The organism is Phytopseudomonas dryadis, from assembly GCF_004327355.1.
Taxonomy (GTDB): Bacteria; Pseudomonadota; Gammaproteobacteria; order Pseudomonadales; family Pseudomonadaceae; genus Aquipseudomonas; species Aquipseudomonas dryadis.
This window is the reverse complement of the sequence record NZ_QJUM01000005.1, coordinates 171,277-228,947: the sequence shown is the minus strand read 5'-3', so window position 1 is coordinate 228,947 and position 57,671 is coordinate 171,277. Positions and strand designations below refer to the sequence as shown.

General features: G+C 65.9%; 46 protein-coding genes (2 of these 46 only partly in view). 14 read left to right on the top strand and 32 right to left on the bottom strand.

Annotation, left to right across the window (positions count from 1 at the left end):
- The 3 genes from DNK34_RS06360 to cobF all read left to right on the top strand — a co-directional run.
- Nucleotides 1-1,014: the 3' portion of an MFS transporter gene (locus DNK34_RS06360; protein WP_131173426.1), read on the top strand. It extends 276 nt beyond the left edge of the window; only the last 1,014 of its 1,290 coding nucleotides appear in the window; its start codon lies beyond the left edge, outside the window; its stop codon occupies nt 1,012-1,014.
- Between the two features lie 247 nt (nt 1,015-1,261).
- Nucleotides 1,262-3,520: a glucosylglycerol-phosphate synthase gene (ggpS, locus tag DNK34_RS06350; protein ID WP_131173427.1), complete on the top strand. Its 2,259-nt coding sequence runs from the start codon at nt 1,262-1,264 to the stop codon at nt 3,518-3,520.
- Nucleotides 3,521-3,788: 268 nt separating this feature from the next.
- Nucleotides 3,789-4,553 carry a precorrin-6A synthase (deacetylating) gene (gene cobF / locus DNK34_RS06345; protein ID WP_131173428.1) on the top strand — a complete coding sequence of 255 codons (765 nt, stop codon included), beginning with the start codon at nt 3,789-3,791 and terminating at the stop codon, nt 4,551-4,553.
- Between the two features lie 291 nt (nt 4,554-4,844).
- Here the strand turns inward: cobF and DNK34_RS06340 are convergent, their stop codons facing one another.
- The 12 genes from DNK34_RS06340 to zwf all read right to left on the bottom strand — a co-directional run bounded on the left by DNK34_RS06340 (nt 4,845) and on the right by zwf (nt 21,620).
- Complete coding sequence (locus DNK34_RS06340; protein WP_131173429.1) at nt 4,845-6,767, bottom strand: methyl-accepting chemotaxis protein; 1,923 nt, start codon at nt 6,765-6,767, stop codon at nt 4,845-4,847.
- A 349-nt stretch (nt 6,768-7,116) separates the two neighbouring features.
- Nucleotides 7,117-9,039 carry a methyl-accepting chemotaxis protein gene (locus DNK34_RS06335; RefSeq protein ID WP_131173430.1) on the bottom strand — a complete coding sequence of 641 codons (1,923 nt, stop codon included), beginning with the start codon at nt 9,037-9,039 and terminating at the stop codon, nt 7,117-7,119.
- A gap of 431 nt (nt 9,040-9,470) precedes the next feature.
- Nucleotides 9,471-10,139, bottom strand: a complete 669-nt coding sequence (gene pdeM, locus DNK34_RS06330) for a ligase-associated DNA damage response endonuclease PdeM (RefSeq protein WP_131173431.1) — start codon at nt 10,137-10,139, stop codon at nt 9,471-9,473.
- Nucleotides 10,136-12,745, bottom strand: coding sequence for a ligase-associated DNA damage response DEXH box helicase (locus DNK34_RS06325; protein WP_131173432.1), 2,610 nt, complete (start codon nt 12,743-12,745; stop codon nt 10,136-10,138). The genes pdeM and DNK34_RS06325 overlap by 4 nt, the downstream gene beginning before the upstream one ends.
- A complete protein-coding gene (locus DNK34_RS06320) occupies nt 12,742-14,481 on the bottom strand; it encodes an ATP-dependent DNA ligase (RefSeq protein WP_131173433.1) in 1,740 nt (579 codons plus the stop codon). Before DNK34_RS06320 ends, DNK34_RS06325 begins: the two co-directional genes overlap by 4 nt.
- Nucleotides 14,478-15,533, bottom strand: a complete 1,056-nt coding sequence (locus DNK34_RS06315; RefSeq protein WP_131173434.1) for a ligase-associated DNA damage response exonuclease — start codon at nt 15,531-15,533, stop codon at nt 14,478-14,480. The genes DNK34_RS06320 and DNK34_RS06315 overlap by 4 nt, the downstream gene beginning before the upstream one ends.
- 127 nt (nt 15,534-15,660) lie before the next feature.
- Nucleotides 15,661-15,819 carry a DUF3309 family protein gene (locus DNK34_RS06310; RefSeq protein WP_131173629.1) on the bottom strand — a complete coding sequence of 53 codons (159 nt, stop codon included), beginning with the start codon at nt 15,817-15,819 and terminating at the stop codon, nt 15,661-15,663.
- A 384-nt stretch (nt 15,820-16,203) separates the two neighbouring features.
- Nucleotides 16,204-17,022 carry a shikimate 5-dehydrogenase gene (locus DNK34_RS06305; protein ID WP_131173435.1) on the bottom strand — a complete coding sequence of 273 codons (819 nt, stop codon included), beginning with the start codon at nt 17,020-17,022 and terminating at the stop codon, nt 16,204-16,206.
- 42 nt (nt 17,023-17,064) lie between these two features.
- Nucleotides 17,065-18,690, bottom strand: coding sequence for an NADP-dependent glyceraldehyde-3-phosphate dehydrogenase (locus DNK34_RS06300; protein WP_131173436.1), 1,626 nt, complete (start codon nt 18,688-18,690; stop codon nt 17,065-17,067).
- Between the two features lie 68 nt (nt 18,691-18,758).
- Complete coding sequence (locus DNK34_RS06295; RefSeq protein ID WP_131173437.1) at nt 18,759-19,430, bottom strand: bifunctional 4-hydroxy-2-oxoglutarate aldolase/2-dehydro-3-deoxy-phosphogluconate aldolase; 672 nt, start codon at nt 19,428-19,430, stop codon at nt 18,759-18,761.
- A 20-nt stretch (nt 19,431-19,450) separates the two neighbouring features.
- Nucleotides 19,451-20,164, bottom strand: a complete 714-nt coding sequence (gene pgl / locus DNK34_RS06290) for a 6-phosphogluconolactonase (RefSeq protein ID WP_131173438.1) — start codon at nt 20,162-20,164, stop codon at nt 19,451-19,453.
- Nucleotides 20,151-21,620 (bottom strand): glucose-6-phosphate dehydrogenase, encoded by a 1,470-nt coding sequence (gene zwf / locus DNK34_RS06285; RefSeq protein ID WP_131173439.1) that lies wholly within the window; start codon nt 21,618-21,620, stop codon nt 20,151-20,153. Before zwf ends, pgl begins: the two co-directional genes overlap by 14 nt.
- 168 nt (nt 21,621-21,788) lie before the next feature.
- Between zwf and DNK34_RS06280 the strand changes: the two genes are divergently transcribed.
- The gene (locus DNK34_RS06280) at nt 21,789-22,658 is read left to right on the top strand and encodes a MurR/RpiR family transcriptional regulator (RefSeq protein WP_131173440.1); all 870 of its coding nucleotides are present in this window, start codon (nt 21,789-21,791) and stop codon (nt 22,656-22,658) included.
- Nucleotides 22,659-23,130: 472 nt separating this feature from the next.
- Here DNK34_RS06280 and DNK34_RS06275 read toward each other — a convergent pair whose 3' ends face one another.
- From DNK34_RS06275 to edd, 10 genes are all read right to left on the bottom strand, one after another.
- Entirely contained in the window at nt 23,131-24,354 is a 1,224-nt protein-coding gene (locus DNK34_RS06275; RefSeq protein ID WP_131173441.1) for a maltoporin, read from the bottom strand.
- Nucleotides 24,355-24,476: 122 nt separating this feature from the next.
- Nucleotides 24,477-25,628, bottom strand: a complete 1,152-nt coding sequence (locus DNK34_RS06270; protein WP_131173442.1) for an ABC transporter ATP-binding protein — start codon at nt 25,626-25,628, stop codon at nt 24,477-24,479.
- A gap of 67 nt (nt 25,629-25,695) precedes the next feature.
- The gene (locus tag DNK34_RS06265; RefSeq protein ID WP_131173443.1) at nt 25,696-26,523 is read right to left on the bottom strand and encodes a carbohydrate ABC transporter permease; all 828 of its coding nucleotides are present in this window, start codon (nt 26,521-26,523) and stop codon (nt 25,696-25,698) included.
- 70 nt (nt 26,524-26,593) lie between these two features.
- A complete protein-coding gene (locus DNK34_RS06260) occupies nt 26,594-27,493 on the bottom strand; it encodes a carbohydrate ABC transporter permease (protein ID WP_131173444.1) in 900 nt (299 codons plus the stop codon).
- 124 nt (nt 27,494-27,617) lie between these two features.
- Complete coding sequence (locus tag DNK34_RS06255; RefSeq protein ID WP_131173445.1) at nt 27,618-28,886, bottom strand: ABC transporter substrate-binding protein; 1,269 nt, start codon at nt 28,884-28,886, stop codon at nt 27,618-27,620.
- A gap of 115 nt (nt 28,887-29,001) precedes the next feature.
- The gene (locus DNK34_RS06250) at nt 29,002-30,234 is read right to left on the bottom strand and encodes a D-mannose isomerase (RefSeq protein ID WP_131173446.1); all 1,233 of its coding nucleotides are present in this window, start codon (nt 30,232-30,234) and stop codon (nt 29,002-29,004) included.
- Nucleotides 30,235-30,345: 111 nt separating this feature from the next.
- The gene (locus DNK34_RS06245; protein WP_131173447.1) at nt 30,346-31,803 is read right to left on the bottom strand and encodes an ATP-binding protein; all 1,458 of its coding nucleotides are present in this window, start codon (nt 31,801-31,803) and stop codon (nt 30,346-30,348) included.
- Entirely contained in the window at nt 31,793-32,527 is a 735-nt protein-coding gene (locus DNK34_RS06240; RefSeq protein ID WP_131173448.1) for a response regulator, read from the bottom strand. The genes DNK34_RS06245 and DNK34_RS06240 overlap by 11 nt, the downstream gene beginning before the upstream one ends.
- 96 nt (nt 32,528-32,623) lie before the next feature.
- Nucleotides 32,624-33,589, bottom strand: coding sequence for a glucokinase (locus DNK34_RS06235; protein ID WP_131173449.1), 966 nt, complete (start codon nt 33,587-33,589; stop codon nt 32,624-32,626).
- The gene (edd, locus tag DNK34_RS06230) at nt 33,586-35,415 is read right to left on the bottom strand and encodes a phosphogluconate dehydratase (RefSeq protein WP_131173450.1); all 1,830 of its coding nucleotides are present in this window, start codon (nt 35,413-35,415) and stop codon (nt 33,586-33,588) included. Before edd ends, DNK34_RS06235 begins: the two co-directional genes overlap by 4 nt.
- A gap of 132 nt (nt 35,416-35,547) precedes the next feature.
- Here edd and gap point away from each other — a divergent pair, with 132 nt between their 5' ends.
- Complete coding sequence (gap, locus tag DNK34_RS06225; protein ID WP_131173451.1) at nt 35,548-36,549, top strand: type I glyceraldehyde-3-phosphate dehydrogenase; 1,002 nt, start codon at nt 35,548-35,550, stop codon at nt 36,547-36,549.
- A 201-nt stretch (nt 36,550-36,750) separates the two neighbouring features.
- Here gap and DNK34_RS06220 read toward each other — a convergent pair whose 3' ends face one another.
- Both DNK34_RS06220 and exaC read right to left on the bottom strand, forming a co-directional pair.
- Nucleotides 36,751-38,361: a YdgA family protein gene (locus tag DNK34_RS06220; RefSeq protein ID WP_131173452.1), complete on the bottom strand. Its 1,611-nt coding sequence runs from the start codon at nt 38,359-38,361 to the stop codon at nt 36,751-36,753.
- A gap of 412 nt (nt 38,362-38,773) precedes the next feature.
- Nucleotides 38,774-40,294: an acetaldehyde dehydrogenase ExaC gene (exaC, locus tag DNK34_RS06215; RefSeq protein ID WP_131173453.1), complete on the bottom strand. Its 1,521-nt coding sequence runs from the start codon at nt 40,292-40,294 to the stop codon at nt 38,774-38,776.
- A gap of 307 nt (nt 40,295-40,601) precedes the next feature.
- On the opposite strand from exaC, the gene DNK34_RS06210 reads away from it, so the two are divergent.
- Together DNK34_RS06210 and DNK34_RS06205 are read left to right on the top strand one after the other, a co-directional pair.
- A complete protein-coding gene (locus tag DNK34_RS06210; RefSeq protein WP_131173454.1) occupies nt 40,602-41,066 on the top strand; it encodes a hypothetical protein in 465 nt (154 codons plus the stop codon).
- Between the two features lie 386 nt (nt 41,067-41,452).
- The gene (locus DNK34_RS06205) at nt 41,453-43,066 is read left to right on the top strand and encodes a malate:quinone oxidoreductase (protein WP_131173455.1); all 1,614 of its coding nucleotides are present in this window, start codon (nt 41,453-41,455) and stop codon (nt 43,064-43,066) included.
- Nucleotides 43,067-43,237: 171 nt separating this feature from the next.
- Here the strand turns inward: DNK34_RS06205 and DNK34_RS06200 are convergent, their stop codons facing one another.
- A complete protein-coding gene (locus DNK34_RS06200; protein ID WP_131173456.1) occupies nt 43,238-43,957 on the bottom strand; it encodes an amidotransferase in 720 nt (239 codons plus the stop codon).
- Between the two features lie 247 nt (nt 43,958-44,204).
- On the opposite strand from DNK34_RS06200, the gene DNK34_RS06195 reads away from it, so the two are divergent.
- The gene (locus tag DNK34_RS06195) at nt 44,205-44,471 is read left to right on the top strand and encodes a PepSY domain-containing protein (protein ID WP_131173457.1); all 267 of its coding nucleotides are present in this window, start codon (nt 44,205-44,207) and stop codon (nt 44,469-44,471) included.
- 568 nt (nt 44,472-45,039) lie between these two features.
- On the opposite strand, the gene DNK34_RS06190 is transcribed toward DNK34_RS06195, so the two are convergent.
- From DNK34_RS06190 to DNK34_RS06175, 4 genes are all read right to left on the bottom strand, one after another.
- Nucleotides 45,040-45,927 carry an AEC family transporter gene (locus tag DNK34_RS06190; protein ID WP_131173458.1) on the bottom strand — a complete coding sequence of 296 codons (888 nt, stop codon included), beginning with the start codon at nt 45,925-45,927 and terminating at the stop codon, nt 45,040-45,042.
- A gap of 153 nt (nt 45,928-46,080) precedes the next feature.
- Entirely contained in the window at nt 46,081-46,881 is an 801-nt protein-coding gene (locus DNK34_RS06185) for a transglutaminase family protein (protein WP_131173459.1), read from the bottom strand.
- A complete protein-coding gene (locus DNK34_RS06180; RefSeq protein WP_131173460.1) occupies nt 46,878-47,828 on the bottom strand; it encodes an alpha-E domain-containing protein in 951 nt (316 codons plus the stop codon). The genes DNK34_RS06185 and DNK34_RS06180 overlap by 4 nt, the downstream gene beginning before the upstream one ends.
- 2 nt (nt 47,829-47,830) lie before the next feature.
- Nucleotides 47,831-49,240 (bottom strand): circularly permuted type 2 ATP-grasp protein, encoded by a 1,410-nt coding sequence (locus tag DNK34_RS06175; RefSeq protein WP_131173461.1) that lies wholly within the window; start codon nt 49,238-49,240, stop codon nt 47,831-47,833.
- A 425-nt stretch (nt 49,241-49,665) separates the two neighbouring features.
- Between DNK34_RS06175 and DNK34_RS06170 the strand changes: the two genes are divergently transcribed.
- Complete coding sequence (locus tag DNK34_RS06170; protein ID WP_411269283.1) at nt 49,666-50,709, top strand: M4 family metallopeptidase; 1,044 nt, start codon at nt 49,666-49,668, stop codon at nt 50,707-50,709.
- Nucleotides 50,706-51,011, top strand: a complete 306-nt coding sequence (locus tag DNK34_RS06165; protein ID WP_131173463.1) for a protealysin inhibitor emfourin — start codon at nt 50,706-50,708, stop codon at nt 51,009-51,011. The genes DNK34_RS06170 and DNK34_RS06165 overlap by 4 nt, the downstream gene beginning before the upstream one ends.
- Before the next feature lie 74 nt (nt 51,012-51,085).
- Here DNK34_RS06165 and DNK34_RS06160 read toward each other — a convergent pair whose 3' ends face one another.
- Complete coding sequence (locus DNK34_RS06160) at nt 51,086-51,427, bottom strand: ribonuclease E inhibitor RraB (RefSeq protein ID WP_131173464.1); 342 nt, start codon at nt 51,425-51,427, stop codon at nt 51,086-51,088.
- 378 nt (nt 51,428-51,805) lie between these two features.
- On the opposite strand from DNK34_RS06160, the gene DNK34_RS06155 reads away from it, so the two are divergent.
- The gene (locus DNK34_RS06155; protein ID WP_131173465.1) at nt 51,806-52,081 is read left to right on the top strand and encodes a hypothetical protein; all 276 of its coding nucleotides are present in this window, start codon (nt 51,806-51,808) and stop codon (nt 52,079-52,081) included.
- A gap of 148 nt (nt 52,082-52,229) precedes the next feature.
- Nucleotides 52,230-52,823: a hypothetical protein gene (locus DNK34_RS06150; RefSeq protein ID WP_131173466.1), complete on the top strand. Its 594-nt coding sequence runs from the start codon at nt 52,230-52,232 to the stop codon at nt 52,821-52,823.
- A 525-nt stretch (nt 52,824-53,348) separates the two neighbouring features.
- Here the strand turns inward: DNK34_RS06150 and DNK34_RS06145 are convergent.
- Nucleotides 53,349-55,433: an LTA synthase family protein gene (locus DNK34_RS06145; protein ID WP_131173467.1), complete on the bottom strand. Its 2,085-nt coding sequence runs from the start codon at nt 55,431-55,433 to the stop codon at nt 53,349-53,351.
- A gap of 388 nt (nt 55,434-55,821) precedes the next feature.
- On the opposite strand from DNK34_RS06145, the gene DNK34_RS06140 reads away from it, so the two are divergent.
- Nucleotides 55,822-56,700: a DNA-3-methyladenine glycosylase family protein gene (locus tag DNK34_RS06140; protein WP_131173468.1), complete on the top strand. Its 879-nt coding sequence runs from the start codon at nt 55,822-55,824 to the stop codon at nt 56,698-56,700.
- Nucleotide 56,701: 1 nt separating this feature from the next.
- Nucleotides 56,702-57,199: a methylated-DNA--[protein]-cysteine S-methyltransferase gene (locus DNK34_RS06135; RefSeq protein ID WP_131173469.1), complete on the top strand. Its 498-nt coding sequence runs from the start codon at nt 56,702-56,704 to the stop codon at nt 57,197-57,199.
- 9 nt (nt 57,200-57,208) lie between these two features.
- Here DNK34_RS06135 and DNK34_RS06130 read toward each other — a convergent pair whose 3' ends face one another.
- Nucleotides 57,209-57,671: the 3' portion of an acireductone dioxygenase gene (locus tag DNK34_RS06130; RefSeq protein WP_131173470.1), read on the bottom strand. 83 nt of this gene lie beyond the right edge of the window; only the last 463 of its 546 coding nucleotides appear in the window; its start codon lies beyond the right edge, outside the window — the gene reads right to left on this strand; it ends in the stop codon at nt 57,209-57,211.

Below are 57,671 nucleotides of genomic sequence, written 5' to 3'. Positions count from 1 at the left end.
GATCCCTGGGTGTGGCTGGGCCTGCGCGTGCTCTACGGCCTGGCCCTGGTCAGCCTGTACATGGTCATCGAGAGCTGGCTCAACGCCCAGGTGCCCAACGACAAACGCGGGCAGATGTTCGCCGTGTACATGGCCGTCAACCTCGGCGCCCTGGCCGCCGCGCAGCAGTTGCTCAACCTGGCCGATCCCAGCGACTTCCTGCTCTTCGCCCTGGCGGCGATGCTGATCAGCGCCGCCCTGATGCCCATCACCCTGACCCGCCAGGCGCAGCCCAGCGTGCCGGAGAGCCTGCACACCAACCTGCGCCAGATCGTCGGCATCGCCCCGCTGTCCATCGCCGCGGCCGGCCTCTCGGGCCTGGCGCTCGGCGCGTTCTGGGGCATGGCGCCGGTGTATGCCAGCCTCAACGGCTTCGACGCCACCGGCGTCGGCCTGATGATGAGCGCCACCATTCTCGGCGGCGCCCTGCTGCAATGGCCGATCGGCCGTTTTTCCGATAGCCATGACCGCCGCTGGGTGCTGCTCTGGGTGGTGTCCGCGGCCGTGCTGGTGTCCCTGCTGATGAGCCTGCTGCCGGCCGGTCGCCTGCTGCTGGGGCTGATGTTCGTCTTCGGCGGGCTGTCCTTCGCCATCTACCCCATCGCCGTGGCGCAATTGATCGACCAGTTGCACAGCGACGAAATCCTTTCCGGCTCCAGCAGCCTGCTGATGGTCAATGGCATCGGCTCGGTGTGCGGACCGCTGCTCGCCGGCGTACTGATGCAATACATCGGCGCGGCCGCGCTGCCGCTGTATTTCGCCGCCACCCTGGGCCTGCTGGCGGCCTACACCTTCTACCGCCTGCGCCACGTCAGCGACTTGGTCGCCGGCGAGCAGGCGCACTTCATGCCGATGTTGCGCACCAGCCATACCGTGCTGGAGCTGATGCCCGACGCCCCGCCGCCGGACGACGACAACGGCCCCGACAACGATAACCAGGGTGACGAGCGGGAGCCCGTCATCGCTTCGCCGTAGGCTCAGAGCCTACATAGAACAGAGGCGCCGGTCAGGCGCCCGCTTTGCTCGTCGGGCGATGGGCACCTCTAAAAACGTAGCCGAGGCGGTCAGCACAAGGCAAAAACAGGCGAAAAAGCGGAGTTTACGAGCTGTAAATGAGCATTTTGAGTCTGTTTTTAACGCAGTGATGGCAACACAGGTAGTTTTTAGAGGTGCCCTGATGTCGGCGCGTCACTGCACCACTTCATGGACAGGGAGACTGCGCATGTTACTTGCAACCGATCTTGATGGAACCTTTCTCGCCGGCGATCCCGAGGATCGCCTGAGCCTCTACCAGACCATCGCCGCCCACCCGGAAATCCAGTTGGCCTACGTCACCGGGCGCAGCCTGGAAGCGGTGCTGCCGCTGCTGGCCGACCCGACCTTGCCACAACCGGACTTCATCATCGCCGACGTCGGCGCCAGCTTCGTGCATGGCGACACCCTGCAGCCGATCCAGCCGCTGCAAGGCCAGGTCGACGCCCGCTGGCCGGGCGAGAGCCTGGTGGCCCAGGCCCTGGAAGGCTTCGGCCTGGAACGCCAGGACGTGCCCCAGGCGCGCCGCTGTTCCTACTTCTGCACGCCCGAGCAGGCCGCCGACCCGGCCCTGGCCGCCGCCGCGGAAACGCTGGGTTGCGACCTGCTGTACTCCGCGGATCGCTACCTGGACTTTCTGCCCAAGGGCGTCAACAAGGGCAGCAGCCTCAAGGCCCTGGTCGACTGGCTGGAACTGGATGCCGGCCAGGTACTGGCCTGCGGCGACACGCTGAATGACCTGGACATGCTCGACGGCACCTACAAGGGCGTCTGCGTCGGCGAATCCGAGCCGAACCTGCTGCGCGCCACCGAGCATCAATCCTGGATCCTGCAGGCGGATCGCCCGGGTTGCGGCGGCATTCTCCAGGCGTTCGTGCATTTCGGCTTCCTCGGCGAGCACGGCATCGCCGCGGAAAAACGCAACGCCACCAAGCCGGGCCAGGCCGAACTGGTGATGGTCTATCACCGCCTGCCCTACGAAGAACACCGCGTCGATGGCAAGCTGCAGCGCCGCCGGCCGACTTCACCCAACGGCATCATTCCCACGCTGATGAGTTTCTTCGGCGATTCACGGCCCGGCTCCTGGGTCGCCTGGGCAGTGGACGAAGGCGGCGACGAGCCCTTCGAAACCCATACCACGGTGGATGCCGAACGCTATCCCAAACTCACCGCTGCACGGGTGGCGCTGAGCAAGGAAGAAGTCGACATCTTCTACAAGCGCTTTTCCAAGGAAGCCTTCTGGCCGACCCTGCACACCTTCTGGGAGCGCGCGCGTTTCGACGAGGACGACTGGCAGGTGTTTCTCAAGGTCAACCGCGCCTTCGCCGAACGCACGGCAAAGGAAGCCGCGGAAGGTGCCATCGTCTGGCTGCACGACTACAACCTGTGGATGGTGCCGGGCTACCTGCGCGAGCTGCGCCCGGACCTGCGCATCGCCTTCTTCCACCACACCTACTTCCCCTCGGCCGACGTGTTCAACGTGCTGCCCTGGCGCCGGCAGATCATCGGCAGCCTGTTGCAGTGCGACTACATCGGCTTCCACATTCCACGGCAGGTGGAGAACTTCGTCGACGTGGCCCGTGGCGTCACTCCGCTGCAGACCGTCAGCCGGCAGAACTGCGCGCCGCGTTTCATCACCTACGGCTGCGCCGTGGGCCTGGAGCGCATGACCACCGCCGTGGACACCGGCAGCCGGGTGGTCAAGCTCGGCGCCCATCCGGTGGGCCTGGACATCGACCGCGTGCGCAACGCCCTGGCCCAGGACAAGACCCGCGAACAGATGGCGCGCCTGCGCGAAGAGTTGCGCGGCATCAAGCTGGTGCTCTCGGTGGAACGCCTGGATTACACCAAGGGTATTCTGGAAAAACTGCAGGCCTATGAGCGACTGCTGGCCGACAACCCGGAGCTGCACAAGAAGATCACCCTGGTCAGCATCTGCGTGCCGGCCGCCCGCGAGATGACCATCTACGACGAACTGCAATCGCAGATCGAGCAGGCCGTGGGCCGTATCAACGGCCGCTTCGCGCGGATCGGCTGGACGCCGGTGCAGTTCTTCTTCCGCAGCTTCCCCTTCGACGAAGTGGTGGCCTGGTACGCCATGGCCGACGTCATGTGGATCACCCCGCTGCGCGACGGCCTCAACCTGGTGGCCAAGGAATTCGTCGCCACCCAGGGCCTGCTCGAAGGCCAGGGCGTGCTGGCGCTGTCGGAATTCGCCGGCGCCGCGGCCGAGCTCAAGGGCGCGCTGCTGACCAACCCCCACGACACCGCCGACCTGGCGCAGACCTGCTACCTGGCGCTGAACATGCCCAAGACCGAGGCCCGTGCGCGAATGCGTGAGCTGTTCGATATCGTCAACTACAACGATATCCGCCGCTGGGGCGACGAGTTCCTCGCCGGGGTCGCCGAGCAGGAGACCGACAACGTCCTGCAGCTCGCCGCAGGCTGAACAGAGCCGTAGCCCGGCGTTGAGCGCAGCGATACCCGGGACACCCTTCCTGCGCATCGCTGCGCTCAGCGGCAGGCTACAGAAAAAAGGCGGTCGAGCCGCATGCCACAGCTCGCCGCAGGCTGAACCGGAGCCGGTAGCCCGGCGTTGAGCGCAGCGATACCCGGGACATCGCTCCTGCGCATCGCTGCGCTCAGCGGCAGGCTACGGTCTCCCACCGCGATGAACTGATATGCTGCGCGCCTCTGGCAAGAACGAGACGCGTGGCATGAAAAAGATCCTTGTCATCGGCATCGGCGCCGGTGATCCCGACTACCTGACGATCCAGGCGATCAAGGCCCTGAACCAGGCGGATGTGTTCTTCATCCTCGACAAGGGCGAGAGCAAGGACAAGCTGATCGCCCTGCGCCGGCTGATTCTCGAGCGCTACATCGACGCCGGCCGCGCGTACCGCATCGCCGAGGCCAGCAACCCCGAGCGCGAACGCGATACGCCGGACTACGACGCCAGCATCGACAGCCTCAACCGCGACAAGCAGGCGGTGTTCGAGCAACTGATCGGGCAACTGGACGATGGCGAAACCGGCGCCTTCCTGGTGTGGGGCGATCCGTCGCTGTACGACAGCACCCTGCGCATCCTCGACGGGGTGATCGCCAGCGGCCAGCGACTCGCCTACGACGTGATCCCCGGCATCACCAGCGTGCAGGCCCTGACCGCCCGTCATCGCATCCCGCTGAACCAGATCGGCCGCGCCGTGCAGATCACCACCGGACGGCGCCTGCGCCAGGGCTGGCCGGATGGCGTGGACAGCGTGGTGGTGATGCTCGATGCCCAGGACAGCTACCGCCATGTCGTCGACCAGGATCTGCATATCTACTGGGGCGCCTATGTCGGCACGGCGGACGAGATCCTGATCGCCGGCAAGCTGGCCGATGTCGCCGAGCGGATCGTGCAGACCCGCGCAGCGGCACGCCAGGCCAACGGCTGGATCATGGACAGCTACCTGCTGCGGCGCGGTGAGCGCGGCGCCTGAACGCGGGATAACGCGTGCGCATTTGATCGCCCAGGTGCCTGACGATCATAAAGAAGGCCGTTGCCCTCGCCCGATCAGATAAGTTTTTTGCAGGAGCAGGGCAAACCGCCGTCCGTGTAGGAGCGTCGACCTCGGCGCGATGCGATGGCGGCCATCCCACAAAACCAATGGTGCGACCAGCAATCGCCGCGGGGCCGCGGCTCCCACAGGGCCAGGGCAAACCGCTGCCCTGTGGGCCAAATGCTTAACTGACTGGCATTTGGCAACGGCCTTCTTTTTACGAGCCTAGGCTCAGACGCGGAAGTGGCTGACCATCATCTGCAACTGGTTGCCCAGGCGCGCCAGTTCGACGCTGGAGGCGGCGGTTTCCTCGCTGGCCGCCGCGGTCTGTTCGGAGATGTCGCGCACGTTGAGCACGCTGCGGCTGATTTCCTCGGCCACCGCGCCCTGCTGCTCGGCCGCCGCGGCGATCTGTTGGTTCATTGCCTGGATGTTGGACACCTTGTGGGTAATCATGGCCAGGGCCTCACCCGCCTTGCGGGTCAGCCCCACGCTGCTGTCGGTCAACTCACGGCTGTTGCGCATGACCGTGGCCACCTGCTGGGTGCCCTGCTGCAGACCGGCGACCAGCCCTTCGATTTCCTCGGTGGACTTCTGCGTACGCTGGGCCAGGCCGCGGACCTCGTCGGCGACCACGGCGAAGCCACGCCCCGCCTCACCGGCGCGGGCCGCTTCGATGGCCGCATTGAGCGCCAGCAGGTTGGTCTGCTCGGCCACCGCCTTGATCACGTCCATCACGCTGCCGATCTTGTCGCTTTCTTTCTGCAGGTCGCTCATGGCATCGGTGGAACGAACCACTTCCGCCGCCAGGCGCTCGATCTGGACGATGGCTTCGCCGACCACGTGATCGCCCTGACGGGCTTCGCCATCGGCGTCTGACGCCGCCTGGGATGCCTCGGCGGCATTGCGCGCGACTTCCTGCACGGTGGCCGACATTTCCTGCATGGCCGTGGCCACCTGGTCGGTTTCCAGTTTCTGGCTGTTGACCCCGGCGCTGGTCTGTTCGGTCACCGCCGACAGCTCTTCGGCGGCGCTGGCGATCTGGGTGACGCCGTCACGGATGCCGCCGATCAGCTCGCGCAGGGTGCCGCCCATGCGCTGGATGCCCTGCTGCAGCACGCCGATCTCGTCACGCCGCGTCACTTGCAGGGTCTGGCTCAGGTCGCCATCGGCGATACGCTCGACCGCCACCAGCGTCTCCTGCAGCGGCCGGGTGATCTGGCGGGTGATCAGCCGAGCGGAGAAAATGCCGACCAGCAGTGCCAGCAAGGTCGCACCCAACTGCATGCGGGTGGCGAACGCCGTGTCGCTGTCGCGCAGATCGATCTGTATCTGACTCAGGGCCTCGCCAAGCTTGACGATCTCGTGAGCGTAGCGGGCCATCGCCTCACTCAACTGCGCACGCTCGCCCACGGCGGCACGGAAATCACCCAACAGGCCGCGGTAGACCTTGATATCCGCTTCGAGCGCCTGGAATTCCCGCTGATTATCGCCTGCGAAACTCGTCGCCAGTTCATCGAGGCCCAGGTCGAGCCGCTCTATCTGCTGGTTCAGCGCCTGCTCGGTACTGGCGTTGGCATCCGCACTATAGAGCCACACCTGATAACGCAGTGCCTGTATCTCTTCCTTGACCGCAACGGTCGCCTGATAGCGCTGGAAACGGCGCTCGTCGAAGTCGGGCATCTGCAACACGGTTGCAGTGATTTGATCGATCTGTGCGGCGGCGCGTTCCGCCCGCTCGATCATCTCGGCCCGGGCCTTGCCAGCGGCGGCATAGGCACTGCGAGTCCTGTCGAAACCCTGCTGATACTGGGCGATCAACTCAGCCTGCTGGTTGAGCAGGCGCAGGTTTTCAGGATTGCGGAAACGGCTGGTCGACTCCTGCTGCACGCTGGAGAAACGATCCAGTGCTCTCTGTACATCTTCAGCGGACGAACCGTCACCGTTGCTGATCAGGTACTGCAACCGTTCGATACGCAAATCGGTCAACGCTGCATTGAGCTCACCGATCTCGGCGGTGCGGCTGCTCCGTTGAACGAGGCTGTCCAGGCTGCTCCAGCCAACGGCCGCCAGGGCCAGGGTCAAAGCCAGCACGAGGCCGAAGCCCAGGGCCAGCTTGAGGGTAACGCTGATGTTGCCAAACCACGTGTTCATCCAATATTCCAACCATAAACATCTCGGTAATCAGGTAGCTGAAGCCTTGTCTGGCCAGCCCGCACTCCAAACGTGGCCCTGGTGTCGGAATCCTTGCCAATGTCGTCATGACCCGCCCTCGAGGCGAAGACCGAGCGCAACTCAGCCAAGCCGGAATGATGCCATTACGACATCACACTGACCGGACTGCGGACAGTTCGTTCAATCTAAATAGCCATTGGCGGGAAAATACGCGTCCTGCTGCCTGTGCGGTACTTGGCGAGCAGCCTGAGCCTGAACAACGACGCCCGGCCAGGCCGGGCGTCGTGTCATCGGAGGGTCGTAGAACCCCGACGACGCGCAGATCGGCTCAGACGCGGAAGTGGCTGACCATCATCTGCAACTGATTGCCCAGGCGCGCCAGTTCGACGCTGGAGGCGGCTGTTTCCTCGCTGGCCGCCGCGGTCTGCTCGGAGATGTCGCGCACGTTGAGCACGCTGCGGCTGATTTCCTCGGCCACCGCGCTCTGCTGCTCGGCGGCGGCGGCGATCTGCTGGTTCATCGACTGGATGTTCGACACCGTGCGGGTGATGCTTTCCAGCGAGCCGCCGGCCTTGCGCGTCAGCTCGACGCTGCTGTCGGTCAGCTCGCGGCTGCTGTGCATGATGTTGGCCACCTGCTGGGTGCCCTGCTGCAGGCCGGCGACCAGGCCCTCGATCTCCTCGGTGGACTTCTGCGTACGCTGGGCCAGGCCACGGACCTCGTCGGCGACCACGGCGAAACCACGGCCGGCCTCGCCGGCACGGGCCGCTTCGATGGCCGCGTTGAGCGCCAGCAGGTTGGTCTGCTCGGCCACCGCCTTGATCACGTCCATCACGCTGCCGATCTTGTTGCTCTCGTTCTGCAGGTGGCTCATGGCCTCGGTGGAACGGCTGACCTCGGCGGCCAGGCGCTCGATCTGGGCGATGGCTTCGGCGACCACGCGGTCGCCCTGGCTGGCTTCCCGATCCGCCTCGGACGCGGCCTGGGACGCCTCGGCGGCATTGCGCGCGACTTCCTGCACGGTGGCCGACATTTCATGCATGGCCGTGGCCACCTGGTCGGTTTCCACCTTCTGGCTGTTGACCCCGGCGCTGGTCTGCTCGGTCACCGCCGACAGCTCTTCGGCGGCGCTGGCGATCTGCGTGACGCCGTCGCGGATGCCGCCGATCAGCTCGCGCAGGGTAGCGCCCATGCGCTGGATGCCCTGCTGCAGCACGCCGATCTCGTCACGCCGCGTCACCTGCAGGGTCTGGCTCAGATCGCCACCGGCGATACGTTCGACCGCCACCAGCGTCTCCTGCAGCGGCCGGGTGATCTGCCGGGTGATCAGCCAAGCGGCGAGGATGCCGACCAGCAGCGCCAGCAGCGTGGCACCAAGCTGCAGGGTGCGGGCAGCGCTGCTTTCGCTGTCACGCCGATCGAGCTGGATCTGTGTCAGCTCCTTGCTGATACGCACGATTTCGTAGCCTTGCTCGGTCAGTTCCTTGCGCGCCACGACAATGTTCTCGGTCGCGCCCTTGAACGCCAGAACCGCGGCCCGATAGCCGTCCAGCGCCGTTGTCACCTGACTGACGCGTTGTCCATGGTCGTTGCCGAAGGTATCGCGGAACTGCCCCAGGACGGCGCTGGCCGCCTGGATGCCGGCCATGGCCTTCTGTTCGGCGTCGTCGCCGAGGTTGGCGACATAGCCACGTACCTCGTAGCGTACCGACTGCCAGTCGTCCTTGAGCCGGGTGATGGCCTGGAGCTGGGCGAAGCGGCTCTCGTCGTAGGCGGGCAGGTTCATCACCGTCTCGCTGACCTCGGTGATCGCCTGGTCGGCCAGCTGGGCCTGCCGCCGCATCTGCTGGCGCGCTTCATCGGTGGCGCGATAACCGCTGCGCATCTTGTTCAGGGAAGCCCGGTAGGCCTCGATCTGCGCCCCCTGCAGCTTGAGCAGTTGCACGTTCTCCGGGCTCTTGAACCTGGTCAGGGTCTCGGCATGCTGGGTAGCGAAGCCATCGAGGGCTTTCTGCACGGTCGCGGCGGCCTGCTCGTCGCCGTTGGTGAGCATGTATTGCAGGCGGGTGATGCGCAGATCCGTCAGCGTATCGTTGAGCCGAGCGATGTCGGTCATCCAGTCGCTGCGCTGGATCAGGCTGCCCAGGCTGGTCCAGCCGGCCAGGGCGAGGATAAGGGTGAGGGCCAGCACGAGGCCGAACCCGATGGCAAGCTTCAAGGTAACGCTGATATTGGCAAACCAGCTGTTCATGTAAATTCTCCATTTTTGAATAGCGTTCAGGCCGCTGGAGAGTTGTTCTTGTGACCAGCAAGTTGCAAACGGCAGGCATTCTATCGGCAGCGCCGCAAATAACTAGAACATCTCGATGCGCTTGACCGGCATGAACCCTGTAACAGCCGGTGTGCAAGGCCCGCCCCGAAAGCCCCGGAGCAGAGCGCGGGGTTGCGAGGCGCGACGATAAACCGCACCCTCGTCCGATGCCTTTTGGGAGCAGGGAGCGCCTACGCCAGAGTGGCAAAACGCCGCCCGTGGAGGAGCGTCGACCTCGGCGCGATGCGCTTGCGGCCATCTCGCAAAATCCGTGGCGCGACCGCTATTCGCTGCGAGGTCGCAGCACCTACAGGGCCAGGACAAACCGTCGTTTTGCGGACCAAACGCTTGACTGAGGCGACTCTTGGCCGTCACTCGCTGGTCAACGGCCACACACCGCCATCGAGGACGCCATAGAGCCTGCGCCCGGGAGCGGCGTGGATCGCCATGCCACCGGTGAAGGCGCCGAAGGCCGGCAGCAGCGTCACCCCCTCGTCGAGACAGAAACACGGCAGGCGCAGCTGCTGGCGGCCGCGCCCGCGCAGCCGGAACACCGGGTGCAGGTGGCCGGCCAGTACATGGTGGGAGGGATGGGGCGTGGGCTCGTGCTGCAGGGCGAAGGGGCCGAGCAAGCAGGGTTCGGCCAGGGTTTCGATGGCCAGCGCCGCGGCAGGATCGCCGGCACGGCGGTCGTGGTTGCCGCGCACCAGCACGATGTCCAGCCCGGCATGCCGCTCCCGCCAGCGCCGCAGCGCCGCCAGGGTCGCGGCGCCCTGGGCCTGGCGCGCATGCAGGAAGTCGCCGAGCAGAATCAGCCGCCGGCAGGGATAGCGGGCCAGCAGGGCATCCAGGCGCTGCAGGTTGCCCGCCGTGGTGCCATGGGGGACGGGCTGGCCGAGCGCACGGTAGGTGGCGGCCTTGCCGATATGCAGGTCGGCGATCAGCAAGGCCTCGGCCGCGGGCCAGTACAGGGCCTTGTCCGCCAGCAGCAGGAGGCGCTCGCCGGCGATCTCGACCTGCAGTTCAGGCCTGCCGCTCACGGGTCACCCGGTTGTGGCAAGGCCGCGTCGTCCTGCGCCTTTCTGGTTGTTCGCGGGCGCCCGTCCTTGCGCTTGCGTTCGCGCCGCAGCGGTGTCGGCGCCGCCTCGATCAGGGGCGGCGCGGCGCTGTAGGCGCCGGGGCCGGCGGCCCGCTCCAGCTCGCCGAGCATGCGGGCGATCCGCTCGGCAAGTTTCTCCGAGCTGAGGCTCTCGCGAAAGCGCTCGACCAGCAACGGAAACGCCAGCGGCGTGGCGCGACGCAAGGCATGCAGTTGCAGGCGCAGCCCACGCAGGCGGCCCAGGGTGCGCTGCAGCGAGCGCACGTCCAGCTCCTGGCTCAAGACTTCGGCGTGGGCCTGGGCGAGCAGCAGGTTGTCGGGGTCGTATTGCTTGAACACCTCGAAGAACAAGCCGCTGGACGCCTGGATCTGGCGCAGGCTCTTGCCCGCCCCCGGATAGCCGGCGAACACCAGGCCGGCGATGCGGGCGATCTCGCGGAAGCGCCGCTGCGCCAGCTCCCCGGCATTCAGGCTGGCGAGCACGTCGTGCAGCAGATCGTCGCTGCGCAGCAGGTCGGCATCCAGCCAGCGCGCCCAGTCCACCTCGGTGGCGCACAGCAGTTCGAGGCCATAGTCGTTGACGGCGATGGAAAAGGTCAGCGGCTGCAGCTGGCCGAGGCGCCAGGCCAGCAGGCTGGCCAGGCCCAGGTGCACGTTGCGGCCGGCGAAGGGATAGAGAAACAGGTGCCAGCCCTCGCGCGAGTGCAGGGTTTCGGCCAGCAGGGTGTCGGGCGTGGGCAAGCCGGACCAGTCGCGCTGCACCTGCAACAAGGGCTGCAGCAGGCGCATCTCCGGGCCGCTGAATTCACCCTCGGCGGCCGCGCCGAAACGCCTGACCACGGCCTCAGCCAGTTCCCCGGACAGCGGCATGCGCCCGCCATTCCAGCGTGGCACGGCGGCCTTGCGCGCGCTGCTGCGGCGCACGTAGGCGGTCATGTTCTCGACCCGCACCAGCTCCAGCTGGCGACCGGCGAACATGAACGCGTCGCCCGGCCGCAGGCGGGCAATGAAGCCCTCCTCGACACTGCCGAGCGAGCCGCCGCCACCGCCCTTGCTCCACCACTTCACGCTGACACTGGCATCGCTGACGATGGTGCCCACGCCCATGCGATGGCGCCGTGCCAGCCGCGCGCTGGGCACGCGCCAGACACCCTGCTCGTCGGGTTCGACACGGCGGTAGTCGGGATAGGCGCTCAGCGAGTGCCCGCCCTGGCGGACGAAGGCCAGGGCCCAGGCCCACTGCGCCTCGTCCAGCGTCCGGTAGGCCCAGGCGCTGCGCACCTCGGGCAACAGCTCGTGCGGCCGGAAACCGCCGCCCAGGGCCATGCTCACCAGGTGCTGCACCAGCACGTCGAGTGGATTGCGCGGCGACTCGCGCGACTCGATGCGCCCTTCGGCCACCGCGTCCCGGGCGGCCACCGCTTCGATCACCTCGAGCGCATGGGTCGGCACCAGGGTGATGCGCGAGGTGCGCCCCGGCGCATGACCGGAACGCCCGGCCCGCTGCAGCAGGCGCGCCACGCCCTTGGCCGAACCGATCTGCAGCACCCGCTCGACCGGCAGGAAGTCGACCCCCAGATCCAGGCTGGAGGTGCACACCACGGCTTTCAGGCGCCCCTGTTTCAGGCCGAGCTCGACCCAGTCGCGCACCTCCCGCGACAACGAGCCGTGGTGCAGGGCGATCAGCCCGGCCCAGTCCGGCCGCGCAGCGAGCAGCGCCTGGTACCAGAGCTCGGCCTGGGAGCGGGTGTTGGTGAATACCAGGCTGACTGCGCTGGCCTGCAGTTCATCGACCACCTGGGGCAGCAGGCGCAGGCCCAGGTGCCCGGCCCAGGGAAAGCGTTCCAGTCCCGCCGGCAACAGGCTGTCGATGAGCGGTGGCGGACCGGCCTGCCCCTGTACCAGGCGGCCGCCGCCAGCCGGCACCAACACCTCCAGCGCATGGGCCTGATTGCCCAGGGTCGCCGACAGCCCCCAGACGATCAGTTGCGGATTCCACTGGCGCAAGCGCGCCAGGGCCAGTTGCAGTTGCACGCCCCTTTTGTTGCCGAGCAACTCGTGCCACTCGTCGACCACCAGCATGCCGAGAGCGGCGAACTGGCTGTGGGCGTCGCTGCGCGTCAGCAGCAGGGTCAGGCTCTCCGGCGTGGTGATCAGCACGCTGGGCAAGCGTCGGGCCTGGCGCTGGCGTTCGGCACTGCCGGTGTCGCCCGTGCGCGACCCCAGGCTCCAGGGTATCTCCAGGGCGCTCAGCGGCACCTGCAGGGCACGCTCGGTGTCGGCTGCCAGGGCGCGCATCGGCGTCACCCAGAGCACCGTCAGCGCCGCGGCCGCCGGGCGTCGACGCGGCTTGTCGCCAGCGCGGCCGGCCGTTCCCGGCGTGGCGAAGCGGTTCAACGCCGCCAGCCATACGGCGTAGGTCTTGCCGGCCCCGGTGGAGGCATGCAGCAGGCCGCTCTGCCCCTCGGCGACCGCGCGCCACACGCTTTTCTGGAAGGCGAAGGGCTTCCAGCCGTTGCCCCGCAGCCAGTCGCTGGCCAGGCTCATGGCAACAGCTCCTGCAGCGTCGCCAGGGTATCGGCCTCCTCCACCGGCTTGTCCTGGCGCCAGCGCAGCATGCGCGGGAAGCGCACGGCGATGCCGCTCTTGTGCCGGCGCGACAGGGCGATGCCCTCGAAGCCCAGTTCGAACACCAGGCTCGGCGTCACGCTGCGCACCGGGCCGAACTTCTCCACCGTGGTCTTGCGCACGATGGCGTCGACCTTGCGCATCTCCTCGTCGGTCAGCCCCGAATAGGCCTTGGCAAAGGGCACCAGGCTGCGCCCGGCAGCCCCGGGCGGCCCATCCCACACGGCGAAGGTGTAGTCGCTGTACAGGCTGGCGCGCCGGCCATGGCCACGCTGGGCGTAGATCAGCACGGCATCCACGCTGAGCGGGTCGATCTTCCACTTCCACCACACGCCGACATCCTTGCTGCGGCCGACCCCGTACTGCCCGTCGCAGGCCTTGAGCATCATGCCTTCGACACCCAGGGCGCGGGACGCCTCGCGCAGGTCGGCCAGGGCCTGCCAGCTGTCGCCCGACAACAGCGGCGAGGGCATCAGCCGCGGGCTGGCGCAGGCGGCGATGACCCGCTCCAGTTGCGCGCGCCGCTCATGCTGGGGCCGACTGCGCCAGTCCGCGCCCTGCCACTCCAGCAGGTCGTAGCCGAGCAGCGCCACCGGCACCTCTTCCAGCAGCTTGCGGCTCAGGGTCTTGCGCCCGATGCGCTGCTGCAGCAGGGCGAAGGGCTGAATGCCGTAGCGTTCGACCTGGGCCTCGACCTCGGCGTTGATCCGCTCGGCCGGCTCGGCGGCGGCATGCGCCATCAGCTCGCGCTGCTGCGCGGTGGCCTCGGGCGCATGCCGCCAGACCACCAGCTCGCCGTCGATCACCGTGCCGTCCGCCAGGCACGCGGTCAGCGCCTCGAGTTCGGGGAAGCGCTCGCTGATCAGCTCTTCGCCGCGTGACCAGAGCCACAAGCGGCCCTCGCGCTTGACCAGTTGCGCGCGGATGCCATCCCACTTCCACTCCACCAGCCAGTCGCGTGGCGGCCCCAGGCTGGCCTCGAATTCCTGCGGCGGCCGCTGCAGGGAATGAGCGAGAAAGAACGGATAGGGCTGGCCGCCGCGCTGGGCATGCTCGTCGGCCGACTCCACGGCGATCAGCCGCCGATAGGCGTCGGCGCTCGGCCGGTGGGACAGGTCGGTATAACCGACCAGACGCTGCGCGACGCGCTTGGCGTCGATGGCGGCGACGCTGGCCAGAGCGCGGGTGACCAGCAACTTGGAGACACCAACCCGGAAAGCCCCGGTGATCAGCTTGACGCAGACCATCAGCGCCTGGCGATCCAGCTGCGTCCATAGCGCGGCCAGGCGCCTGGCCAGCTCCTCGGGCGGCAGGCCGCGCAGGGGCAGCAGCTTGTCCTCGACCCACACGGCCAGCCCGTCAGTGCTGGTCTGGCTGGAGTCGGGCAGGACCAGGGCGATGGTTTCGGCCAGATCGCCGACCGCGGCGTAGCTCTCTTCGAACAGCCAGGGCGGCAGATCCGCCAGCCGTATCGCCAGTTCGCGCAGTTGTCGCGCCGGCACCAGTTGCCGGGGCCGGCCGCCGGCGAGGAAATACACCGCCCAGGCGGCGTCGGCGGCCGGCGCGCTGCGCAGGTAGTCCTGCAGGGCGGCCAGCTTGGCATTGCTCGAGGTAGTGGCGTCGAGGCGCCCATAGAGTTCGGCGAAGGCGATCATCGCGCTGGCTCCGGCGCTGGCGGCCCGCCCTCGCCGCCCGGCTCCGCCATGGCCGGCGCCGTGTCGTCCTCCTCGCCGTATTCGGTGGCGAAGGCCTGGGCATCCAGGCCCTGCTCGCACAGGTAGCGCACCAGCACGTTCACCGAGCCATGGGTGACCATCACCCGTTCGGCGCCGGTCTGGCCGATGGCCCACAGCAGGCCCGGCCAGTCGGCATGGTCGGAGAGCACGAAGCCCCGGTCGACCCCGCGTCGGCGGCGTGTGCCGCGCAGCAGCATCCAGCCGCTGGCGAAGGCATCGCTGTAGTCGCCGAAGCGGCGCATCCAGGTGCTGCCGCCAGCCGAGGGCGGCGCCAGGATCAGGGCCTGACGCAACAACGGGTCGTTCTTCTGTACATCGCCGACGTAGAGGGTCTGCGGCAGTTGCACGCCGGCGTCGCGGTAGACCTGGTTGAGCGGCTCCATCGAACCGTGACCGAGAATCGGCCCGATGCCCGCATCGATGCCATGCAGGATGCGCTGGGCCTTGCCGAAGGCGTAGCAGAACAGCACGCTGGCGCGGCCGGCGGCCTGGTTCTGCCGCCACCAGTCGTCGATACCGGCGAAGATCTGCGCCTGGGGTCGCCAGCGATAGATGGGCAGGCCGAAGGTCGATTCGCTGATGAAGGTATGGCAACGCACCGGCTCGAATGCGGCGCAGGTGCCGTCCGCCTCGACCTTGTAGTCACCGGAGGCGACCCACACCTCGCCACGGTACTCCAGGCGTATCTGGGCCGAGCCCAGCACATGGCCGGCGGGGTGGAAACTCAGGGTGACGCCGTGGTGGTCGAGGCGTTCGCCGTAGGCCAGGGTCTGCAGGTCGATGTCGCGGCCCAGCCGCGCCCGCAGAATACCCTCGCCGGGCGCGGCAGCCAGGTAGCGCCGGTTGCCGCCACGGGCATGATCGCCGTGCCCATGGGTGATGACGGCCCGCTCTACCGGGCGCCAGGGGTCGATATAGAAATCTCCGGGAGGACAGTACAGACCTTCAGGCCGTGCAATCACCAGATCCAAGCAGGCGACCTCCGGAAATGAAAACAGGGGAGAGAAAGGACAATCGGAAACTGGCCTTGGCCAGCTCAGCCGTCAGCGGCGAGCGCCGCCGACGGTGACGACCTACATCAAAGACGTAGGCGCTGGCTCATAGGTAGCCGAGTAGCAACAGCACCAGCACGATGACCAGCACCAGTCCAAGCCCACCAGTGGGCCCGTAGCCCCAGCTGCGGCTGTGCGGCCATGCCGGGATGGCACCAATCAGCATGAGGATCAGAATGATCAGCAGTATGGTTCCCAAGCCCATGGCTATCTCCTTGCGTATCTGTCGGCGAGCCACTCGAAGTGGCGCGCCAGGCATCAGAAGCCTGTGCAGGCATCCGTTCGGATGCAGGGCATGGCGCTGCGGCGAAGCCAGCGTCTGGCAGAGCGTTCGTCGCAGCGCCATGCCCTACCTCTTTTACGACTGAGCAAGGAAACGGAAAGTGCAAACTTTAAATCGGCGGTGCCGAGTCAGGCCGAGAAGGTGAACGACAGACTGGCGGGCTGGGGCAGCTCTGATTCTTATGACACCCCTGTAGGAGCCGCGCCCCCGCGGCGAATCGTCATCTGACCCACGCAAAACTCGCGGTACGGCCACCATCGTTCGCGCCGAGGTCGACGCGCCTACACGTATCGCCCCACAGACGCGCTATTCGGCCAGGGCAAAGTGTGCGGCGCGCGCTATCAACTCGGCCTCGGGGCGGATACCGGTGTACAGCACGAACTGCTCGACCGCCTGCAGCACGATCACCTCACCGCCGGTGATCACCGGTTTGCCCAACTGCCGGGCCAGGCGGATCAGCGGCGTCTGCACCGGCACCGCGACCACGTCGAAGACCCACTGCGCCGCGGCCACCGCCTGCTCGTCGAAGGCCAGTTCGTCGGCCTGCGGCCCGTTCATGCCCAGCGGCGTGACATTGACCAGCAGCTCGGGACGCAGTTCATCCAGAGACGGGCGCCAGGTCACCCCGCACTGCTCGGCCAGCGCCCTGCCCGCCCGCTCGTTACGGGCGACGATGCAGCCCTGGCGAAAACCGCTGTCACGCAGCGCGCAGGCCACCGCCTTGGCCATGCCGCCGCTACCGCGCAGGGCGTAGCGGATGTCGTTGGGCACGCCGTGCTGTTCGAGCAGATGCACCACCGCGCTGTAGTCGGTGTTGTAGCCGGTCAGGTGTCCGTCATCCGCGACGATGGTGTTGACCGACTGCAGCGTGGCCGCCGAGGCGTGCAGGCCATCCAGGTATTCGATGCAGGCCTCCTTGAACGGCATCGACACCGCGCAGCCACGAGTGCCCAGCGCCCGTATGCCGCCGATGGCGGCGGGCAGATCGGTGGTCGTGAAGGCCTTGTACAGGTAGTCCAGTTCCAGGGCCTGGTACAGGTAGTTGTGGAAACGCGTGCCGAAGTTGCCGGGACGCCCCGACAGCGACATGCACAGGCGGGTATCCTTGCTGATCTCAAGGGCCATCTCGGGTCTCCTGCGGCACACCGCCCGGTGCGCCGCACCGGGTCAGAAGATGTAATCGGTGGTCAGGAAACCGGACGCGCGCTGGCGGATGATCTCGCTGATCAGGGCCTTGTTGTCGTCCTGGTAACGGGTGGCCACCAGGGTGCGGATGGAGAACACGCGCAGGGCGTCATGTACCGACAGCGTGCCTTCGGCGGAATCCTTGCGGCCGTTGAACGGGAAGGTATCCGGCCCGCGCTGGCACTGGGCGTTGATGTTGATGCGCCCGACCTGGTTGGCGAAGGCATCGACCAGCCGGCCGATCTGCTGCGGATCGTTGCCGAACAGGCTCAGTTGCTGGCCGAAGTCGGACTGCAGCACATAGTCGATGACCTCGTCCAGATCGGCATAGGGCACCACCGGCACCAGCGGGCCGAACTGCTCTTCCCGGTACAGGCGCATCTGCGGATCCACCGGGCACAGCAGCGCCGGGTAGAAGAAACTCTCGCGGTGCTCGCCCCCGCCCGGGTTGATCACCCGCGCGCCCCTGGCCACGGCATCGGCCAGCACCGCCTGCAGATAGGCCACCTTGCCCGGCTCCGGCAGCGGCGTCAGCGCCACGCCGGGTTCCCAGGGCATGCCGGGTTTGAGCCTGGCCAGGGCGGCGCTGAACTTGTCGAGGAACGGCTGCAGCACCTGCTCGTGGACGAAGAGGATCTTCAGCGCCGTGCAGCGCTGGCCGTTGAACGACAGCGCCCCGGTCAGGGCCTCGTTCACCGCGTTGTCCAGATCCACCTCGGGCAGCACGATGCCGGGGTTCTTCGCATCCAGGCCCAGGGCCGCGCGCAGACGGTGCGGCTTGGGGTGCAGCTTCTTCAGGTCGCTGGCGCCCTTGTGGGTGCCGATGAAGGCGAACACATCGACCTTGCCGCTGGCCATCAGCGCACTCACCGTGTCGCGGCCACGGCCGTAGATGATGTTGATCACCCCCGCCGGGAAGCTGTCGCGGAACGCCTCCAGCAGGGGCCGCATCAGCAGCACGCCGAACTTGGCCGGCTTGAACACCACGGTGTTGCCCATGATCAGTGCCGGAATCAGCGTGGTGAAGGTTTCGTTCAACGGGTAGTTGTAAGGGCCCATGCACAGCGCCACGCCCAGTGGCACGCGGCGGATCTGGCCGAGGGTGCCCTGCTCCAGTTCGAAACGGCTGGAGCGGCGATCCAGCGCCTTGAGCGCCTCGATGGTGTCGACGATGTAGTCGCAGGTGCGGTCGAACTCCTTTTCCGAGTCCTTGAGGTTCTTGCCGATCTCCCACATCAGCAGCTTGACCACCGCGCCGCGCTGCTCGCGCATGCGCGCCAGGAAGCGTTCGACGTGCTGGATGCGCTCGGCCACCCGCAGGTTGGGCCACAGCCCCTGGCCATGGTCATAGGCCGCCACCGCGGCATCCAGCGCGGCCAGGGCCGCATCGGCATCGAGCAGCGGCGTGCTGCCGAGCAGCACCTGCTCGTCGCCCGCGTCGGTGGCCAGGAAGACCGGGCTGCGTACCGCCGCCAGCGGCCCCGGCCAGCTGCGCAGCTCGCCGTTCACCAGGTACTCGCGCTGCTCCACGGGCGCATCCGGGCGGTAAGCCTCGGGGATGGCATCGAGACGGGGAAACAGCTCGGCGAGGTCGAACGGAGTGGACATGGTGGTTTCCTTGACGGGTGGGAGGCGCCACCGAACGGTGGCGCGACAGGCTGGCGAGGCGGCCGCGCTCAGTCCAGCAGGGCAAGCGCCGCGGCACTGCTGTGCTGGACGCTGGCCCAGTCGCCGTTGTTGATCCACTGGCTGTCGAGCATCCAGGTGCCGCCCACGCACATGACGTTGGGCTGCTCCATGTAACGCTGCAGGTTGCCCGGATTGACGCCCCCCGTGGGGCAGAAGCGCACGTCGCCGAAGGGCCCGGCGAAGGCCTTGAGCGCCGCGGTGCCGCCACAGACTTCGGCCGGGAACAGCTTGAAGCGGCGATAGCCCATGGCATAACCGAGCATCAGGTCGGAGGCGGTGCTGATACCCGGCAGCAGGGGCACCGGGCTGGCGAGCGCCGCCTCGAGCAGTTCACGGGTCGAGCCCGGGGTCACGATGAACTGCGCGCCGGCCTGCTGCACGGCGTCCAGCATCGCCAGGTCGAGCACGGTACCGGCCCCCACGCACAGGTTCGGGCGCTCTTCGCGCAGACGGCGGATGGCGCTCAGGCCATGGGCCGAGCGCAGGGTTATCTCCAGCACGGTCAGGCCGCCAGCGGCCAGGGCATCGGCCAGCGGCAGGATATCCTGCTCGCGGGCGATGGTGATCACCGGCATGATCCGCGCGCGCGCGCAGAACGCATCGATGCTGGCGCTCTTGTCGGCCATGGAGGGGTGCGGACGGCTGTCTGCGTGAGTCATGGCGTGGGCTCCTTGTTGGCCTATGGACACCAGTGGATTTCCAACGGAGCGCGCAGAAACGCCTGGATCGGCATGCGCTCCGGATCATTGAGTTGCAGGGCCTGTTGCAGGGTATCCAGTTTGCCCGGGCCCTGGATCGCCAGCAGTGGCAGGCGCGCCGCCGCCAGCAGCGGCCGGGTCAGGGTCAGGCGCTGGTGCGGCACGCTGGGCGCAAGCATCGGCAGGCAGCGTCGCGGGCAGTCGCCACGCAGGGCTTCGCTCAGGCCGGGGCTGTCGGGGAACAGCGAGGCGGTATGCCCGTCGTCGCCCATGCCCAGTACCAGCACGTCGATCGGCGGCAACTCAGCGAGCGCCTGGTCGGCCAGTTGCGCCGCCGCCTGCAGGCTATCGGCACGCTGGTACAGGCCGAGCAGCCGCGCGTCGGCGGCCGGGCCGCGCAGCAGATGCCGGCGCACCAGCCCCTCGTTGCTGTCGGCATGGCCGACCGGCACCCAGCGCTCGTCGGCCAGGCTGACCAGCACCCTGGCCCAAGGCAGGGGCTGTTCGGCCAGGCACTCGAAGAAGGCGATCGGGCTGCGCCCGCCGGAGACCACCAGGGTGGCCGTGCCGTGGCTATCGATGGCTGCGCGCAGTGCCGCGGCCACGGCCTCGGCCAGCGCCGTGGCCAGCTGCTGCGCATCGCTGTGGCTGCGAGCAACTACGCCCAGGGGAAAGTCGAGTTCAGAGATCGCCATACCAGGCCCTCCCGTCGCGGGTTATCAGTGCAATGGAGCTCATCGGCCCCCAGGTGCCGGCGACATACGGCTTGGGTGGGTCGCCGAGTTTCTTCCAGCCGGCGATCATCTGATCGCACCACTGCCAGGCGTGTTCGATTTCATCCTTGCGCACGAACAGGTTCTGGTTGCCACGCATCACCTCCAGCAGCAGGCGCTCGTAGGCATCGGGGATGCGCGCGCTGCGGTAGGTCGCCGAGAAATTCAGCTGCAACGGGCCGCTGCGCAGCTGCATGCCCTTGTCCAGGCCCTGATCCTTGGTCATCACCTGCAGGGAAATGCTCTCGTCCGGTTGCAGGCGGATGATCAGCTTGTTGCCGATCAACTGGCGCTGCTCGGGAGCGAAGATGTAGTGCGGCGGCTCCTTGAAGTGGATGACGATCTGCGACAGCTTCTGCGCCATGCGCTTGCCGGTACGCAGATAGAACGGCACGCCGGCCCAGCGCCAGTTGCGGATGTCGGCCCGCAGGGCGACGAAGGTTTCGGTGTCGCTCCGGGCGTTGGAATTCTCTTCTTCCAGGTAACCGGGCACCGGCTTGCCGTCGCTGGTGCCGGCCACGTACTGGCCGCGTACCACATGGCGGCCGAGCTGCTCGGCGGTCATCGGTTCCAGGGCCTTGAGCACCTTGACCTTCTCGTCGCGGATGCTGTCGGCCGACAGGTCGCTGGGCGGGTCCATGGCGATCAGGCAGAGCAGTTGCAGCAGGTGGTTCTGGATCATGTCGCGCAGTTGCCCGGCCTTGTCGAAGTAGCCCCAGCGGCCTTCGATGCCGACCTTCTCCGCCACGGTGATCTCGACGTGGGTGATGTGGTTCTGGTTCCACTGGGTCTCGAACAGGCTGTTGGCGAAGCGCAGGGCGATCAGGTTCTGCACCGTTTCCTTGCCCAGGTAGTGATCGATCCGATACACCAGGCTCTCGGGGAAGAACTCCGCCACGGCATCGTTGACCGCCCGGGACGACTCCAGGTCGTGGCCGATGGGTTTTTCCAGCACCACCCGGGTGCCTTCGGCCAGACCGACGGCGGCGAGGTTGGCGCAGATGGCGCCGTAGACCGAGGCTGGGGTGGCGAAATAGGCGATCAGCTGGCGCCCGCCGCCGACCGCCTCGGCCAGCTGCGCATAGCCATCGGGCGGCAGGAATTCCATGCTCAGGTAGCGCATGCGCGCCTGCAGGCGCTGCAGCACTGCCTCGTCCAGTTCGTGGGCCGGCACGTGGCGGCGCAGGTGGCTGTCGATGGCGCCCAGGTGGTTGGCCGGATCGCCGCCATCGCGGGCCAGGGCGAGAATCCGGGTGTCGTCGTGCAGCAGCCCGGCGCGGTCGAGCTGGTAGAGCGCCGGATACAGCTTGCGCAACGCCAGATCGCCCAGCGCACCGAACAGCGCGAAGGTACAGGGTTCAAGCATGATCGAGGACATGATCTTTATTCTTCTATCAAGTTGGCCTATTGATACCCGCTCGGGCCGGATTCATCAAGTCGAAATGTAGTAATAAAAACAACATTCTTCTAAGCTCCCTATTTCCGATGGTCGCCACGGCGCGCCATCAGTAGGATAACCCGGTGTTTTCACCTCCCAAGGACAACAATGGATCGCGTGCGCAATCTTCTCGAGCAGATCCAGGGCCGCCTCGACAGCCTGAACAAGGCCGAGCGCAAGGTCGCCGAAGTGATTCTGCACAATCCGCAGCAGGCCACCCGCCTGAGCATCGCCGCCCTGGCGCAGTCGGCCCAGGTCAGCGAGCCGACGGTCAACCGCTTCTGCCGCTCGTTCGGCGTCAACGGCTATCCCGAGCTGAAAATGCAGCTGGCGCAGAGCCTGGCCAGTGGCGCCGCCTACGTCAGCCGCGCGGTGGAAGCCGATGACGGCCCCGAGGCCTACACCCGCAAGATCTTCGGCAGCGCCATCGCTTCATTGGACAGCGCCTGCCAGAGTCTCGATCCGCATTTGATCAGCCGCGCGGTCGATCTGCTGATCCAGGCCCGCCAGATCCACTTCTTCGGCCTCGGCGCCTCGGCCCCGGTGGCGCTGGATGCCCAGCACAAGTTCTTCCGCTTCAACCTCGCGGTGTCGGCCCACGCCGACGTGCTGATGCAGCGCATGCTGGCCTCGGTGGCCCACACCGGCGACCTGTTCGTGATCATTTCCTACACCGGACGCACCCGCGAACTGGTCGAGGTGGCCCGCCTGGCCCGGGAAAACGGCGCCTCGGTGCTCGGCCTGACCGCCGCCGGCTCGCCCCTGGCGCAGACCAGCACCCTGAGCCTGGACATCCCGCTGCCCGAGGACACCGACATCTACATGCCGATGACCTCACGGATCATCCAGCTCACCGTGCTCGACGTGCTCGCCACCGGCATGACCCTGCGCCGAGGCGTGGACTTCCAGCCGCACCTGCGCAAGATCAAGGAAAGCCTCAACGCCAGCCGTTACCCGGCTGATGAGGAGCCGGGCTGAACAGCTGCAAGCTGCAAGCTTCAAGCCACAAGCCACAAGCCACAAGCCACAAGCAGATCGTAGATACCGTCTCGATCCTTGGCCTGCAAGAGTCCTTTCGGGGTCAGGGCTCACCAGTAGGAGCGTCGACCCCGACGCGATGCGATGGCGGCCACCCCGCAAAATCCATGGCGTGGCCGCTATTCGCCGCGGGGTCGCAGCTCCTGCACGAATCGGGCAATTCTGTGCGCATTTGCAGGGTGGGTCAGGCGCCTGTTGCCGAACCTGAGAACGGCACACGTTCACGCGGCGCCGTAACCCACCAGCGGGGCACCAGCGGATACCGCCTGGTGGGTTACGCGGCGCGCCACTACCGCTGCTCCCCCCCTCTCGCCATGACGCCGCTCACCCACCCTACGACCTGCGAAGCTTCCCGCTCTGGCTTGCCGCTTGAAGCTTGAAGCTTGAAGCTTGAAGCTTGCCGCTGACCCCTTCACTTCCACCAATATTCCACCTGCACACCGAAGTTGGAACCGTGGCGGGCGCTGTCGAAGGCGCCGGTATCGGACAGCGCCGAGCCCTCGGCCAACAGGTTGGCGGCCCGTTGCGCCGCCTTGTTCCAGCTGGCGTAGGTGTAGTACAGGCGGATCTCGGGACGCGCCCAGAAGTCCGGTCCGGCCGGCGACCAGGTCGGCGCCACGGTGAACTTGGTCAGCTTGCGCGTACCGTCCGGGGCTTCGACCTGGTCACGTCCCAGCTCGCCGACCAGCTTGAACTGGTCGGTGAAGGCATAGCTGGTGCGCCCGCCCACCGACAGCCAGTTCTGGTCGTCGCCATCGGGCCGGGTGTCCTTCTGGTAGACCAGTTCGACCTGGCCACCCAGCCTGGGCGTGATCTGCCAGTCGAAGAATTCCACCAGGCGCCAGCTCCTGGCGCTGTCGTCGAGGGTCGGGTCGCCGGTGTAACCCAGGCCGGTGCCCGGGCCACGGCCGTACTGCAGGGCGAAGGTGTTGACGCCACCGAAGAAGGCTTCCTGCTTGTGCTGCGCGGTGACCGCCCAGCCGCTGTGGGCGCCATCGCTGTCGGGCTTGTCGATGTAGCTGACGCCGACTTCCAGCTCGCCGCCCGGGTTGGTCTTGAAGCCGCCGACGTTGAAATCGTGACGGTTGATGTAGGGGTCCTGTTCGTAGTTGTCCTTGCGCGAGAACACGTAGCTGTACTTGAGGTCGCCGATCTGCATTTCGTCCACGCCGAAACCGGTGGCGCTCTGGTTCCAGTAGTAGAAGTCGGAGATATGGATGTCGTTGCGCTTGTAGAAACGGCGCCCGGCCCACAGCGAGCCGCCGTTGAGCGCCGGCATGTTGCTCCACTCGGCGTACATCTGGTTCATCCGCGCGAAGCCGTGGTCTCCAGTGAATTTCAGCGAATGGCCGTACTCGTTGTAGAGCTGGGCCATGCCCTCCACGCTCACCACGGAACCATCGTCCAGGGTGAACAGGTCCTGGCGCAGGTCCAGCTCGGCGTAATGCTCGCACTCGTTGCCCAAGCGGTATTTGGATTGCGCACCCGGCAGCTGGAAGCACGATTGCCTGCCATTGCCGTCGGCACTGCCGACACCGCTGCGCACATAGCCGCTGAACTCCACGGCCGCGGCCATCAGCGGCAGCGTCAGGTAGCCCAGCGCCATGGCCAGGCTCAAGCTCGTTGCTGTTTTCATACCCTCTCCTCTTGTTTTTATTGTTTTACCGCTCACTGCACAGGCTCGCGGGCACGGATACGGCAGGCATGCCCACGAACTGGATCTGCGGCCCGCCGTCATGCCGGCAGGCCCTTGCCCGATCAGCGCCGCTCGAACATCGCGACATTGCCGTTGCCCGGCTCGACGGCAGGCTTTTCCGGCAGCAGGCGCTCGCCGCTGTCGGCGTCGAACAGCAGCACCCGGGCGGGATCGAACTGCAGCACCAGGCTCTGCCCCACCGGCGGCGCCGCTTCCGGCGCCAGGCGGCAGCAGACCTTGGTCTGGTTGAGCGTGACGAACACCAGGGTGTCCGGCCCGGTGGGCTCGGTGACGTCGATCTCGGCGCGAATCGACGACGGCCCCTCGTCCCGGGTCAGCTGGATCTGCTCCGGGCGGATGCCGAGGATCACGTCGCGCTCTTCCAGGCCCGCGGGCATGACGCCCAGCGCCAGCTCGCAACGCCCCTGGCCGCTGTCGAGCACGGCCAGCATCCGCTCGTCGCGCCGCTGCAGGCGCAGGGGAATGAAGTTCATCGGCGGCGAGCCGATGAAGCTGGCCACGAACAGGTTGGCCGGGTCGTTGTAGATCTGCTTCGGCGTGCCGAACTGCTGGATCACCCCGTCCTTCATCACCGCCACCTTGTCGCCCAGGGTCATGGCCTCGATCTGGTCGTGGGTGACGTACACCGTGGTGGTGCGCAGGCGCTGGTGCATCAGCTTGATCTCGGTACGCATCTCCACCCGCAGCTTGGCGTCGAGGTTCGACAGCGGCTCGTCGAACAGGTAGATCTTCGGCCGCCGCGCCAGCGCCCGGCCCATGGCCACGCGCTGTTGCTGCCCACCGGACAGTTGCCCCGGCTTGCGCCGCAGCAGGTGTTCGATCTGCAGCAGCTTGGCCACCCGCGCCACTTCCTCGTCGATGGCCGCGGGCGTCATCTTGCGCATCTTCAGGCCGAAGGCGATGTTGTCGCGCACGCTCATGGTCGGGTACAGCGCGTAGGACTGGAACACCATGGCGATATCGCGATCCTTGGGGCTCATGCCGCTGATATCGGCCCCGTCCACCAGGATCGCCCCGCCACTGATGGTTTCCAGCCCGGCGATGCAGTTCATCAGGGTGGATTTTCCGCAGCCGGAGGGGCCGACCAGGATCAGGAACTCACCGGAGTCGATCTTCAGGTCGATAGCCTTCAAGGTATCGGCCAGGCCGCTGCCGTAGGATTTGTTGACGTTGCGCAATTCGAGCGTTGCCATGTGTTTCTCCACTGTCTCAGAGCATCGCGGGCGCCGGCCAGGCTCCCCGACCGGCGCGCGGCGGCTTTCAACCCTTTACCGCGCCGGCGGTGAGGCCGCGCAGGAAGTACTTCCCGGCCAGTACGTAAACCAGCAGGGTCGGCAGCCCGGCGATCATCGCCGCGGCCATGTCCACGTTGTATTCCTTGGCCCCGGTGCTGGTGTTGACCAGGTTGTTGAGGGCCACGGTGATCGGTTGCGCATCGCCGCTGGCGAACACCACGCCGAAGAGGAAGTCGTTCCAGATCTGGGTGAATTGCCAGATCAGGCAGACCATGATGATCGGCAGCGACATGGGCAGCAGAATCCGCCCGAAGATGGTGAAGAAACCGGCGCCATCGAGGCGCGCGGCCTTGACCAGGGCATCGGGAATGCTCACGTAGAAGTTGCGGAAGAACAGCGTGGTGAAGGCCACGCCGTAGACCACGTGCACCAGCACCAGGCCGGCGGTGGTGTTGGCCAGGCCGAACTTGCCGAGGGTGAACGAGGCCGGCAGCAACACCGTCTGGAACGGCAGGAAGCAGCCGAACAGCAACAGGCCGAAGAACAGTTGCGAACCACGGAAGCGCCACATCGACAGCACGTAGCCGTTCATGGCGCCGATGAAGGTCGAGATCAGCACCGCCGGCACGGTGATCTTCACCGAGTTCCAGAAGTAGCCACCGACGATGTCCCAGGCCTTGATCCAGCCGATCGCATCGATCGTCTGGGGCCAGCTCAGCAGGTTGCCGCTGCGGATGTCGTCCGGGGTCTTGAAGCTGGTCAGCAGCATCACCACCAACGGCACCAGGTACACCGCCGCGGCCAGCAGCAGGGTGGCGTGGATGGCCACACGACTTGGGCTGATCACCCTCATCCGGCGCTTCGCGCCACCTTCTCCCGAGGGGAGAAGGTCATCGGAAGATCGTCGCTGCGCGACGCTCGCATCAGTCATGGCGCTTGTTCCTCAGTTCGGAGTACAGGTACGGCACCAGGATCGCCAGGATCGCGCCCAGCATCATCATTGCGCTGGCCGAGCCGATGCCCATCTGTCCACGGCTGAAGGTGAAGGAATACATGAACATCGCCGGCAGGTCGGAGGCGTAACCGGGGCCGCCCGCGGTCATCGCCGCGACCAGGTCGAAACTCTTGATGGCGATGTGCGAGAGGATCATGAAGGCGCTGAAGAACACCGGGCGCAGACTGGGCAGGACAATGCGCAGGTAGATGGTCGGCAGGCTCGCACCGTCGACCTGGGCGGCGCGGATGATCGACTGATCGACGCTGCGCAGCCCGGCCAGGAACAGCGCCATGACGAACCCCGAGGCCTGCCACACGGCGGCGATCACCAGGCAGTACACCACCCGCTCCTGATCCACCAGCCAGTCCAGGCGAAAGCCCTCCCAGCCCCAGTCGCGGAGCATCTTGTCCAGCCCCAGGCCGGGGTTGAGCAGCCATTTCCAGGCGGTGCCGGTGACGATCATCGACAACGCCATCGGGTAGAGGTAGATGGTGCGGATGAAGCCCTCGCGGCGAATGCGCTGGTCCAGCAGCACGGCGAGAAACACCCCGAGCAGCAGGCTGATGCCGATGAACAGGCTGCCGAACACCGCGAGGTTCTTGCTCGCCACCCACCAGCGATCGTTGTCCAGCAGGCGCACGTACTGCTGCAGGCCGACCCACTTGTAGCTCGGCATGAAGCTGGAGTTGGTGAAGGACAGCACCAGGGTCCAGAGGATGTAACCGTAGAAGCCGACCAGCACGATCAACATGGTCGGCGCCAATACCAGCTTGGGCAGCCAGCGTTGCAGCGCATCCAAGGGTGAGGCCTTGGTCAATACCGCCATCGAACTCGCCTCCAGGGTGGAGAAGTGAAATCCGGGCCGCACGCCTCCCGCGACATGGCCAGGCCATGTCGCAGGCGCTCACGACAAGAGGTGGGCCGCGGACGAACCGCAGCGGCCCGGTGCGTTACTGGGCCGCTTTGATCGCCGAGTAGATCTGCGCGCCGGCCTTGCTCGGGTCGGCGTTCCTTTCGCTCATGAAGTTGGTCACCACATCGAAGATGGCGCCCTGCACCGCCAGGTTGGTGGCCATGCTGTGGGCCATGCTCGGCTCCAGCTTGCCGTTGCGGTCGGCCTCCTGGAAATCCCTCATCGAGGCCTGGGCGCAGCTGTCGAACTTGCTCATGTCCAGATCGGAGCGTACCGGGATGGAGCCCTTGTTCTGGTTGAACACGTACTGGAACTCCGGCTCCAGGGCGGTCTTGGCCAGGGTGTTCTGCGCCGCGATGTCGCCCTCGTTCTTCAGCTTGAACATGGCCATCGAGTCGATGTTGTAGGTGTAGCTGCCGGCGGTGCCGGGCATCGGCACGCACTGGTAATCCTGGCCCGCGACCTTGCCGGCGGCGGTCCACTCGCTCTTGGCCCAGTCGCCCATGATCTGCATGCCGGCCTTGCCGTCGATGACCTCGGCCGTGGCCAGGTTCCAGTCACGGCCGGCGCGGTTGTCGTCCATGTAGGTGGAGAGCTTCTTCAGCGCGGTGAACACCTCGGTCATCTGCGCGCTGGTCAGGGTCGCCTCGTCGTTCTCGACGAAGGCCTTGTGGTAGCCGTCGGCGCCCATGATGGCCAGCACCAGGCCCTCGAACACGGTGCCGTCCTGCCAGGGCTGACCGCCGTGGGCCAGGGCCACGAAACCGGCTGCCTTGAGCTTGTCGCCGGCGGCGTAGAGTTCGTCCAGGGTGGTCGGCGCCTTGTCGATACCGGCCTTCTCGAACACCTGCGGGTTGATCCACAGCCAGTTGACCCGGTGGATGTTCACCGGCACGGCGACGTAATGGCCGTCGTACTTCATGGTGTCGGCAACGGTTTTCGACAGCAGCCCGTCCCAGTCATTGGCCTTGGCCACCTCGTCGAGCGGGCTGAGCAGGTCCAGCGCGCCCCACTCCTGCAGGTCCGGCCCCTTGATCTGCGCGGCACCGGGCGGGTTGCCGGACACCACGCGGGTCTTCAGCACGGTCATGGCCGCCGAACCGGCACCGCCGGCCACGGCGCTGTCCTTCCAGGTAAAGCCCTGTTTTTCCACCTGCTCGCGCAGAACGCTGACCGCCTTGGCTTCACCGCCGGAGGTCCACCAGTGGACGACCTCGACGGTACCTTTGGCATCGGCGGCCAGGGCATGGAGAGGAAACAGGGAAGCGAGGGAAACAACAGTGGCGAGGCGAGTCATCGCGTTCATTTGAATACCTTTTCTTGTTGTTATGCATGCAAGTCTGCTGCTTGCGCTGCATGGATTCTAAGCAGAGCCCGGTACCGCAGAGGTAACGAAGGGATGCGCAAATGTCACCGCGCCGTTACATGGCGGCCAGCGCCGTGGCCAGGCTCGGCGCCAGCGGCAAACGGGGCAGCAACAGCGCCTGGTAGGCGTGGTAGAGATCCGGCTTGCCCGGCCAGATACTGGCCGCGGGGCGGTTGTTGCTATCGAGTTCATGATGCCAACTGCCGTGATGGCGGTCGATGAAATGGGTCTCGCAAAAATCCCAGAAACACCGGTACCAGCCTTCGTACTGCGGCTCGCCGGTTCTGCCGAGCAAGGCCGCGGCGGCGGCGATGGCCTCGGCATGCACCCAGTGCAGACGCGCCCTGGCCACTGGCCGGCGATCCCAGTCCAGGCTGTACACCAGCCCCGGCGCGCCATCCACCGCCCAGGCATGGCGGCAGGCACTGTCGAACAGGCCCCGGGCATCGCTCAGCAGCCAGGACGGCACCTCCAGCCCGGCACGCCTCAGCGCCGCCTCCAGGTGCAACAGCAGGCGCGCCCATTCGAAGCTGTGGCCGGGGGTACTGCCATAGGGGCGGAACGGGTCGGCGCGGTTGTCGGCGTTGTAATCCGGCAAGGGTTGCCAGGCCTGGTCGAAATGCTCGATGACCCGATGGCCGCTGGCCGCGGCATGCACGTGGATCAGGCGCCCGGCGATACGCAGTGCGCGGCGCAACCAGAGGACGTCGCCGGTGACATCGGCCAGGGCGAGGAACGCCTCGGTGGCGTGCATGTTGCTGTTGGCGCCACGGTAGGCTTCTTCTGCCTGCCAGTCGCGGGACAGGCTTTCGCGTAACGCGCCCTGCTCCTCGCACCAGAAATGCCGTTCGATGACCTGCAGCGCCTCATCCAGCAAGCGCTGCGCGCCCGGCCGCTGCGCCACGCAGGCGGAACTGGCGGCCAGGGCGACGAAGGCATGCAGGTAGGCCGACTTGTCGCCCGGCACGTCCGCCAGCGCGTACCAGCCGCCGAACTCGGCGTCGCGCAGCGCCCCCGCGAGCGCGGCGATGCCGTGATCGACCAGTTCGCCATGTCCGGGAACGCCTTGTATGTGGGCCATGGCGAAACAGTGGGTCATGCGCGTGGTATGGATCAGCTCCGCGCGCGCGGCAGGCGGCAGACGACCCGCCGCATCGAGAGCGGCGAAACCCTGGGCCATGCGCGAGGCCCGGGCGAAGGCCAGCAGGCGTCGCCCTTCCGCGCTCAGCCAGGCCTGATGGGCGGATGAATTCAGCCAACTGCTGAACGGCAATGCAGGTCTGTTCATTGTTGTTATGTCCGTGCACGGAGGATGGCAGCGAGTCTAACCAGGATGCCCCGGCACGCAGGTAACGAAGCCGGCGAGAAATGTCACCGAGCGGTGACGAAGACCACCGGCTCAGTCGGCGCTGCGCGGCAGGTACAGGGTGACGCGCAGGCCGCCTTCGCGCAGATTGCGCAGGGTCACTTCGCCGCCATGGCTGTGGGCGATGTTGCGCGCGATGCCCAGCCCCAGGCCGTAGCCCTGCTGCTGCCCGGCCAGGCGGAAATGCGGTTCGAAGACCTTCTCCAGACGCTGTTCGGGCACCCCCGGCCCTTCGTCGTCGACATGCAGGATGTAGGCGCTGTCATCGTCCTCGATGTGCAGGTGGGCGTTCTGCCCGTACTTGAGGGCATTGTCGACCAGGTTGCCGATGCAGCGCTTGAGCGCCAGGGGCTTGCCCAGATAGCTCGCCTGCGCCTGGCCGTCCAGGGTCACGCGGCCATTGCCGCCGGGCGCCAGGTAGGGCTCGACCACGCAATTGAGCAACTGGTTGAGGTCGACCGGTTCGATGTTCTCGTGGATGTCGGTGTCCTTGACGCACTGCAAGGCGCCCTTGACCAGCAGCTCCAGCTCGTCCAGGTCGCGGCCGAACTTGCTCTGCAGAACCTCGTCGTCGAGCAGTTCGACACGCAGGCGCAGGCGCGTGATGGGCGTGCGCAGGTCATGGGAAATGGCGCTGAACAACTGGCTGCGCTCGGTCAGGTAGCGGCTGATGCGCTCACGCATGGCGTTGAAGGCGCGCCCCACCTCGACCACTTCGCGGCCCCCGCCCTCGGCCACCTGCTCGACCTCGGCGCCCAGCGACATGTGCCGGGCCGCCCTGGCCAGGCGCTTGAGCGGACGACTCTGCCAATGCACCAGCATGCCGATGAACAGCAGCAGAAAGGCGCTGGTCAGGACGATGAACCACAACTGCTGGGCGGGCAGGCCCTGATCTTCCAGGCTGGTATAGGGCTCGGGGAGCAGCGAGGCGATGTACAGCCATTCACCGGGCGCCAGCTGGATCTGCGTGACCAGCACCGGCGGGTTGACCGGCTCCAGGGTCAGCGCGTAATGGGCCCAGGAACGCGGCAACTCGTCGAGCTTCAGGCCGCCGTTGAAAATGCGCAGGTCATCCGGGCCGACGAAGGTCACGGAGATATCGGCCGTATTGCCCAGGGACTGGCGCAACACCTCGCCCACCGTGTCCAGCACCGCCTGCTTGCGCGGCGTCGAGGGCAGCACCTGCATGTCCAGCGGACGGTCGTTGAGGCTGACGACGAAGCGCGTGCCGCCCATGCTGCGCAACTGGTCGAGCACCAGCGGCCGGTAGGCCACCGGCAGGGAGCGGAAGTAGCGCACGCTGGCGGCCATCGAATGCGCCAGGCTGCGGGCGCTGGTGACCAGGCCTTCGAGCTGGGTGGCGCGCAGCTGGGAAAACCAGATGGCGCTGGACAGGGCCTGGGCGACGAACACCGCCAGCAGGGTCAACAGCAGCATGCGTCCCAGCAGCGACCGCGGAACCGGCAGCAGCCGGCGCCAGCTAGCGCGCATCGAGGGCGTGCGCCGTAACCTGGGCCGCCAGCAGGTAGCCGCTGCCGCGCACGGTGCGGATCAGCCGTGGCGGCTTGTCGGTGTCGCGCAGGCGCTGGCGCAGACGGCTGACCGCCATGTCGACGATGCGCTCCAGCGGCATCACCTCGCGACCACGGGTGGCGTTGCCGATGGTGTCGCGGTCGAGGATCTGCTGCGGATGGTCGAGGAACAGCTTGAGCAGGGCGAAGTCGGCACCGGAGAGGATCACCTCCTCGCCGTCGACGTTGAACAGCCGGTGGCTGACCATATCCAGTCGCCAGTCGTCGAACCACAGCACCTCGCCGGCGCGCTCCTGGCTGAAATGCGCCCGGCGCAGCAGGGCCTTGATCCGCGCCAGCAGCTCGCGCGGGCTGAACGGCTTGCCCAGGTAGTCGTCGGCGCCCAGTTCCAGGCCGATGACCCGGTCGGCCTCGTCCGAGCTGGCCGTGAGCATGATGATCGGCACCTGGGCGAAGCGCTGGTGTTCGCGTACCCAGCGACACAGGCTGAAACCGTCCTCGTCGGGCAGCATGACGTCGAGGATCACCAGATCGGCATTGTGCTCGGCCAGGCCCCGGCGGAACTCGGCGCCATCGGCTACGGTAGTCACCTGAAAGCCGGTTCGGCTCAGGTAGGTGTGCAACAGCTCGCGGATTTCCTGGTCGTCGTCGACCAGCAGGATGGATTTTCCGGAAGTGCTCAAATATCGATGTCCCTTCTTGTTCTTGTCGATGGCGCCGCACGACTGCATGGATGCAGAAGGTAGAGCGACGCAGGAAGCCAAAGCCGAGGTCGCTTTTCAACGACCCGCCAGCGCCTGCTGCACCGCCACCCCGGCGCCCACCAGCCCAGGATACTCGGCAGTCACCAGCCAAACCGGAACCCCGTCGAAATAATCGCTCATGCAGCCCTTGTCGCGCAGGCTGCGGGAAAAGCCGCTGGCCAGGAAGAACTCGGCGAAGCGCGGCACCATGCCACCGGCGATGTACACGCCGCCGCGCGCCCCGAGGGTCAGCACGTTGTTGCCGGCGACCCGTCCCAGCAGGCAGCAGAACTGCTCCAGCACGCCCGCGGCCAGGGTTTCGCCCTCCAGCGCCGCGCGGGTGATCTGCGCCGCGCTGTGCAGCAGCGGCGCCTGGCCATCCACGGCACAGACCGCCCGGTACAGCGCCAGCAGGCCGTTGCCACTGAGCGCACCGCCTTCGGCGCTGACATGCCCGATCTGTCGCTGCAGGGCCTGCCAGATCTGCGCCTCGCGCTGACTGCCGATCGGCAGGTCGACATGCCCGCCCTCGCCCGGCAACGCGTGCCAGCCACCACCCGGCAGCGCCAGCAGGGTGCCGACGCCCAGGCCGGTGCCCGCGCCGATCACCACACAGGGGCGATCCGCCTGCGGCGTGCCCGGGCAGACGCTGATGCGCTCGCCCTCCTGCAGGCGGGTCATGCCCAGGGCCATGGCCGAGAAATCGTTGATCAGCAGCAGCTCGCGCACCTGCAGCTCGGCGCAGAACGCCGTGCGGCTGATACGCCACTGGTTGTTGGTGAAGCGCAGCAGATCGCCGTCGACCGGACCGGCACAGGCCAGGCACACCGTATCCACGGCGCCCGGGGCCAGCCCCAACGCATCCAGATAGGCACGAATGGCCAGTTCCAGGGTCGGGTAATCGGCCGTGGCCGAGACCCGCACCGACTCCAGCCGCTCGTCGCGCCACAGGGCGAAGCGCGCATTGGTGCCACCGATATCGCCGACCAGCGCCAGGCTCATCGCAAGCTCTCCAGCTCCGCGCTGAACACACTGGCGCCCTGCTCCGCCGGGCTGAACGCCGCGCGCATGAAAGCGAACAGCTCGCGCCCGCAGCCGATGCCGGTACCCTCCGGGCGCGGGGCGCATGCACGGGCCTCCCAGGTGGCGGCATCGACCAGCACCTGCAGCGAGCCCTGCACGCCGTCGACGCGGATCACGTCGCCGTCGCGCACCCTGGCCAGCGGCCCGCCATCCCAGGCCTCGGGGCTGACATGGATGGCCGCCGGCACCTTGCCCGAAGCGCCGGACATGCGCCCGTCGGTGACCAGCGCCACCTTGAAGCCGCGATCCTGCAACACGCCGAGATAGGGGGTGAGCTTGTGCAGCTCCGGCATGCCGTTGGCCTTGGGCCCCTGAAAACGCACCACGGCGACGAAATCCTTTTCCAGCTCACCGGCCTTGAACGCCTCGGCCAGATCGGACTGGGTCTCGAATACCCGCGCCGGCGCCTGCACCACCTGGTGCTCCGGCGCCACGGCGGAGACCTTGGCCACGCCGCTACCGAGGTTGCCGTGCAGCACGCGCAAGCCGCCCTCGGCGGAAAACGCTTCCGGCACCGCGCGCAGGATGGCGCGATCCAGGCTCTGCTGCGGGCCTTCGCGCCAGACCAGCTCGCCGTCCTCGAGGAACGGCTCGCGGGTGTAGCGCGACAGGCCCTGCCCCACCACCGTGTACACGTCCTCGTGCAACAGGCCGGCTTCGAGCAGGGTGCGCACCATGAAGGGAACGCCGCCGCAGGCGTGGAAGTGGTTCACGTCGGCCTGGCCATTGGGGTAGACCTTGGCCAGGGTCGGGGTCACCGCGGACAGATCGGCCATGTCCTGCCAGGTCAACTGAATGCCGGCGGCGCGGGCGAAGGCCGGAATGTGCAGGGTGTGGTTGGTCGAGCCGCCGGTGGCATTGAGCGCCACCACCGAATTGACGATGGCCTTCTCGTCGATGATCCGGCATAGCGGCAGGTAATCGCCGTTCTGCTGGGTCAGCCGGGTGACCTGGCGCGCCGCTTCGCGGGTCAGGGCATCGCGCAGCGGCGTATAGGGGTTGACGAACGAGGAGCCGGGCAGGTGCAGGCCCATGATCTCCATCACCACCTGGTTGGTGTTGGCGGTGCCGTAGAAGGTGCAGGTGCCGGGGCTGTGATAGGACTTCATCTCCGATTCGAGCAGTTGTTCGCGGGTCGCCTTGCCCTCGGCGTAGCGCTGGCGTACCTCGGCCTTTTCCTTGTTGGGGATGCCCGAGGGCATGGGCCCACCCGGCACGAAGACCATCGGCAGATGGCCGAAGCGCAGCGCGCCGATCATCAGCCCGGGCACGATCTTGTCGCAGATGCCCAGCAGCAAGGCGGCGTCGAACATGTTGTGCGACAGGGCCACGGCGGTGGACATGGCGATCACTTCGCGGCTGGCCAGGCTCAGCTCCATGCCCGGCTCGCCCTGGGTCACCCCGTCGCACATCGCCGGCACGCCGCCGGCGAACTGGCCGACGCAGCCGATTTCGCGCAAGGCCTGCTTGATCATTTCCGGGAAGTGTTCGTAGGGCTGGTGGGCCGAGAGCATGTCGTTATAGGCCGAGACGATGCCGACGTTGGCCTCGTTCATCAGGCGCAGGCGCTGTTTGTCGTCGCTCGAGCCGCAGCCCGCCACGCCATGGGCGAAGTTGGCGCACTGCAGGCTGCCGCGGTGAGGCCCCTGGCTGGCCGCGGCGGCCATCTGCGCCAGATAACGCTCGCGGGTGGCTTGGCTGCGGGCGATCAGGCGCTCGGTTACCTCGAGGATGCGGGGGTGCATGGTATCGACTCCAGGCTAACGGGTAGCTTTTAGAATTGTATTTTTACCAAAATACTGCCAGCAAAGATGCTTGTTTTCTACTTCAATAAGAACAATATTGTTTTTAAAACAACAAACCGAGGGCCAACTCCCATGACTCTGCGAATTGCCATCAACGGTTTCGGTCGTATCGGCCGCAACGTTCTCCGCGCACTGTATACCCAGTCGTACCGCGAACACCTGCAGGTGGTGGCGATCAACGACCTGGGCGACAGTGCGATGAACGCCCATCTCCTCAAGTACGACAGCGTACACGGCATTTTCGACGGTGAAATCGAGGTCGACGGTCAGGATCTGGCGATCAACGGCGACCGCATCGCCGTCAGCGCCCTGCGCAATCCGGCCGAACTGCCCTGGAAGGCGCTCGACATCGACGTGGTGTTCGAGTGTACCGGCCTGTTCACCGACCGCGACAAGGCCGCCGCGCACCTGCAGGCCGGCGCCCGCCGGGTGCTCATCTCGGCACCGGCCAAGGGCGCCGACGCCACCGTGGTGTACGGCGTCAACCACGACGTCCTGCGTGCCTCGCAACAGATCGTCTCCAACGCCTCGTGCACCACCAACTGCCTGGCGCCGGTGGCCCAGGTGCTGCAGCGCGAGCTGGGCATCGAAAGCGGGTTGATGACCACCATCCATGCCTATACCAACGACCAGAACCTGTCCGACGTCTACCACAGCGACCCGTTCCGCGCGCGTTCGGCAACCCAGTCGATGATCCCCACCAGGACCGGGGCCGCCGAAGCCGTGGGCCTGGTGCTGCCGGAACTGGCTGGGCGCCTGACCGGCATGGCGGTACGGGTGCCGCTGATCAACGTATCGCTGGTGGATCTGACCCTGCAGGTGCAGCGCGAGACCAGCGCCGAGGAGATCAACGCCCTGCTCCTGGCCGCCAGCCAGCGCTCCCCGATCCTGGGCTACAACAGCCTGCCGCTGGTGTCCTGCGACTTCAACCACAACCCGCTGTCAGCGATCTTCGACGCCAACCACACCAAGGTGAATGGCCGGCTGGTCAAGGTGCTGGCCTGGTACGACAACGAATGGGGCTTTTCCAACCGCATGCTCGATACCTGCCTGGCCATGCAGGCGGCCCGGTAAGCATGTACGAAAGAGTGGCAAACCGTCGCCCGTGTGGGAGCGTCGACCTCGGCGCGATGCGAGGGTGGTCGTCGCACGAAGCGTGTCATGGCCGCCAATCGCCGCGAGGTCGCGGCTCCTACAGGGCCAGGGCAAACCGCCGCTTTTCGGGCCAAATGCTTGACTGGCCGGCATTAAACCTTTTGCACGTTGCACTCGAACTTACTGCTCTTCAGGAGCCTCGTCAGGCTGTTCTTGCGCATCGTCCCAGTCGTCTATGCCCCCTTCGGGGTAGGCTTCATCCGCTTCGTCGTATTGCGGCTGATCGTCACCACCCAGGCCGCCACCGCCCAGGCCATTGGCCTTGGACATGACGAACATGGCGAACTCTTCGACGGTCATGTCCTGGCCATTGAAGGTCACCTTGTCATTGGCGTAGTGCAGCGACGCTTGCAGCGTGTCGCCTTCCAGGGTCAGCAGGCCGGTTCCAAGGGCCATGCCACTGCCCATTTCAGTGAACATGGCGGCCTGGTCCTCGATAGCCTTGGCATCCGTTTCGCCGCCGAACATTGCCTGGGCCCGAACGCCATCGCCAATCATGGCCTTGGCGATGGACAGCCTGGCATCCACCTTCGCGATCATCTGCCTGACCAGCTCGGGCGGCGGTAGCTCGAACGACTCGGGCTGGTTCAGGTCTACCGCCATGCTCAGCGACGCTTCGCCGCTGCTGCTTCTGATGCTGTATTTTTCCAGAGCGATTTGCGGCCTGGCGCTCAGCAGCCTTTCGAAGTCGGTCTTCAGGCGCGCTTCGTCAGCGGGCGAAAAGTCCAGGTCCGCTACGTCCTGACCAAGGGACTGGGCCTGCTGGATGGACGTGAGCTTCTCGCGATACAGCTCGAGCAACGATTGCACCACAGCCGCATCGAGGTCCTTCAGCGACCAGAGCATGTGCATGCCGGCCAGGTCTTTGCCGTCATAGCTGACCATACCGATGTCGTAACCCAGGCGCCCGGCCAGCAAGCCGCTGGCTTCTTGCAGACTGCCGAACTGCGACAGATCCTTGATCAGCACGGCAGGCTGGTCGCCCAGCGTGATCTGCGCGGTGGCCAGTTTGAGGTTGCTGTCCCCCAGGTAGAAATCGCCGCTGCCCAGGCGCTGATCGCTGTTCAGGGTCAAGCCCCGCAGCTCGGCCCGGATGGGGGTTTCTCCGCCGTCGGCAGCGCTGACAAGCAGACTGTCCATACCGCCGGTCACCACTACTTTCGTCGCGTGCTTGCTGGCTTCGACATCCAGCGCCAGGCCGGAGAACCTGACCGTCGAGGTCGGCGTCGGAGCAAAGTCCAGGGGCGTGAACACCAGGGTGCCGGTGGTCGAACCGTCGTAGCCCAGGCTGGCCTGGCCGCCAAGCGGCGCAGCGCCTCCGGCGGCGTCGAACCACTTCCGGGTGAGTTCATTGGCTTCCAGCTCGTAGTTGCTGACAGCCATGACCGGCCACGGGTTGAGGCGCTTCAGGCGCGACGCGGGCAGCGGACCGTGCTCAATGTTGTCCACCAGCAGAAGTTCCAGATGCGCGGGCACCTTTTTATAGGCTGGCGCGTCGATGGCGATGCGGTAGTGAGCAATACTGCTGAACAGACGAGTTTCCAGCGACAGCAATTCCAGCTTGGCGGTGATTCCCGAACCCAGCAGCGCGTCCTGGCTCTGCTGGTTGGCTTGCGCAATGGCGCTTTGCAATACACCCGGCAACTGGGTACCGGTATACCAGGCTCCGGCCGTGCCGATCACGCCAAGCGCCACCACGACGCCCGCGGCTATTCCTGCTATTTTTTTCATCGTCTGCTCAATACCTGTCCATGATTTGAATGTTCGGCCTTCCTGGCAAATAACCTCTGCAACGAGTGCGGGACTGCGAAAGGCGGCGGTGATGGTAGCACTATGCCCTTCCTGGCGGTGTGCGACCGGTCTCTAATTCGCGCGTTTGCTCCGCCTGACTATTCGATTCCTGCACATCGGCTCATGACTTCGGTTCACGGGCGCCCCCATGCCGTTGCGCTTCATTTCGCTCGCGGTGATCGGCTTACGGCGGGACCTTCACCCACGAGTTGCGCCCATGCCGGACGCACATGAAAAACGCGGCCGAAGCCGCGTTGCGATCGAGCGGTTACCGTTCTGCCAGCCAACAGGGCGGGCCCGGAGGCCCGCCTGCGTACTGGAGCGAGTGCGCCGAACGGGTCGAGTGCGCGACTCAGAAGAAGCCCAGCGGATTGATGTCGTAGCTGATCAGCAGGTTCTTGGTCTGCTGGTAGTGGTCGAGCATCATCTTGTGCGTCTCGCGGCCGACACCGGACTTCTTGTAGCCACCGAAGGCGGCATGCGCCGGATACAGGTGGTAGCAGTTGGTCCACACGCGCCCGGCCTTGATGCCACGACCCATGCGATAGGCGCGGTTGATATCGCGCGTCCATACCCCGGCGCCCAGGCCGAACTCGGTGTCGTTGGCGATGGCCAGGGCCTCGGCTTCGTCCTTGAAGGTGGTGATGCTGACCACCGGGCCGAAGATTTCCTCCTGGAACACCCGCATCTTGTTGTGCCCCTTGAGCAGGGTCGGCTGTACGTAATAACCGCTGGCCAGGTCGCCGGCCAGCTTCTCCACGCCACCACCGGTCAGTAGTTCGGCGCCTTCCTCGCGGGCGATCTCGAAATACGAGAGGATCTTGTCGAACTGCTGCTCGGAGGCCTGGGCGCCGACCATGGTCTCGGTGTCCAGCGGATCACCGCGCTTGATCTGCGCGATTTTCTTCAGCACCACAGCCAGGAACTCCTCATAGATGGACTCCTGTACCAGCGCACGTGACGGGCAAGTGCAGATCTCGCCCTGGTTGAAGAAGGCCAGCACCAGACCTTCGGCAGCCTTCTCGATGAAGGCTGGCTCGGCCTGCATGATGTCCTCGAAGAACACGTTCGGGCTCTTGCCGCCCAGCTCGACGGTGGAGGGAATGATGTTCTCCGCCGCGCATTTGAGGATGTGCGAGCCCACGGGCGTGGATCCGGTGAAGGCGATCTTGGCGATCCGTTTGCTGGTGGCCAGGGCCTCACCGGCTTCGCGACCGAAGCCCTGGACGATATTCAGCACCCCGGGCGGCAACAGGTCGCCGACCAGCTCGACGAACACGGTAATCGACAAAGGGGTCTGCTCGGCCGGTTTGAGCACGATGGCGTTGCCGGCGGCCAGGGCGGGAGCCAGTTTCCAGGCGGCCATCAGCAGCGGAAAATTCCACGGAATGATCTGCCCCACCACCCCCAGTGGCTCATGGAAATGATAGGAGGCGGTATGTTCGTTGATTTCAGCGGCACCGCCTTCCTGGGCGCGTATGCAGCCTGCGTAATAGCGGAAATGGTCGGCGGCCAGGGGCACATCGGCATTCAGGGTCTCGCGCACCGGCTTGCCATTGTCCCAGGTCTCGGCGACGGCCAGCAGTTCGAGGTTCTGCTCGATACGGTCGGCGATCTTCAGCAGCACCAGGGCACGATCCTGGGCGGAAGTCCTGCCCCAGGCGTCGGCGGCAGCGTGGGCAGCATCAAGCGCCTTATCGACATCCTCGGCGCTGGAACGGGGAAACTCGCCGATCACCGAAGCGTCGACCGGGCTGGTATTGGTGAAGTATTCGCCCTTGAGCGGTGCGACGAATTCGCCGCCGATGTAGTTGCCATAGCGCGGCTTGAGGGAAACGACGGCGCCTGGCGTACCCGGTTTGGCATAAATCATGATGCTGACCTCTCTTGTGGTGGGAGCCTGTGTTCTGCAATGCAGAACAGGCCAAGGTTCGATCTTAGAAAGCATCTGGCGGCAGCGGAATGCCCCCAGGGCGCAGAGAATACCCCTCCTTTGGTCGTAGAAGCGCAAAGAGGCAGGCCAGAGCGCCCGCTTTCCGGTCAGCTACAGGGTAGACGCTTGCCGTAGGTTTTGCCCTGTAGCGCACCCGCCCCACCCAGCGACCGCCCTTCGGCAGATTGCCTGAACGTTGCGCTCACGCCTCCGGTCACCTGACTACATGCCCACAGCGGAGACGGTGATGAACAGATTCCAAGCGTCGGCCTGCGTACTCGCAGCCGTGATTTGCCAGGCGGCCCATGCCGACGACGACGGCCTGACCCTGCAGCAGCAGCGCGACAGGATCGGCGAGGAAATGGTGCGCGAGCGCACCGGCCAGCCCCCGGCTGGAAGCGACGTCAACAACGGCATGAACCAGCCGGCGCCCAATACCCGGAACGCGCCGGGCAACGTCGGCAACCCCCAGGCACCGGGTGTCGTCGATCCGAACAACGGCCAGGGGCGCTCCACGGTTACCCCGGGTACGCCGACCACCGGCCAGGAACGTTCGACGGTGACGCCCGGCACGCCGACCACCGGCCAGGAAGGCTCGACCGGCGCGCCGGGAGCCCCGAGCGGTAACCGGGGCGTCCCGTCGGCCCCCGCCGGATCGGGCGGAACCGGCAGTTCCGTGGGAGGCAGCATCGGCGGAGGCAGCAGCAACTAGGCGAAAAACCGCCATTTCATCGAAGAAATGCCTGACCGGATGGCGGAAAACCGCCTCATCCATAGCAAAACCCTGCAACAAACATTGACGCAGATCATAGTCCTGGCGATCTGCCTGTTTTAGGCACCAGTTTTGCTTTAAGGGCCGCTCACCTGCGACGCAAGCGCGCACCCGGGTGACAAAGAGCCCGTGCTCCACAAAGGCAGCGGGCCTGAGCGGTTTCGCAGAACGGAACCAGACAACTCGGCATGGCGATACCTGCAGTGCTCCATCAGGCGCCCCTGGCTCCACGCAACCACGCCCGGAAGGCAGCGAGGTCGCCGGAGCAGGTACGCACCGATGCCGCACGAACACCATGCGCCCTCTTTCTTGAAATGGTCTGTCTAATGAAAAAACTCCTGCTGTCCCTACTGTGCTTGAGCGCGCTTGGCTGCGCCAAGCAGCCCGAACCGGAAAAATCCGTGGACGTCCTGCTGATCGGCGGGGGCATCATGAGCGCCAGCCTCGGCACCTACCTCAACGAGCTGGAGCCGAGCTGGAAGATCGACCTGTACGAGCGCCTGCCCCAGATTGCCAATGAAAGCTCCAACCCCTGGAACAACGCCGGCACCGGCCATTCGGCCTTCGCCGAGCTGAACTACACCCCGGAAAAGGCCGATGGCAGCATCGACATCAGCAAGGCCGTGGCGATCAACGAGTCCTTCGAGATCTCCAAGCAGTTCTGGGCCTACCAGGTCGAGCAAGGGGTGCTGAACAACCCGAAATCGTTCATCAACAACGTGCCGCACATGAGCTTCGTATGGGGCGACAAGAACACCGAGTTCCTCAAGAAGCGTCATGCCGCCCTGCAGCACAGCTCGCTGTTCCGCGGCATGGAGTTCTCCGAGGACCCGCAGCAGATCAAGCAGTGGGTGCCCCTGGTGATGGAAGGCCGCGAGCCGGGCGAGAAGCTGGCAGCCACCCGCGTGGCGATCGGCACCGACGTCAACTTCGGCGAGATCACCAACCAGCTGATCGACTCGCTGTCGCAGAAGGACGAATTCAGCCTGCATGTACAGCATGAAGTGCGCGACATCAGCCGCGCCGACGACGGCACCTGGAACGTCACCGTGGCCGACCTGGCCAATGGCGACAAACTGAGTACCGTCAATGCCAAGTTCGTCTTCATCGGAGCCGGCGGCGGCGCCCTCAAGCTGCTGCAGAAATCCGGCATCCCCGAAGCGGATGGCTACGCCGGTTTCCCGGTGGGTGGGTCGTTCCTGGTCACGCGCAACCCTGAAGTGGTCGCCAAGCACCAGGCCAAGGTCTATGGCCTGGCCTCGGTCGGCTCGCCGCCCATGTCGGTTCCGCACCTGGACACACGCGTGATCGATGGCCAGAAGGTCATCCTGTTCGGGCCGTTCGCCACCTTCTCCACCAAGTTCCTGAAGAATGGCTCGCTGCTGGACATGTTCAGCAGCATGACCACCCGCAACATCATTCCGATGACCCAAGCCGGTCTCGACAACATGTCGCTCAGCACCTACCTGATCGGCCAGTTGATGCTCAGCCAGGAAGACCGCATGCACTCGCTGCGCGACTACTTCCCCGAGGCCGAGGACAAGGATTGGGAACTGGTGCAGGCCGGCCAGCGCGTGCAGATCATCAAGAAAGACCCTGAGCTCGGTGGTGTCCTGCAGTTCGGTACCGAAGTGGTCAGCGCCGAAGACGGCTCCATCGCCGCCCTGCTCGGCGCCTCGCCAGGCGCTTCCACCGCCGCGCCGATCATGCTCCACCTGATGGAAAAGACCTTCAAGGACAAGATCAAGACGCCGGAGTGGCAGGCCAAGCTGAAGGAAATCATCCCCTCCTACGGGCAGACCCTGAACAACAACCTCGAGTTGACCAACAAGACCCGCGCCTGGAGCAGCGAGCGTCTGCAGTTGACCTACGTCGAGGTCGAGCCGGAACAGGCCGAGGAAGAAGCGCCACAGGCAGAGACTGCCGCCGCGGCGCAGTGAAACCCGCCTGAACCCGGCGGCTTCCACGCGAAGCGCCCGGCAATGACGAAAACGGCCCATTCGGGCCGTTTTCGTTTTGAGATCCTTAGGTAGGATCACACACGAATCCCGCTTCGCTCCCCTCTTCCGGAGGGCGAGGAGCCGGGGTAGAGAGTGCTTGCAACGGCCCGATCAGGCCATGCGTCCATGGCTGACGAAACGCATCATCCACTCGCCGACCAGATGGCCATGGTGCTCGTGCTGCAGGCTGTCCATACCGCTGCGGTAGGCCGTCTCGCCGATGTGCTGCTGGCGGATGTCCAGCAACGCCCTGGAGTAATCGGCGATGAACTCCGGATGTCCCTGGAAGCACAGCACCTGATCCTCGATGCGATAGGCCGCGATCGGGCAGAATTCGCTGGAAGCCAGCAGCGTCGCCCGCTCCGGCAGGCGGGTAACCTGATCCTGGTGGCTGATCAGCAGGGTCAGCTCTTCCGGCACCGGGCTCATCCACTCGGGCTGCTCGGCCAGACGGTAGCGATGGATGCCCACTCCCCAGCCCTGCGGGGCGCGCTCGGCCTTGCCGCCCAGCAGCAGCGCCAGCAACTGATGGCCGAAACAGACGCCCAGCAACTTGTCGCCAGCGACATAACGCTCCAGCAGATAGGCCTTGAGGGTCTCGATCCAGGGATCGCTGGCAAAGGAGTCGGCCTTGCTACCGGTGACCAGATAGGCGTCGTAACGCGCGTCGGCCGGCGGGTAATCGCCATTCATCACGTTGAACACGCTGAAGGTGGCGGCGATGGGTTGCTTGGCGAAGAGTTGCTCGAACATCCTGCCGTAACCCTGGTACTGATCGACCAGTTCGGGGCGCAGGATGTCGGTTTCCAGAATGCAGATCTGCAACGGCATGGGGCAAATACCTGAAACACGACGAAAGAATGGGCACCGCTCAAGCGTGCCTGCGGGCGCAGACCAAGGCAAGAGGCCAACGGCTGCAAATGAGCATCGAGACGCCGCATTCGTTGCCGCCCGGCCTGGCCGTGGGCGGCAAGCAATGCGCGCAAAGCGCTTTTCCCTGAACTAAAGCCCTGTCGCGCGCTTCGAAGATTCAGCGCCTGGTCACAGGCGTAATCCCATAGGATACAAGGAGTTCACGATGCTCAAGAAGACTTTGACTGCCCTGACCGCCGCTGCCGCCCTGAGTGCCGGCGTCGCCATGGCCGACCGCCCGGGCGCTGACTGGATCAGCATCGACCAGGCCCTGTCCAGCGCCAAGCAGGCCGGTTTCACCCAGATTCACAAGATCGAAGCCGACGACGATGGCTACTGGGAAGGCAAAGGCCTGAAACAGGACAATCGTCTGTACGAATTCCGTGTGGATGGCAAATCCGGCAAGCTGATCCGCGAACAACTCGACGACTGATTAGCCGCGTACCGCCAGGAACCGGCCCCTGCGGGCCGGCTTCCTCCGCTTCTGATGGGTGACGGGCACCTGGTCGAAACGCCTTCTGCTATGGCCGACCTGCTCGGGCCGCCAGCCCTGCCCCAGGCAGCGCCTGCCACCTGCTGAGCGACGCCGGGTCTATCCCCGCCTGCCGGCCTCCCGATACCCTCCCCACCCTCCTCTGACGAACGGTCGACTCCGCCTCGCGCGGCTGGCGTTGCTTCGCGCGCTGTCTGGCGCGGGGGTGAGCCATGGGATTGCGGCCAACGCATAACTCGAGGGCGCAAGAAAGGCATGATTCAGTAACCAACTCGTCTAAAGAAACCCGGCGTTGCTCCTAGAGTGGAGTTATGCGCTGCCGCTCTTGCCAGCGCGCGGATTCCCGGTGAGGCCGCCGCCTTTCGCCGGTAGGCCAGATAACTAAAACACAAGGTGAACGGCCATGTTCAAGGAGCCAAAATACCGGCAGGCGGGACTGATCCTTTTCGCGACCACCGTCATTCTGATCCTGCCCAACCTCAGCAGGATGATCGGCTGAGCCCGTCGCTCACGTCAGCAGCGGCATCCACCAGGCGAGAATCAGCGGCAGGAGCACGAACGTCAGCAGCGTCGAACAGAGCACCAGGCTGGCCACCTGCTCAGGGGAGCGGTTGGCGCGCACGGCGAACAGGTAGTTGAACACCGCGACCGGCATCGCCGACTGCACCACCAGCACGCCATGGGTCAGCGGTTCCAGCGCCAGGGCCGCGCCGATCCCCCAGCCGACGGCCGCGCCGAGCAGGATACGCAGCGCGCCGAGCAACAGCCCGTTGCCGATGTGATGCAGGCGAATGCTGGCCAGCGATACGCCCAGGGTCAGCAACATCAGCGGAATGGTCATGCCGCCGAGCAGGTCGACGGTATTGCCCAGCCAGCGCGGCAACTGCAGGTCGAGGAAGATGATCGGCATGGCCAGGACCAGGCTGATCATGATCGGGTTGCGTAGCAGATCGCCGATCGACATGGCATTGCCCGACAGCACGATCCCCACGCTGAACTGGAAGATCGCCAGCACCAGAAAGAACGCCACCGCCAGGGCCAGGCCATGCTCGCCGAAGGCGTACAGGCTGATCGGCAGCCCCATGTTGCCGGAATTGGGAAACAGAAAGGCCGGCACCAGCACCTTCCACTGCTGGCGGAACAGGCGACTGAACAGCAGGCCGATCAGGCCCATGCTCGCGGTCACCAGCACGCAGGCCAGCGCCATGTGGGCGAATGCGCGCGGATCCAGATCGGCGCGGCTCAGCGTCGACAGCACCAGGCACGGCGTACCGATGGCAAGCACCAGACGGGCGATGAAATCCGTGGGATAGGGCTGTCCGCTACGGGTCCAGGCATAACCGATTCCGGCGACGATCAGCACCGGCGCCAGCACTGCGAACAACTCGGCCAGCATGGCCCATCCCCTCGACGGCAAACCCGCATCCTAGGGGCTGTTGGCGTTTCAGCGCAAATCAGGGAGCGCGCAAGCAGTCATCAGCGGCAAACTGGAAGCAACGCCTGCGCTTTTCGCTTCCTGTAGCTTGCCGCTCCGTGGCGCCTAGGCGCCCTACTGCTGCTCCTGGGTGAGCAGCAGCGGCGCGACCTCGACCCGCGCCTGCATACGTTCGCCGCCACCGCCACGGCGCATGCCGCGTACCGGACAGGCATCGAGGTAGTCCAGGCCGACCGCCAGCTTCAGGTGGCGCTCGGGCTTGGCCAGGCAGTTGGTGACATCGAAGCTGTACCAGGCGTCATCCAGCCAGGCCTCGGCCCAGGCATGGCTGGCCAGGTGGTCGCGGTTGTCGGTGAACAGGTAGCCGGACACGTAACGCGCCGGAATACCCAGGCTCCGGGCGCAGGCGATAAAGGCGTGGGCATGGTCCTGGCACACGCCCTGACGCCCGGCGAAGGCCTGGGCGGCGCTGGTCTCCACTTCGGTGATGCCCGGCAGGTAGCTGATGTGCACATTGAGGCCGTGCATCAGATCGATCAGCGCGTTGCGGTCGCGGCGGCTGGCGCATTGCAGGCTGGCGAACTCGCGCAACGCTTCGTCCGCCTCGGTCAGGCGGGTGAAGCGCAGGAACGGCAGCGCCGACCGGCTCTCGTGCTCGGCCTCGCTGGACTCGTCGATCTCGACCTGGCCCCGGGCGCCGATGACGATGGACTCGTGGGGCTCGTCCAGGGTCAGCACATGCAGGATATTGCCGAACGGGTCGAGCTGGGCGCGTACCGGACGCGGCAGATCCAGTTGCCAGCTGAGCACCTGCTGGCGCTCGCTGTCATGGGGGGTCAGACGCAGGTACTGGATGCTCGCCCGCACCTGATCATCGTAGTGGTAGGTGGTGTTGTGGCTGATGGACAGTCTCATGCGACCTCCAGATAGGATGTGTGGATGGCCTGGCCGAGTTCGCGCACCCGCAGGATGAAATCGGTCAGCCAGGCGTGCAGGCCTTCGTCCAGTACCTCGTCGATACTGGTGTAACGCAGGCGCGCATCGAGCTCGGCGGCCAGGCGCTGGGCCGGGCGGCCGTTGTCGCCCGGCAGGCTGGACAGCATCAGGTACAGCTCGTCCATGCAGGCGCGCAGCGAGCGCGGCACTTCCGGGCGCAGCAGGAGCAACTCGGACACCTTGCGGGTGCCGGGCGAGCCCCGATAGATTTCCGCGAACGCCTCGAACGAGGACAGCGCGCGCAACAGGGCGCTCCACTGGTAGTAACTGCGCGCCGGGCGGCCGTCGATCTCGTCGATGTCCTCGCCGAGCATCTCGTAGCGCGCATCGAGCAGCCGCAGGGTGTTGTCGGCACGTTCGATGAAGGTGCCCAGGCGGATGAAGCGATAGGCTTCGCCGCGCATGATGGTGCCGAAGGTGGCGCCGCGGAACAGGTGGGAACGCTCCTTGACCCATTCGCAGAAACGGCTGATGCCGTAACGTCCCAGGCCCTGATCGGCGATCCCGCGGATCTCCAGCCAGGTGGCGTTGATGTTCTCCCACATGTCGGCGGTGATGCGTCCGCGCACCGCATGGGCATTGCTGCGCGCGGCGCCCAGGCAACTGTAGATGCTGGCGGAGTTCTGCGCGTCGAGGGCGAAGAAATGCAGCATGCGCTCGGCGTGCAGCGGGCCGTGGCGCTCCAGGTAATCGTCCAGGGTGCCGGTGATCAGCAGCGGCATGGCCAGTTCGTCCAGGCCGTCGCCACGGCCGTCCTGGGGCATCAGCGACAGCGAATAGCTGACATCGAGCATGCGCGCGAGGTTTTCCGCACGCTCCAGGTAACGCGACATCCAGTACAGGTCAGAGGCAGTTCTCGAAAGCATGGTCAGTCCTCCACCACCCAGGTGTCCTTGGTTCCGCCGCCTTGCGACGAGTTGACCACCAGCGAGCCTTCACGCAGCGCCACGCGGGTGAGGCCCCCGGGCACCAGGCGGGTTTCCTTGCCGGACAGGACGAACGGACGCAGGTCGATGTGCCGCGGCGCGATGCCCTTCTCGACGAAGGTCGGACAGGTCGACAGGCTCAGGGTCGGCTGGGCGATATAGGCCTCCGGCTTGGCCATCAGGCGCAGGCGGAAGGCCTCGATCTCCGCCTTGCTCGCGGCCGGCCCGACCAGCATGCCGTAGCCACCCGAGCCCTGGGTCTCCTTGACCACCAGTTCGCCCAGGTTGGCCAGCACATGGGACAGCTCGCTGGGCTTGCGGCACTGCCAGGTCGGCACGTTCTTCAGGATCGGCTCCTCGTCCAAGTAGAAGCGGATCATCTCGCCGACATAGGGATAGATCGACTTGTCGTCCGCCACCCCGGTGCCGATGGCATTGGCCAGCACCACATTGCCGGAGCGGTAGGTGGACAGCAGCCCGGGGACGCCGAGCATCGACTCGGGATTGAACGCCAGCGGATCGAGGAAGGCATCGTCGAGGCGCCGGTAGACCACGTCGACCTGCTTGGCGCCGGCGGTGGTGCGCATGAACAGCCTGTCGTCGCGGACGAACAGGTCGGCGCCCTCGACCAGCTCGACGCCCATTTCCCGGGCCAGGAAGGCATGCTCGAAATAGGCGCTGTTGAAGCGTCCCGGCGTCAGCACCACGACGTTGGGGTTGTCCAGCGGGCTGGAGGTCTTGAGGGTGTCGAGCAGCAGGTTCGGGTAATGGTCGATCGGCGCCACGCGCTGGGCGGCGAACAGCTCGGGAAACAGGCGCATCATCATCTTGCGGTCTTCGAGCATGTAGCTGACGCCGCTGGGCGTGCGCAGGTTGTCCTCGAGCACGTAATAGGTGCCATCGCCATCGCGCACCAGGTCGACGCCGGCGATATGGGCGTACAGGTCACGGTGCAGGTTGAGCCCCTGCATCGCCAGTTGATAGCCCTCGTTGGCCAGCACCTGCTCGGCGGGAATGATCCCGGCCTTGATAATGCGCTGATCGTGGTAGAGGTCGGCGAGAAACATGTTCAGCGCCTGAACGCGCTGGATGCAGCCACGCTCGACCACCCGCCATTCGCTGGCCGGGATGCTGCGTGGAATGATGTCGAAGGGGATCAGGCGCTCGGTGCCCTGGTCGTCTCCGTACAGGGTGAAGGTGATGCCGGCGCGATGGAACAGCAGATCGGCCTCACGCCGCCGCTGCGCCAGCAGTTCGGACGGCGTATCCGCCAGCCAGCGCGCAAAGTCCTGATAATGCGCCCGGCATTCGCCGCTCGCGAGGTGCATCTCGTCATAAAAGGTGCGGGCCATGCCGTACTCCTTGTCACCCGTATGAGCCAGTACGCTGCAAAGGCCGAGCCAGCGTATTTATTCCATTAGAATCAACGGATTGGATTAATCACCCAAGCCTTTTGCACCACTTTGACGCACGCCGTTGTCCACCGCCCCCATCCGCGCCCCATGCTGCCGCACGGGCCGGCAAGGCGATTGTCCACCCGGATCGCCAAAGCCCATGCAGCGTAGACATCCGCCACGACCAAGCATTGCAGCCTTCGCTCGTGGGACTTCCGTCAAAAGATTTCCGGAAGCATTTCTTAACCGCGCGCGGGATGGCAGGCCATAAAAAAACCGCCGACGGGGAAACATCGGCAGCGCGTCACGATCCCACTAGTGTAGCGGTGCCGCGCGTCGGCATCGGCCATCCATCGTCAACCCGACAGAAGCAGGAGCGCATGATGAACAGGAGCGTCATTCCACCCTATATCCTCGACCGCATCATCGGTCACGGATCGGAACGCCAGCGCGCCTGCGCGCGGGGCACCCTGGATCACGTCAGCGCCCTGCGGCACAATCCCGGTGCGCCGAGCCTGGCCAAGGCGCAGGTGGCGACCCGCCTGTCCGCCGAAGGCCAGCCCGATCGCAGCATCCACGACGCGCAACGGCAGATGCAGTTGCCTGGCGTCCTGAGCCGGCGCGAAGGCCAGGCCGCCACTGGCGATGTGGCGGTGGACGAGGCCTACGAGGCGCTGGGCGCCACCTACGCGTTCTTCTGGGAGGTGCTGGGGCGCCATTCCATGGATGGCAAGGGCTTTCCGCTGATCGGCACCGTGCACTATGGCCAGGCCTATGAGAACGCCTTCTGGAATGGCGAGCAGATGGTCTTCGGTGACGGCGACGGCGAAATCTTCAATCGCTTCACCATCGCCCTGGACGTGGTGGCCCACGAGCTGACCCATGGCGTCATCGAGAGCGAAGCCGGCCTGGCCTACGTCAACCAGTCGGGGGCGCTGAACGAATCGGTGTCCGACGTGTTCGGCATCCTCACCAAGCAACATGCCCTGCAGCAGACCGCCGAGCAGTCGGACTGGATCATCGGCGCCGGCCTGCTGACCGACGCCGTGAATGGCCGCGGGCTGCGCTCCATGTCCGCTCCCGGCAGCGCCTACGACGATCCGCTGCTGGGCAAGGACCCGCAGCCCGGGCACATGCGCGACTTTGTCGAGACGCGGGACGACAATGGCGGCGTGCACATCAATTCGGGCATTCCCAACCGCGCCTTCCACCTGGCCTCGATCGCCCTGGGCGGCCACGCCTGGGAAAAGGCCGGGCGGGTCTGGTACGACACCCTCTGCGACGACCGCCTGGGCAACGACGCCAAGTTTCTCGACTTCGCCCGCCTGTGCGTGGACAACGCCGAGCGCCGCTTCGGCGAAGGGTCGCCGGAATCCCGGGCCGTGGCCAAGGCCTGGGCGGATGTCGGCATCGGAGACGCGCCATGAAGCGCCTGCCCGAGCTGGGCGCCGACACCGTCGTGCGCATCTCGCGCCAGGGTGGCTTCGCCGCGCTGGCCGCGCTGAGCCGTCCGCGGGAGATCGACTTCGCCCAGTGCGATCCCGGTCAGCGCGGCCAGGTGTGCTCCGTCCTGCAGACCTGCCTGCCGGTGGCGACACCGGACGCCGGCTCGGGAGACCAGCGCTTCTATCGCATCGAACTGGCGTTTCGTCAGGGCGAACTGGTGCTGCAGATTCCCGAGGAGCGGGCGCCCCGGGATCTGGTGCAATTATGGGAAAAAGGAACCTGATCGCCCGATCAGCCGTGGCCGGCGTCAGGTCAGCGAAAGTGGAGTGCCGGCCCGAAGGGCCGGCACTCCGGGGCTCACAGACGCGCAGGCTTCAATTCCTGGGTCACGCCCCAGCCATCGAGCATGCCCCCGAGCGGAATCACCACCGACTCCATATCCTGCTCGAAATCGCCGATACCGGCCTGGGTGGCATACATCACCTTGCTCACCTGCAGGTGCCAGACGCCGTCGTCGCGCTCGGTCACCAGGGCATGCAGGGATTCACCACGGAAATTGCGTGTCGCTTTCAAGGCCCCCTCCTGGTTGGGAAAGATTGCGTAGAACTCGATGGGATGAACGCTGGCGAAGTCGAACCCGCCCTCCTTCATCCGCCGCAGAACGCCACTACTGACATCATCGTGCAAGGCTGTGCTCATAACGTTGATCTCCTCAGGCGATGGGCTGGGCCGCTGGCAGTACCGGCGACCCACTGAACGCGTCCTCGTCGGCGCGATGTCGCGACACCGGGCGGTGCCGCCCGTGACTCAAGCAGATACAGCTCCAGACCCGCGGGTCTGGCGACGTTGCGCCATGCAGACCGTGGCGCGGCAACCGTCCAGCACAGAATAGACCTGTCGCGATCCTTTTTTCAGCCCCCTTGTGTGACAAAAGTCATCGAATGGCGTCCGTCGGCTCGCTCCGAGGCGGCGCAGCGCTGTGCTATACCAGTGGAACCACCACAAATCGCCGGCGTGTTCGACCGAACGATTCGAGCCTGTCGTGCACACCGGGTTCAGCAGAGCGAGGTTGATCTCATGAGCACCATGCATTGCACCCACCGCAACCACACCATCACCGCCGACGTCATGGAACACCCGGGCATCCCCACGCCCTGGGCCGGTGGCTGTCGCATCAGCAGCCCCGACGGACGCAGCACCCGGCGTCTGGCCCTGCCGTTCAACAGCGCCTTCCTGGCCGATCTGGACAAGGCGCAGCACGCCTCCATCGCCCACGGCAAATGGCTGGTCGATCAACATCTGGATCATGGCCGGGATCTTTTTTCCCGGGATGAGGCCAAACACGTAGCATGAAGCCCGCCGTCGTTACCGGCCCGCAAACGGGCCGGTAGCCGTCTCGTCATGGTCACGCGGCGAACGCCCCTCGGCGGCGGCCTCATGCCCGACCGTCCCGGCCCGTCGACAGCACCGGCCGCATCCAATCGAGACAAGGTTGAACTTCATGGCGAAACGCACGCCCTTCGTATCCGCGATCCTGATCATCGGCATCCTCTCGCTCGGCGCCTGCAGCGGCGATAGCGAACAAACCCCAGCCAAGACCGCGCCAGCGGCGCAGAGCAGCCCGCCACGGCTGCTCGACGACCCCGCCCGCGGGCCCTTCTCCGGCTTCGAAAACGCCAGGTTCGGCAGCGACGAGCGGACCGTGCGCAACGCCTGGAAAGGACTGCTGAGAGAGGGCGGCGGCACCTCGGACAGTTGCCGACAGCTGTTCCAGGAACCGCGACCGGCCGGCGGCTTCGGCATTTCCTTCATGCTGGAGAACGGCCACTTCGTGCGCTACGACACCGACAGCCGCGAGCGCCTGGCGCCCCGTGGCCTGCAGGTCGGCAGCAGCGCGCAGCAGATCCGCGCCACCTTCCCCGGCCATTTCGAGGAACAGCCGCACAAATACGTCGAGGGCGCCAGCTACTTCATCGTCACGCCGTACGACGGCAGCCAGGCGCGCCTGGTGTTCGAAGTCGGCAACGATGGTCTGGTGCAGCGCTGGCGCATCGGCCTGCCACCGGCGGTGTACTACGTCGAAGGTTGCAGCTAGCGAAATCCCGTAGATACCCAGGAGCCCGGGTTTACAAGCAGGAGCGTCGACCCCGGCGCGATGCGCTGGAAGCCATACTGCAAACATCGCGCTATGGCCACGATTCGCCGCGAGGTCGCGGCGCCTACGCGAATGTGGCCATTCTGCGCGCTTATTAGGGCGGATCAGCCGCAGGGGGAATCCGCCGAACGTCTCGACAGGCTACGCAATCACCATTGCCATGCTGCGGGGTCGAACGCTCCCTGCGTAGCCCGGGTCGAGCGCAGCGACACCCGGGAAACCGCACCCTGGGTATCGCTGCGCTCAACGCCAGGCTACGGGGCAAGCCGTACCCGTAGGGTGGAAGACGCTGTTTTCTTCCACCACTGCGCTTAGCGCGCTCGCGAGCAGGAGGCGTACAGCTCGACGATGGCTGGCCATGACACGCCTGCAATCGCATCGCGCCGGGGGCGACGCTTCTACGACCCGTTGCGCTGCGCTCAGACCTGGCAAGGCGCCGCCGCTGGCAAACGGCGGCACCTGGCCTCAGGGTTTTTCCGGCAGACCGTCGACCACCCCGGCGCTGTTGTCCAGCAGGCTCTTGGTCGCGGTCTGCAGGAAGGCTTCCAGGCGCTGCCGCAACAGCGGGTCGGCCGGGCTCTCGATACGCTCGGCACGTGCCTGGGCGCCGAGCTGGTAGCGGTAGTAGCGCGGCTCGAAACCCTTGGGCTGCACCAGCACATGCTCGGGAGTGACGATGGCCACGGTCTGGTCGCCGCCGGAGGGTTTGATCACGCCGATGCCGCCGTCGCCCTGCGGCAGGTTGAGCAGATCCCTTCCCCAGCACTGGTGACGCACCTCGCCGCCGAGCCGGCCCATGATGGTCGGCACGATGTCGACCTGGGTGCCCACGCTATGGTTGACCTTGCCGAACTGCTCCTGGATGCCGGGCGCGATCAGCAGCAGTGGCACGTTGAAGCGCTCCAGATCCATTTCGGTGAGCTGATTGAAGCCGCCAAAGCCATGGTCGCCGACCACCACGAACAGGGTCTCGTTGAAGTATGGCGACTGGCGCGCCTTCTCGAAGAACTGGCCCAGCGCCCAGTCCGAATAGCGCATCGCCGTGCGGTGCTGGTTGACCTTGCCATCGATCAGCACCGGCTCGACCGGCAGCTCCTCGGGCAGGGCATAGGGCGTGTGGTTGGACAGCGTCTGCAGCAATGCGTAGAAGGGCTTCTTGCCGTAGTTGTCGCGCAGCTCCAGCGCGCCACGGTCGAACATGTCCTGATCCGATACGCCCCAGGTGGGGTCCATGAACACCGGATCGACGAAGTCCTCGCGGCCGATGAAACGGGTCATGCCCTGGTTGCTGAAGAACCCGGACTGGTTGTCCCACTGGAAATTGCCATTGTAGACGTAGAGGTTGTCGAACCCCCTGGCGCCCAGCAACTGCGGCAGGCCGGAGAACTTGTGCGCGCCCTCGGGCGTGCGCATCAGGTACTCGAAGCCCGGCAGGTTGGGAAAGCAGGCCATGCTGGCGAACATGCCCTGGTGGGTATGGGTGCCATTGGAGAAGAAACGGTCGAACAGCAGCCCTTCCCGGCTCAGCTTGTCGAAGTACGGGGTGATGTTGCCCGGCGCGCCCAGGGCCCCCACCGAATGCCCGGCGAAGCTTTCCATGAGGATCACCACCACGTTGCGGATCGGCAGCGTACCGTCGCTCGGCGGCGTATAGATCCGGCGTATGGCGGCGCTGTCGGCGTCGACCAGGCGGTCATCCGCGGTCAGCAACATATCGCGGGTGATCTGCCGCGCCTGCTCGTCCTCCATGGTCGGTTGCCAGGTGTTGTCCCGGTGCGGGCCGAAGGTCGCCTGAGCGGCGGTGAACAGGGTCAGGGTGCCGTTGAGGCCCAGTTGATTGGCGAACATCGACTCGGTGGTGTAGGCATCGCCCCAGCGCAGCGGCGGCCCCTGGCGCAGGTGGCCACGGGCGGCGATGACGGCGATCAGCAGGCAGACGAAGAACACCGACCCGCGCCAGTACCAGGCCACTGCCGGGGCGCGAGTCGTCTCGGTTGCAGCGCAGCGGGCACGCCGGCTGAGTCGATCGAGTTGTCTGAACGCCAGCCACAGCAGGCAACTGGTCACGACCCAGGCAAGCAGGTAGCGCGCCACCGGAAAACCGTTCCAGAGCATGCTCAGTACGGTGCCCTGGTCTTCCTGCAGGTACTGGAACACCAGGCTGTTGAGACGCTGGTGAAACTCGCGGTAGAAATCCAGCTCGGCCAGCCCGAGAAACAGGGTCAGGCTGGCGAACAGCGTCAGCCACGCGCACTGCCAACCGCGTGCGCGCATTGCCCGCACGCTGAGCAGCGCCAGCAGCAGGGGCGCGCAGGCATAGACCACCACCCGCAGGTCGAAGCGCAGACCGTTGCCGAAGGCCTCGACGAAGGCCGACGCCGGGGTATCGCCGACCAACTCGCGGTTGTAGAGCAGCAAGGCCACGCGCAACAGCGTGTACATCAGCAACAGCAGCAGCGCGCTGAAGAGGGTGAACAACAACTGGCTGCGCAGTGGATTGACGGGACGCAATGAAGGAAGAGGGTTACCCGGAACTGCCGTATGGGCCATTTTTCATCATCCGCAAAAGAGAATTACCGCCCTGCCCGGCTGACCGCGACCAGGGAACGGAGCACCGCCTGCCGAACAAGGCGGCGCGAGTGTGCGCAAGCGGATGTGAAAATTTTGTCGAGACCGCGACTCAGCAGGAGCGGCGCCAGTCGCGACGCTTGTGTGAAGCTCGATCGGCACCGATCGCCGCTGAAGCGCCTCCCACGCAGAGCGGAGCGCCGTCGTCGGCCAGCATGCGGTCCTCCGAAGATGCGGAGACGGCTGCTACAGGCGCACGGCTTCATTCCAGCGTATCGGCGGGGCTCGCCTGCCGCCTGCCATCCAGCGCGGCATTTGAAAGTCACTTTTCACGCTGACAAGGCCCGGTCTCGCGGTTATCGTCAGCGCCATGAACGCCAACGAACCTATCCTACTGACCTACCGAGCCCCCTGGAACTGGCAGCAGTTCCATGACCATTTCCAGCTGCGCGCCATTGCCGGGCAGGAGCGCCTCGAGGCACAGGGCTACTGGCGAAGCTTTCGCCTCGACGGCATCAGCGGCTGGTTCGGCGTACGGGCCCTGCCCGACCAGCAGGCCCTGGCGCTGCACCACGGCCCCTCGGCGAAAGCCTGCCTGCCAGCACTGATCCGACGCGTGCGGCGCATGTTCGATCTGGATGCCGATCCGGCGGGCATCGCCGCCCACTTTGCCGAGGATCAGCTACTGGCCCCCCTGCTCGCCCGCAACCCGGGCTTGCGCCTGCTCACCGCTTTCGATCCTTTCGAACAGGCGGTGCGGGCCATCGTCGGCCAGCAGGTCACGGTCAAGGCCGCGGTGACCATCAGCGGGCGCCTGCTCAACCGCCTCGGCGAGCCCCTGCTGGACGCTCCCGCGGGCATCGACCGGCTGTTCCCGACGCCCGCCGCCATCGCCGCGGCCAACCTGGATGGCATCGGCATGCCCGGCAAACGCGTGCAGACCCTGCAACATTTCGCCGCACTGGTGGCCGACGGCACACTGCGCCTGGACATCACCCAGGGCAGCGCGGATCTGATCGAGCGCCTGTGCGCCCTGCCCGGCATCGGCCCCTGGACGGCCGAATACATCGCCCTGCGCGCCTTCGGTGACGCAGACGCCTTTCCCGCCAGCGACCTGGGGTTGCTGAAAGCGCCGATCTGGGGCGCCGGGGGCATCAATGCCCGACAACTACAGGCCCAGGCAGAAGCCTGGCGGCCGTGGCGCGCCTATGCGGCGGCCCATCTTTGGCACAACTATTCAGGAGGTTGAGATGTTCTACCGTTACCACGACAGCCCTATTGGCCGCCTGTTCATGGCCGGCGACGAGCAGGGGCTGCAACAGTTGCTCATGGACGTTGAGCGCACGCCCTGGCAGATTGGCGACGACTGGCGTGAGGCAGGCTCGCAACTGGATGAAGCCAGCCGCCAGCTCGACCAATACTTCAGCGGCCGCCGCCAGCGCTTCGAGTTGCGACTCAATCCCCAGGGCACGCCGTTCCAGCAGGCCGTCTGGCGCGCCTTGCTGGAAATTCCGTTCGGCCGCCTCGACAGCTACAGCGCCCTGGCACAGCGTATAGACAGACCCAAGGCGGTACGCGCCGTCGGCGCAGCCAATGGCGCCAACCCGATCTGCATCATCATTCCCTGCCACCGGGTCATCGGCCGCGACGGCAGCCTGACCGGTTTTGCCGGCGGCCTGCCGCGCAAGCAACTGTTGCTGGAACTGGAAGGTGCCGTACCCAGGCCGCAGGCTTCACTGTTCGACTGAAGCTCCGGCTCAGTCTTCCAGCCGCGGGAAGGAAGCGGCGATCCCGTCGCCGCTCGGCGTTCCCTCTGCCGCGCTCCCAGCCGACAAGCGCACCATCGCACAACGAGGGAACTCGCCCAGATCGAACCAGTGGCGGGTGCCAGCCGGTACCGAGACCAGGGCGTTGCGCTCACCCAGTAGCGCATACACATATTCGCCGACATGCAGGCTCAACAGCCCCTGCCCGGCCAGAAACAGATAGAGCTGCGTGCTATCCACAACGACTTCCTGCGGCGGATCGACGGGCTTATCGTCTTCCCTTGGCCAGCGGCGCTGGTCGATGCTGGTCACCTCCACGAGACCCAGATCGTGATCACGCTTCAGTTGCTCCAGCGATCCGTCAATCGCGGCTAGGATATCCTCTTGCGCCGCGCCGGCCTGCAATTTGACGTCGAGATCCAGAACGCTGAAATCGATACCGGCCACAGCCAGC

Coding starts and splice junctions, on each gene's coding strand:
- ggpS (WP_131173427.1), top strand. CDS start 1,262: ATGTTACTTGCAACCGATCTTGATGGAACCTTTCTCGCCGGCGATCCC.
- cobF (WP_131173428.1), top strand. CDS start 3,789: ATGAAAAAGATCCTTGTCATCGGCATCGGCGCCGGTGATCCCGACTAC.
- DNK34_RS06340 (WP_131173429.1), bottom strand. CDS start 6,767: ATGAACACGTGGTTTGGCAACATCAGCGTTACCCTCAAGCTGGCCCTG.
- DNK34_RS06335 (WP_131173430.1), bottom strand. CDS start 9,039: ATGAACAGCTGGTTTGCCAATATCAGCGTTACCTTGAAGCTTGCCATC.
- DNK34_RS06325 (WP_131173432.1), bottom strand. CDS start 12,745: ATGAGCCTGGCCAGCGACTGGCTGCGGGGCAACGGCTGGAAGCCCTTC.
- DNK34_RS06320 (WP_131173433.1), bottom strand. CDS start 14,481: ATGATCGCCTTCGCCGAACTCTATGGGCGCCTCGACGCCACTACCTCG.
- DNK34_RS06310 (WP_131173629.1), bottom strand. CDS start 15,819: ATGGGCTTGGGAACCATACTGCTGATCATTCTGATCCTCATGCTGATT.
- DNK34_RS06305 (WP_131173435.1), bottom strand. CDS start 17,022: ATGGCCCTTGAGATCAGCAAGGATACCCGCCTGTGCATGTCGCTGTCG.
- DNK34_RS06300 (WP_131173436.1), bottom strand. CDS start 18,690: ATGTCCACTCCGTTCGACCTCGCCGAGCTGTTTCCCCGTCTCGATGCC.
- DNK34_RS06295 (WP_131173437.1), bottom strand. CDS start 19,430: ATGACTCACGCAGACAGCCGTCCGCACCCCTCCATGGCCGACAAGAGC.
- pgl (WP_131173438.1), bottom strand. CDS start 20,164: ATGGCGATCTCTGAACTCGACTTTCCCCTGGGCGTAGTTGCTCGCAGC.
- zwf (WP_131173439.1), bottom strand. CDS start 21,620: ATGTCCTCGATCATGCTTGAACCCTGTACCTTCGCGCTGTTCGGTGCG.
- DNK34_RS06280 (WP_131173440.1), top strand. CDS start 21,789: ATGGATCGCGTGCGCAATCTTCTCGAGCAGATCCAGGGCCGCCTCGAC.
- DNK34_RS06275 (WP_131173441.1), bottom strand. CDS start 24,354: ATGAAAACAGCAACGAGCTTGAGCCTGGCCATGGCGCTGGGCTACCTG.
- DNK34_RS06270 (WP_131173442.1), bottom strand. CDS start 25,628: ATGGCAACGCTCGAATTGCGCAACGTCAACAAATCCTACGGCAGCGGC.
- DNK34_RS06265 (WP_131173443.1), bottom strand. CDS start 26,523: ATGAGGGTGATCAGCCCAAGTCGTGTGGCCATCCACGCCACCCTGCTG.
- DNK34_RS06260 (WP_131173444.1), bottom strand. CDS start 27,493: ATGGCGGTATTGACCAAGGCCTCACCCTTGGATGCGCTGCAACGCTGG.
- DNK34_RS06255 (WP_131173445.1), bottom strand. CDS start 28,886: ATGAACGCGATGACTCGCCTCGCCACTGTTGTTTCCCTCGCTTCCCTG.
- DNK34_RS06250 (WP_131173446.1), bottom strand. CDS start 30,234: ATGAACAGACCTGCATTGCCGTTCAGCAGTTGGCTGAATTCATCCGCC.
- DNK34_RS06245 (WP_131173447.1), bottom strand. CDS start 31,803: ATGCGCGCTAGCTGGCGCCGGCTGCTGCCGGTTCCGCGGTCGCTGCTG.
- DNK34_RS06235 (WP_131173449.1), bottom strand. CDS start 33,589: ATGAGCCTGGCGCTGGTCGGCGATATCGGTGGCACCAATGCGCGCTTC.
- edd (WP_131173450.1), bottom strand. CDS start 35,415: ATGCACCCCCGCATCCTCGAGGTAACCGAGCGCCTGATCGCCCGCAGC.
- gap (WP_131173451.1), top strand. CDS start 35,548: ATGACTCTGCGAATTGCCATCAACGGTTTCGGTCGTATCGGCCGCAAC.
- DNK34_RS06220 (WP_131173452.1), bottom strand. CDS start 38,361: ATGAAAAAAATAGCAGGAATAGCCGCGGGCGTCGTGGTGGCGCTTGGC.
- exaC (WP_131173453.1), bottom strand. CDS start 40,294: ATGATTTATGCCAAACCGGGTACGCCAGGCGCCGTCGTTTCCCTCAAG.
- DNK34_RS06210 (WP_131173454.1), top strand. CDS start 40,602: ATGAACAGATTCCAAGCGTCGGCCTGCGTACTCGCAGCCGTGATTTGC.
- DNK34_RS06205 (WP_131173455.1), top strand. CDS start 41,453: ATGAAAAAACTCCTGCTGTCCCTACTGTGCTTGAGCGCGCTTGGCTGC.
- DNK34_RS06200 (WP_131173456.1), bottom strand. CDS start 43,957: ATGCCGTTGCAGATCTGCATTCTGGAAACCGACATCCTGCGCCCCGAA.
- DNK34_RS06195 (WP_131173457.1), top strand. CDS start 44,205: ATGCTCAAGAAGACTTTGACTGCCCTGACCGCCGCTGCCGCCCTGAGT.
- DNK34_RS06190 (WP_131173458.1), bottom strand. CDS start 45,927: ATGCTGGCCGAGTTGTTCGCAGTGCTGGCGCCGGTGCTGATCGTCGCC.
- DNK34_RS06185 (WP_131173459.1), bottom strand. CDS start 46,881: ATGAGACTGTCCATCAGCCACAACACCACCTACCACTACGATGATCAG.
- DNK34_RS06180 (WP_131173460.1), bottom strand. CDS start 47,828: ATGCTTTCGAGAACTGCCTCTGACCTGTACTGGATGTCGCGTTACCTG.
- DNK34_RS06175 (WP_131173461.1), bottom strand. CDS start 49,240: ATGGCCCGCACCTTTTATGACGAGATGCACCTCGCGAGCGGCGAATGC.
- DNK34_RS06170 (WP_411269283.1), top strand. CDS start 49,666: ATGAACAGGAGCGTCATTCCACCCTATATCCTCGACCGCATCATCGGT.
- DNK34_RS06165 (WP_131173463.1), top strand. CDS start 50,706: ATGAAGCGCCTGCCCGAGCTGGGCGCCGACACCGTCGTGCGCATCTCG.
- DNK34_RS06160 (WP_131173464.1), bottom strand. CDS start 51,427: ATGAGCACAGCCTTGCACGATGATGTCAGTAGTGGCGTTCTGCGGCGG.
- DNK34_RS06155 (WP_131173465.1), top strand. CDS start 51,806: ATGAGCACCATGCATTGCACCCACCGCAACCACACCATCACCGCCGAC.
- DNK34_RS06150 (WP_131173466.1), top strand. CDS start 52,230: ATGGCGAAACGCACGCCCTTCGTATCCGCGATCCTGATCATCGGCATC.
- DNK34_RS06145 (WP_131173467.1), bottom strand. CDS start 55,433: ATGGCCCATACGGCAGTTCCGGGTAACCCTCTTCCTTCATTGCGTCCC.
- DNK34_RS06140 (WP_131173468.1), top strand. CDS start 55,822: ATGAACGCCAACGAACCTATCCTACTGACCTACCGAGCCCCCTGGAAC.
- DNK34_RS06135 (WP_131173469.1), top strand. CDS start 56,702: ATGTTCTACCGTTACCACGACAGCCCTATTGGCCGCCTGTTCATGGCC.